Below are 57,671 nucleotides of genomic sequence, written 5' to 3'. Positions count from 1 at the left end.
CCGCGCTGGTCGTCGTCGACCTCCAGAAGGGCATCGTCGGGCTGCCGACCGCCCACCCCGCCGCCGAGGTCGTCGCCCGTGCCGCGACCCTCGCCGACGCCTTCCGGGCCAAGGGCCTCCCGGTCGTCCTGGTCCGCGTCACCGGCGGCGCCCCCGGCCGCACGGAGGGCCCCGCCCGGTCCGGGCAGCCGGCCGCCGACTGGGCCGAGATCGTCCCCGAACTCGGCCCGCACGACGGCGACGTCATCGTCACCAAGCAGCAGTGGGGCGCCTTCTACGGCACCGACCTCGACCTCCAGCTGCGCCGCCGCGGCGTCACGCAGGTCGTGGTGGCCGGGATCGCGACCAGCATCGGCGTCGAGTCGACCGCCCGCTCGGCGCACGAGCACGGCTACCACGTCACCGTCGCGACGGACGCGGTGACGGACATGAGCGCCGAGGCCCACGACCACAGCGTCGAGCGGATCTTCCCCCGCCTCGGCGAGACGGACACCACCGACGCGATCGTCAAGCTGCTCGGCTGACCGCCGGCCCTACCGCGCGTCCCGCCGCCGGATCTTGTCGCCCAGCCACACCAGCGGGTCGTACTTGCGGTCCACGGCCCGCTCCTTCAGCGGGATCAGCGCGTTGTCGGTGATCTTGATGTGCTCGGGGCAGACCTCCGTACAGCACTTCGTGATGTTGCAGAGGCCGAGTCCGTGCTCCTCCTGGGCCGTCGCCTTCCGGTCGAGACCGGACTCGGCGGCGGCGTCCAGGGGGTGCATGTCCAGCTCGGCGACGCGCATCAGGAAGCGCGGTCCGGCGAAGGCCGCCTTGTTCTCCTCGTGGTCGCGCACCACATGACAGGTGTCCTGGCACAGGAAGCACTCGATGCACTTGCGGAACTCCTGCGAGCGGTCCACATCGACCTGCTGCATCCGGTAGTCGCCCGCCTTCACCCCCTCCGGGGGGACGAACGCCGGGACCTCCCTCGCCTTCGTGTAGTTGAACGACACGTCCGTCACCAGGTCCCGCACCACGGGGAAGGCCCGCAGCGGAGTGACCGTGATGGTCTCCTCACGGCCGAAGACCGACATCCGCGTCATGCACAGCAGCCGCGGCCGCCCGTTGATCTCCGCGCTGCACGAACCGCACTTGCCCGCCTTGCAGTTCCACCGCACCGCCAGATCGCCCGCCTGCGTGGCCTGGATGCGGTGGATGATGTCGAGGACGACCTCGCCGTCGTTGACCTCGACCTCGAAGTCCTCCAGACCGCCGCCGTCGGTGTCCCCGCGCCACACCCTGAACCGTGCGTCGTAGCTGCTCACTCGTGAAGCTCCTCATCGGCGAGGTACTTGACCAGCTCCTCCTTCTCGAAGAGGGAGAGCAGATCCGGACGGATGGGTTCGGTCACCTTGCGTACGAGAGCGATCCGGCCGCCCGCGGCATCCCGCTCGTCCGCCGGCCGGCACAGCAGATTGACCGGGCGCCAGGAGCGCTCCATCCCCGGACAGTCCTCGCGGGTGTGGCCCCCGCGGCTCTCGGTGCGCTCCAGGGCCGCCCGCGCGATGCACTCGCTGACCAGCAGCATGTTGCGCAGATCCAGGGAGAGGTGCCAGCCGGGATTGAACTGCCGGTGCCCCTCGACGCCGGCGCGCCGCGCCCGCTCGCGCAGCCCGGCCAGCTTGTGCAGGGCCTGTTCCATCTCGGGGGCCCGCCGGATGATGCCGACCAGGTCGTTCATCGTCTGCTGGAGCTCCTGGTGCAGGGTGTACGGATTCTCCGCCGGCTCTCCCCCGGCGGGGTCCTCCGCGCTGAACGGCCGCAGGGCCTCCGCGGCCGCCGCGTCGATCTGGGCCTGGTCCACGACGGGCGGGGTGCCGGCCGCCGCGGCGTACCCGGCGGCGTGCAGTCCGGCCCGCCGGCCGAAGACCAGCAGGTCGGAGAGGCTGTTCCCGCCGAGCCGGTTGGAGCCGTGCATGCCGCCCGCGACCTCGCCCGCCGCGTACAGGCCGGGTACGTCGAGGGCGGCGGCGGTGTCGGAGTCGACGGCTATGCCGCCCATCACGTAGTGGCAGGTCGGGCCGACCTCCATCGCCTCGGCGGTGATGTCGACGTCCGCCAGCTCCTTGAACTGGTGGTACATCGACGGCAGCCGGCGCCGGATCCGTTCCGCGTCCATCCGGGTCGACACGTCCAGGAACACCCCGCCGTGCGGCGATCCGCGCCCGGCCTTCACCTCGGAGTTGATGGCGCGGGCGACCTCGTCGCGCGGCAGCAGCTCGGGCGGGCGGCGGTTGTGGTCCGGGTCCTCGTACCAGCGGTCGCCCTCCTCCTCCGACTGCGCGTACTTCTCCTTGAACACGTCGGGGACGTAGTCGAACATGAACCGCTTGCCCTCGGAGTTGCGCAGCACCCCGCCGTCGCCGCGCACCGACTCGGTGACGAGGATGCCCTTGACCGAGGGCGGCCAGACCATGCCGGTCGGGTGGAACTGCACGAACTCCATGTTCAGCAGGGGCGCGCCCGCGAGCAGGGCCAGCGCGTGGCCGTCGCCGGTGTACTCCCAGGAGTTCGACGTCACCTTGAAGGACTTGCCGATACCGCCGGTGGCGAGGACGACCGCGGGTGCCTCCAGCACGAAGAAGCGGCCGCTCTCGCGCTCGTAGCAGAAGGTGCCCGAGACCCTCTCGCCGTCCTTGAGCACGCGGGTGACCGTGCACTCCTGGAAGACCTTCAGCCGCGCCTCGTAGTCGCCGGTCTCGCGCTCGTCCTCCTGCTGGAGGGAGACGATCTTCTGCTGGAGGGTGCGGATCAGTTCGAGGCCGGTACGGTCCCCGACGTGTGCCAGGCGCGGATACTCGTGCCCGCCGAAGTTGCGCTGGGAGATCTTCCCCTCGGGGGTGCGGTCGAACAGCGCGCCCCAGGTCTCCAGCTCCCAGACCCGGTCGGGCGCCTCCTTGGCGTGCAGTTCCGCCATCCGCCACTGGTTGAGGAACTTCCCGCCGCGCATGGTGTCGCGGAAGTGCACCTGCCAGTTGTCCCCGGAGTTCACATTGCCCATGGAGGCGGCGATCCCGCCCTCCGCCATGACCGTGTGCGCCTTGCCGAAGAGCGATTTGCAGATGACGGCGGTACGGGCGCCGCGCTCGCGGGCCTCGATCGCGGCGCGCAGCCCGGCGCCCCCGGCACCGACCACGACGACGTCCCACTGCTGCCGTTCGAGCTCAGTCATTCAGAAAAACCTCGGATCGTCGAAGGCGCCGGAGGCGACCAGGTACACGTAGAAGTCGCACGCCGCCACGCTGATCAGTGAGGCCCAGGCCAGCAGCATGTGACGGGCGTTGAGCCGCCCCACCCAGCCCCACAGCCGGTAGCGCACGGGGTGCTTGGAGAAGTGCCGCAGCCGGCCGCCGATGATGTGCCGGCAGGAATGGCAGGACAGGGTGTACGCCCAGATCAGGGCGATGTTGACCAGGAAGATCAGCGAACCGAGACCCATGTGGCCCCAGGCGTAGTGCTCGTCGCGGAAGGAGAGCACGGTGTCGTACGTGAGGATGCCGGCGACCGGCACCGCCGCGTAGAAGAAGTACCGGTGGATGTTCTGCATGATCAGCGGGAATCGGGTCTCCCCGCTGTACGACCGGTGCGGTTCGGCGACCGCGCAGGCGGGCGGCGAGGCCCAGAAGCCCCGGTAGTAGGCCTTGCGGTAGTAGTAGCAGGTCAGCCGGAAGCCGAGCGGGAAGATCAGGATCAGCAGGGCGGGGGACAGGCCCCACCAGCTTCCGAAGAGCTCCCAGTTCGGGCCGCCGCGCATGGGGGCGCAGTTGTCCGCCAGGCAGGGCGAGTAGAAGGGGGAGACGTAGGGCGCGGCGTAGTAGTCCGCGTTCGAGAACGCCCGCCAGGTCGAGTAGACGATGAAGGCGAGCAGGCCGCCCGCCGTCACCGCGGGCGCCAGCCACCAGCGGTCGGTCCGCAGGTGGCGGGCGGCGATGGCGGCCCGTGCGGGATGGTGCACGCCTCTCGTCCGGGCGGCCGCGCCGTCCGGTGGGCGGGGGTCCGTGCCCGGGACGCTGCCCGGGTCCTTGCCTGAATCCGTTCCTGTTTCCGTACCGGTGGCCAAGGAACTCTCCTAGGGGGCGTGCCTGCCGCGGACGCCCAGACCCTCGTCGTCCGAGTCCGTCCACAGAGCGGTGTCGTACGGCGCCTCGGTGATCGTGATGACGCCGTCGACGGATGCGGCGTGGCCGGCCGGGTCGAGCGGGTCCGGGGCGATGTCCGCCGCACGCAGCTGCGCGAGGCTCCGCTCCAGCCGTCCGACAGTGCGGACGAGGTCGTCGAGACAGTGCTGAACAGCCGTCAACTCATCGTGCAGTGACATGACTTGATCTCACTTCCGCGGTCGCGGGCGGCCATGCTCATGCGCATGCGAGTGTCGCGCGTCACATCCCCGTTGGGAAGGGAGCGGGCCGTGCTGTCTTGCGAACGGCGCGGCCGCTGCCCCTGGGAGCGAACGATTCCGGCCCCGGCGCTCCGCCGCACGGGTGAGGTTTCGCGCGGTCGCGCCGTGTCTGCGCGGCCTCCCGCGCGTGGGCGCTTTCAGTGGACGGGCGGAACCAGTGTGATCAGCTGCAAATGCCACCAAACACGCATCATCCGGTCCATCCGGGTCAGGGTGGGCCGGGCCGTCCCCGGAGGTCTCAGTCATGTCCCACGTCGGCGTCCCGCGCGGGACATCCCGAAAGCGCCGCTCGCTCGCGCTGCTCACCACCGGGGTGCTCACCCTCCCCGTACTCGCCGGCTGCGACTCGGCCCACGACGATGCCGTCGCCGCCACCGTCGTCCCGCAGGACGTCGCGCCGGCGGCCCGCGCCCAGGTGGCGGACGGCGGCACGGTCAACTGGGCGATCGAGGCGATGCCCGCCACCCTCAACGCCTTCCAGGCCGACTCCGACAGCGCCACCACCCGGATCACCGGCGCCCTGCTGCCCACCCTCTTCCCGCTGGACGCCAAGGGCCGGCCGCAGCTGAACCCGGACTACCTGGAATCGGCGAAGGTGGTCGAGCGCGAACCCAGGCAGGTCGTGCTCTACCGGCTCAACCAGCAGGCGGTCTGGAGCGACGGCCGGGAGATCGGCGCACCCGACTTCGTCGCCCAGTGGCGCGCGCTGAGCGGCAAGGACTCCGCCTTCTGGACGGCCCGCAACGCCGGGTACGAACGCATCGAGAAGATCGAGCGCGGCGCCGACGACTTGGAGGTCAGGGTCACCTTCGCCAAGCCGTACGCGGACTGGCGCTCCCTCTTCTCCCCCCTGTACCCCAAGCAGGTGACGGGCTCCCCCGACGCCTTCAACGACGGCGCCCGGTCCACGCTCAAGGCGACGGCGGGGCCCTTCCGGCTGCGCGGCGTGGACAAGGAGACCGGATCCGTCACGCTGGCCCGCGACCCGCGCTGGTGGGGGAGTCCCGCCAAGCTCGACTCCCTGGTCTTCAAGGCGGTCGGGCCGCAGGACCGCACCCGGGCGCTGGCCGAGGGGAAGATCGACGTCGCCGACATCGACGCGGCGGCCGCCCGCCGGATCACCCAGGCCGCCCGGGACACCGGCGGCGACGGCGCACCGCCCGCCCACGGCCCCGGCTCCGGCGTCTCCCCGGCCCAGGCGCTGCGGTCCTGGGCCCTGGCGCACGGCTCCGACGAGGAGGCGGCCCAGGAGGCGCAGGAGGCCCGGGACGAGAAGGCCAGGGCCGCCGACGCGTACGCCGCCGAGCAGAGCGACCTGCGCGGCTACGTGGTCCGCAAGTCCCTGGAGCCCGCCTACACCCAGCTCGCGCTGAACGGCGAGAGGGGGCCGCTCGCGGACGACCGGGTACGCCGGGCCGTGGCCCGCGCCCTGGACCGCCAGGAACTCGTCGACGCCGTGCTGCGGCCGCTCGGCCTGCCCGCCGAACCGCTCGGCAGCCACCTGGCCCTCGCCGGACAGCCCGCGTACAAGGACGGCAGCGACGCCCTCGGCAGCCAGGACACCGAGGAGGCGCAGGCGCTGCTGGCCGACGCGGGCTGGACCCGTGAGGGCGCCACCAAGAGGACGGACGGGACCAAGGCGGGCAGCGAGGGCGAGAAGCGGAAGGGCGCGGCGGAGAAGAAGGAGGCCGGCGAGGCCGGGAGGGCGGAGGACTCCGGCAGCGCCGAGGACGACGGCAAGACCGACGACGCCGCCCGGCGCGAGCCCGCGGCGGACGACGGCCTCTACATCGTCGGCGACGACGACAAGGCCGGCGAGGCCGAGGGCGCGGCCACCCGCGTGATCGCACCCGCCCTCGGCGCCGCCGCCCAGAGCGCCGCGCTGCTGCGCCAGGCCGGCCACCTCGGCGGGACGGGCACCTCCGAGGACGCCCCCGCCCGGATCACCGCCCAGGACCGGCAGCCGGGCGGGCCGGCCGGCGCCTACGCCCCGGCCGGCACCGCCGCCCCCGCCCAGCCCCGGGCCCAGGCCCCCGACTCGGCCCGCGGCCCCCTCGGCAAGGACGGCAAGCCGCTGACGCTGCGCTTCGTCCTGCCGTCCGGCCCCGGCTCCGAGTCCCTGCGCGGCGTCGGCGAGAAGATCGCGGCGATGCTCGACACGATCGGGATCCGCACCGTCATCACCAAGGTCTCCGACGACAGCTACTTCCGGGACCACGTCGCGTCCGGCGACTACGACCTGGCGCTGTACTCCTGGCCCGCCACCGCCTACCCGGCCACGGACGACCGCCCGATCTTCGCCAAACCGGTGCCCGCCACCGACGGCTCGCTGCTCGTCGAGCAGAACTACACCCGCGTCGGTTCCGACCACATCGACCAGCTCTTCGACCAGGCGGTCTCGGAGCTGGACGAGAAGGCGGCCAGGGACCTGATGAAGAAGGCCGACGCCCGGATCTGGGCCGCCGCGGGATCGATTCCGCTCTACCAGCGCCCGCAGCTCGTCGCCACGGACAAGAAGCTCGTGAACGTCGGCGCCTTCGGCTTCGGGGCGCCGCACTACCAGGACATCGGTTTCAAGAAGCCGAAGTCCGCCGGAGCCCCGGCCACCCGGAAGAAGTAGCAGGTCAGGGGCCGGGCCGAAAGCTCAGAACTGGCTCAATTCCCTTGCCCGCCGGGCGGCCGGCGGGCAAGGCTGTGCGCACCCGTTGACCCGGGTGTCCGCTCCACCATCCGGTCTCCGGGGCCCCAACCCCGGAGATCCCGCCGCGGCGGCCCGGCTCCGAGCCCCACCTCGCAGCCGCAGTTCCGGAGCCCCACCTCCGGGCCTGCCGAGGCCCCGCGTCCGTGTTGTCCGCCCGAAGGGGCCGTGCTCACGGCCCTCGGTGAATTCCCCCGGAAGAAGTGAGCACGGGGGCGGAAACACGGAGCGGACGCGGGCCGGGCGGCCCGCGTCCGACGAGCCGTGCGGCTCGCCGCTCGAACACGAGGCGGCGTTCCGCGCCGCCGCAGGAGCTCCGTCACAGGAGGTCCGAGGGCCCATCTGACCCGCCGCGACGCCCGCCCCGGCGGCCGTGACGCACCCGGCCGCGCCCCTCGGCGGCGTCGCCGCGGCAGCCGTCGCGCACGCCCGGGAGGCCCCGGCCGTGGCCGCCCCGTGGCCGGTAAGACTTGCCCGGGAAGCCGCAGGCGCGCCCGCCCCGTACCATGGGAGTAGCCGTGGCGCGTCCGCCCGGCGGGCGTACGAGGACTCAAGACCGACTAAGACGCCTGAATCCCCGATCCGAGAGAAGCGCAAGCCACCCATGCCCACGCGCCACGACATCCGTAACGTAGCCATCGTCGCCCACGTCGACCACGGCAAGACCACGCTGGTCGACGCCATGCTCAGGCAGGCCGGCGCGTTCGCCGCGCACGCCGCCGAGAACCTCGACGAACGCATGATGGACTCGAACGACCTGGAGCGTGAGAAGGGCATCACGATCCTGGCCAAGAACACGGCCGTGAAGTACCACCCCAAGGATGGCGGCGACGTCATCACGATCAACATCATCGACACCCCCGGCCACGCCGACTTCGGCGGTGAGGTCGAGCGCGGTCTGTCGATGGTGGACGCGGTCGTGCTGCTGGTCGACGCCTCCGAGGGCCCGCTGCCGCAGACCCGCTTCGTGCTCCGCAAGGCGCTGACGGCCAAGCTCCCCGTCATCCTCTGCATCAACAAGACGGACCGGCCGGACTCCCGGATCGCCGAGGTCATCGACGAGACGTACGACCTCTTCCTGGACCTGGACGCCGACGAGGACCAGATCGAGTTCCCGATCGTCTACGCCTGCGCCCGTGACGGCGTCGCCTCGCTGACCAAGCCGGAGGACGGCACCGTCCCCGCGGACAGCGACAGCCTGGAGCCGTTCTTCAGCACGATCCTCTCCGCGGTCCCGGCCCCGGAGTACGACGAGGACGCCCCGCTCCAGGCGCACGTCACCAACCTGGACGCCGACAACTTCCTCGGCCGTATCGCGCTGTGCCGCGTCGAGCAGGGCGAGCTGCGCAAGGGCCAGACGGTCACCTGGATCAAGCGCGACGGTTCGCAGTCCAACGTCCGCATCACCGAGCTGCTGATGACCGAGGCGCTCACCCGCAAGCCCGCCGAGAAGGCCGGCCCGGGCGACATCTGCGCGATCGCCGGTATCCCGGACATCATGATCGGCGAGACCCTGGCCGACCCCGAGAACCCGATCGCGCTGCCGCTGATCACGGTCGACGAGCCCGCCATCTCGATGACCATCGGTGCGAACACCTCGCCGCTCGTCGGCAAGGGCGGCAAGGGCCACAAGGTCACCGCCCGCCAGATCAAGGACCGTCTGGACCGCGAGCTGATCGGTAACGTCTCGCTGCGCGTGCTGGACACCGAGCGGCCGGACGCCTGGGAGGTCCAGGGCCGTGGTGAGCTCGCGCTCGCCATCCTGGTCGAGACCATGCGCCGTGAGGGCTTCGAGCTCACGGTCGGCAAGCCCGAGGTCGTCACCAAGCAGGTCGACGGCAAGACGCACGAGCCGATCGAGCGCATGACGATCGACTCGCCGGAGGAGCACCTCGGCGCCATCACGCAGCTCATGGCGACCCGCAAGGGGCGCATGGAGACGATGACGAACCACGGTTCGGGCTGGGTCCGCATGGAGTGGATCGTCCCGTCCCGCGGCCTCATCGGCTTCCGTACGGAGTTCCTGACCCAGACCCGCGGCACGGGCATCGCGCACTCCCTGTTCGAGGGCCACGAGCCGTGGTTCGGCGAGCTGCGGACCCGTCACAACGGCTCGCTGGTCGCCGACCGCGCGGGCACGGTGACGCCGTTCGCCATGGTCAACCTCCAGGAGCGCGGTGTCATCTTCACCGAGGCCGGCACCGAGGTCTACGAGGGCATGATCATCGGCGAGAACTCGCGCGCCGACGACATGGACGTGAACATCACCAAGGAGAAGAAGCTCACCAACATGCGTGCGGCTTCCGCGGACACCACGGAGAACGTGGTGCCCGCCCGCAAGCTCTCTCTGGAGCAGTCGCTGGAGTTCTGCCGCGACGACGAGTGCATCGAGGTCACCCCGGAGACGGTCCGGATCCGCAAGGTGGTCCTGGACCAGAAGCAGCGCGGCCGCACCGCCTCGCGCGCGAAGAACAACTGACGAACCGTCCGTAGGCCGGTTTTCGGCCGACGATCCGTCAGCACCAGGCATTGCAGAAGCCCAGGGCCCTCGCAGACACTGTGGGGGCCCTGGGCGTTGGTCAAACGGTTTTCACCGCGCACTGTCCACGATATGAGACAAGAGTGTCCGGTTATCGGGCGTCGCTCTCCGAAACATGTGTTAACAGTCCGTTTCGGGGGTGTCTGTCTGGGATCAGTTTGTCCGGATTTTGGTCCACGCGAGGGTCGGATGTTGTCAAACCGAGACCCTTTAAGTGTGGTTTACAGCCCAGTCGTACTTAATAGTTGGCTCCATTGAGCTCGGGTCAATGGGTCACGCACTGTGGGGAGTGCCGACTCACGAGCACACTAAGGGCACTGAAACGATCACCGTCAGGGGTGTCGGTGTATCGACCCAGTGCCCTTCTTGTAGTCAAAAGTGGACTCATGAGGAGGAAACCCATGCGTGGTGCCAAGAGCGCCAAGTGGGTCGCGGGAGCGGCCATCATCGCCCTGGCTGCGACTGCCTGTGGCGGCGGCGACAGTGACGCCGACAAGGGCAAGGACAGCGCCAAGGGTGCTGTCAATGCTGACGGCATCTTCTCCGTCGAGGTCGGTGAGCCGCAGAACCCGCTGCAGCCGGCCAACACGATGGAGTCGAACGGCAGCATCGTCACCGACGCGATCTTCTCGCAGCTGGTCGACTACGACCCGGCCGGCAAGCTTGAGATGATCAACGCGGAGTCTGTCGACACCAAGGACAGCAAGCTCTGGACGGTCAAGCTCAAGAAGGACTGGAAGTTCCACGACGGCACGCCCGTTACGGCCGAGTCCTACATCAAGGCCTGGAACTGGGCCGCCAACATCAAGAACAACCAGACCAACGCGTCCTGGTTCGGCGACATCAAGGGCTTTGCGGACGTCCACCCCGAGGACGCCAAGGCCAAGCCGAAGTCGGACGTCATGTCCGGTCTGAAGAAGGTGGACGACTACACGTTCACCATCGAGCTCAACGCCCCGCTCCCGTACTTCTCGTACAAGCTCGGCTACACGGTCTTCTCCCCGCTGCCCGAGTCCTTCTACGCCGACCCGAAGGCCGCCGGTGAGAAGCCGGTCGGCAACGGCGCGTACAAGTTCGTCAGCTGGGACCACAAGAAGCAGATCAAGGTCGTCCGCAACGACGACTACAAGGGTGCCGACAAGGCGAAGAACGGCGGTGTGGTCTTCAAGAACTACACCACCCTCGAGACCGCCTACGAGGACCTGAAGTCCGGCAACGTCGACGTGCTGCGCCAGATCGGCCCGAAGGACCTCCCGGTCTACCGGTCCGACCTCGGTGACCGCGCGGTGGACAAGGCGTACTCCGCCATCCAGACGATCGCCGTCGCGTTCTACACCGATCAGTTCAAGGGCATCAACCCCAAGGTCATCCAGGGTCTGTCCATGGGCATCGACCGCGCCACGATCACGAAGACCGTGCTCCAGGGCACGCGTGAGCCGGCGACCGGCTGGGTCGCGCAGGGCGTGCTCGGCTTCCAGAAGGACGCCGCGGGCGACGTCACCAAGTACGACCCGGCGAAGGCCAAGGCCCTCATCAAGGAGGGTGGCGGCGTCCCGGGCAACAAGATCTCGATCCAGTTCAACGCCGACGGCGGCCACAAGGAATGGGTCGAGGCGGTCTGCAACAGCATCACGCAGTCGACCGGCGTCAAGTGCGCCACCGACTCGAAGGCCGACTTCCAGGCCGACACGAACGCGCGTGACGACAAGCAGGTCAAGTCCCTGTACCGCTCCGGCTGGGTGCTCGACTACCCGGTGAACGCGAACTTCATCTCGGACCTGTTCCGGACCGGTGCCGCGGGTAACCAGGGTGACTTCTCGAACAAGGCGCTGGACGCGGAGATCAAGAAGGCCGACTCCGCCGCCTCCCTCGACGAGTCCGTCGCCGCGTACCAGAAGATCGAGAAGGAGCTGGTGAACTACATGCCCTCCATCCCGCTCTGGTACTACAAGGTCAACGCCGGTTACTCGGAGAAGGTCCAGAACGTGGACTACGCCCAGGACGGCGACCCGATCCTGACCCAGATCGAAGTCAAGAAGTAACCACACCGACGTAGTCCGCGCGCAGGCGCGGGACCGGCATCGAAAGACGGTCCGCGCCTGCCCGCACGCGGTGGCCGGGGGGCCCTTCCACGCGACCGACGAACCCACTGGGGGAGTCGGCGCGGGGGAGGGCCTGTCCGCTGCCGCTTGCCTATTACATGGAGGCATGATGGGGCGCTATGTCGCACGACGACTGCTCCAGATGATCCCGGTCTTCCTCGGGACAACGCTGCTGATCTTCCTGATGGTCTACACGCTGCCCGGCGACCCCGTGCGCGGGCTCTTCGGGGACAAGGGCGTCGACCCCGCCACGCTGGCCCAGTTGCGCCACCAGCACGGGCTCGATCAGCCGATCCTGCAGCAGTACTGGAATTACATGTCAGGCATCGTCCTGCATTTCGATTTCGGTGATCAGATAGCCAGCGGACGTCCCGTCACGGACGTCCTCGGCGACGCGTTCCCCGTCACCCTCCGGCTGGCCGGCATGGCGTTCGTCATCGAGATCGTCATCGGTATCGGTCTCGGGATGATCGCCGGTCTGCGCGCCGGCCGGCTCACCGACAACGTGATCCTGGTCTTCACCCTGCTGATCATCTCGATCCCGGTGTTCGTCCTCGGCTTCATCATCAAGACGGTGTTCGCCTTCCAGCTCGGCTGGATCCAGCCGAACGTCTCCGGCGAAGCCAAGTGGGGCGAACTCCTGGCCCCCGCCATCGTGCTGGGGTCGTTGTCACTCGCCTATGTGGCAAGACTTACGCGCACGACGATGGCCGAGAACCTGCGCTCGGACTACATGCGCACCGCCATCGCCAAGGGGCTTCCCAAGCGGCGCATCGTCGGTGTGCACCTGATGCGCAACTCGCTGATCCCCGTCATCACCTTCCTCGGCACCGACCTGGGCGCCCTGATGGGCGGCGCGGTCGTCACCGAGGGCCTGTTCAACGTCAAGGGCGTCGGCGGCACGATCTACGAGTCGATCGTCAAGCGTGAGGGCACGACGCTCGTCGGCCTCGTCACCATCCTCGTGCTCGTCTACCTCCTCATGAGCCTCATCGTCGACCTGCTGTACGCGGTCCTGGACCCGAGGATCCGTTATGCCTGACGCGACCAAGACCGCACCCGCCCCCGAGGACGCCAAGGCGCCCATCGCGGACCCCGCGGCGACCGTGAAGGCCGACAAGGCCCGCAGCCTGTGGGGCGACGCCTGGCGGGACCTGCGTTCCAACTGGTACTTCATCGTCTCGTCGGTCCTGATCGTCATCCTTCTCGTGATGGCGGTCTTCCCCGGCCTGTTCACCAACGCCTCCCCGACGTCGGCCGACCTGGTGCACCACTACCTGGGCAAGCCGGAGCTGAGCAAGATCGGCTCGGAGGGCTGGCTCGGCTACGACGGCCAGGGCCACAGTGTCTACGCGCGTGTCATCTACGGCACCCGTGCATCGATCACCGTCGGTGTCTGCGTGACGCTCCTGGTGACGTTGTTCGGCGGACTGATCGGCATGCTCGCCGGCTACTTCGGCGGCTGGGTCGACGCGCTTCTCTCCGGCTTCTTCACCAACGTCTTCCTCGGCATCCCCTTCCTGCTGGGTGCCATGGTCGTCCTCCAGGCGTTCACCGACCGGACGGTCTGGGTGGTCATCTTCGCCCTGGCGTTCCTCGGCTGGACCCAGATCGCGCGTGTCATGCGCGGTGCGGTGATCGTGATCAAGCAGTCGGACTACGTGCAGGCCGCCAGAGCGCTGGGCGCGGGAACCAACCGGATCCTCTTCCGGCACATCCTGCCCAACGCCATGGCCCCGGTGATCGTGGTCGCCACCATCTCGCTCGGCGTCTACATCTCCGCCGAGGCGACCCTGTCCTACCTCGGTCTGGGTCTCGCCGACCCGACGATCTCGTGGGGCATGGACATCTCCGGTGGCGCCGCGCAGATCCGCGTCGCGCAGCACATCCTGCTGTACCCGTCGATCATGCTCAGCATCACCGTTCTGGCGTTCATCATGCTCGGCGAAGCCGTCCGCAACGCCCTCGATCCGAAGTCGCGATAAGGAGGGCGAACGTGGCCACCATCAACAAGACCGCCGAAGTCCCGTCCGCACGCTCGGGTGACGACTACGTCGGCCCCCTGCTCGATGTCCGTGACCTGCACGTGGAGTTCCACACCCGCGATGGTGTGGCCAAGGCGGTCAACGGTGTCAACTACAGCGTGAACGCCGGTGAGACCCTTGCCGTTCTCGGCGAGTCCGGCTCCGGCAAGTCCGTGACGGCGCAGGCCATCATGGGCATCCTCGACATGCCGCCGGGCAGGATCCCGCAGGGCGAGATCCTGTTCCGCGGCCAGGACATGCTCAAGATGTCCTACGAGGAGCGCCGGAAGATCCGCGGCCAGAAGATCGCCATGATCTTCCAGGACGCGCTCTCCTCGCTGAACCCGGTCCTCACCGTCGGCTACCAGCTCGGCGAGATGTTCCGGGTCCACCAGGGACTGTCCAAGAAGGAAGCCCGCGCCAAGGCCATCGAGCTGATGGACCAGGTGAAGATCCCGGCCGCGGCGGCCCGGGTCTCGGACTACCCGCACCAGTTCTCCGGCGGCATGCGCCAGCGCATCATGATCGCCATGGCGCTGGCCCTGGAGCCGGACCTGATCATCGCGGACGAGCCGACCACCGCGCTCGACGTGACGGTGCAGGCACAGGTCATGGACCTGCTCGCGGAGCTCCAGCGCGAGTACCACATGGGCCTGATCCTGATCACGCACGACCTCGGTGTCGTCGCGGACGTCGCCGACAAGATCGCGGTGATGTACGCGGGCCGGATCGTCGAGACCGCCCCGGTGCACGAGATCTACAAGCGCCCGGCGCACCCCTACACCAAGGGGCTGCTGGAGTCGATCCCGCGCCTGGACCAGAAGGGCCAGGAGCTCTTCGCGATCAAGGGCCTGCCGCCCAACCTGCTCCACGTGCCGTCGGGTTGTGCCTTCAACCCGCGCTGCACGATGGCGCAGGACATCTGCCGTACGGACATCCCGGCGCTGAGCCCGGTGACCGAGCAGGACGGCGCCGAGCTGGTCGGACGCGGCAGCGCCTGCCACTTCTGGAAGGAGACGATCCATGGCTGACATCGACAAGGAGCCCGTGGACGCCACCCCGAACGTCTCCGACGTGGAGACGGTCGACCCGGCCGACGAGGCGGAGGCCGTAGCCGCCATCGACGCGCCCGTGTCGAAGGGCGAGCCGATCCTCCAGGTCCGCAACCTGGTCAAGCACTTCCCGCTGACCCAGGGCATCCTGTTCAAGAAGCAGGTCGGTGCGGTCAAGGCCGTGGACGGGGTCTCGTTCGACCTTTACGCGGGCGAGACGCTCGGCATCGTGGGCGAGTCCGGCTGTGGCAAATCCACCGTCGCCAAGCTCCTGATGACGCTGGAGCGGGCCACGGCCGGCGAGGTCTTCTACAAGGGCCAGGACATCACCAAGCTGTCCGGCCGCGCGCTGAAGGCCGTGCGCCGCAACATCCAGATGGTGTTCCAGGACCCGTACACCTCGCTGAACCCGCGCATGACGGTCGGCGACATCATCGGCGAGCCCTACGACATCCACCCCGAGGTCGCCCCGAAGGGCGACCGGCGCCGCAAGGTGCAGGAACTCCTGGACGTCGTGGGTCTCAACCCGGAGTACATCAACCGGTACCCGCACCAGTTCTCCGGCGGCCAGCGCCAGCGCATCGGCATCGCCCGCGGCCTCGCGCTCAACCCGGAGATCATCATCTGCGACGAGCCGGTCTCCGCGCTCGACGTGTCGGTGCAGGCCCAGGTCATCAACCTGATGGGCAAGCTCCAGGACGAGTTCAACCTGTCCTACCTCTTCATCGCGCACGACCTCTCGATCGTCCGGCACATCTCGGACCGGGTCGGCGTCATGTACCTCGGCAAGCTGGCCGAGATCGGTACGGACGAGGAGATCTACGACCACCCGACGCACCCCTACACCCAGGCGCTGCTGTCGGCGGTCCCCGTCCCCGACCCGGAGGCCCGTGAGGGCCGCGAGCGGATCATCCTCACCGGCGACGTCCCGTCGCCGGCCAACCCGCCGTCGGGCTGCCGCTTCCGCACCCGCTGCTGGAAGGCCGAGGACAAGTGCGCCCAGGAGGAGCCGCTGCTGGCGATCCCCGAGCGCTTCAAGACGTCGACGACGCCGGCCGCGCACGAGTCGGCGTGCCACTTCGCCGAGGAGAAGGACGTGGTCGGCGCGGCCTCGTAACCGCCGCCCCGCCCGCCCGCACGACGGAAGGCGCCCGGAACCGATCGGTTCCGGGCGCCTTCCGTCGTCCTGTCCGCGCGTCGGGCGGACCGTCACCCTCCGCTGTTCATGACGGTCCGTTCCGCACGGTCCGGATCACTTGTACTGGATGCCCCAGAGGTTGCTGCTCTTGCGCACGGGCGCCACGTTGTTGCTCTTCTTCCAGACCTTGCTCTTCTTGCAGCCGCCGGTGCTCTTGGGCACCATGCGGTACTTCGTGACGCTGAAGCCCTTGGCCTCGTGATACATCATCAGGCGTCCCCGGGTCTTGCCCTTCTTCTTCTCCACCTTGGCGCTGTAGGTCCAGGTGTCGGACTTGGACCAGGTCTTGCCGACGGAGACGCTGAACGACGCCGAGGCCTTCGCGAATATGGCGCCCGCCTCGGTGCCCACGGTCGCCGTACCGGTGGCGGTCCAGGAGCCCGTCTTGTTCTTGGCGTACGTGATGGTGACGCCCGGCCTCGCCCAGTCGCTGTGCACCTGGGTGGCGCGCCAGACGGTCTTCTTGTCCCCGATCGAATAGATCGGGCTGCTGTCGCACGCGGCGCCCGCCGACGCGGGCGCTGCCGCTCCGGCCACGACTCCGGCGCCGAGCAGTGCGGCGGAGACAACGGTGCTGATGACACGCTTCACGCAGGTCCTCCTGTTATGGGGCCTTCTTGTGCGGTACGCGTCATACGTTAGGGGTGTGCGTCAGTACCGAAAGGAAACTTGAGGGACTATTGAGGTTGTTTATGAGGAAGTGTCGATTCCGTCCTGCCGGTCCGCGGCGGGAGCGCGAAGGCGCCCGGAACCGATCGGTTCCGGGCGCCTTTCCCGTGTACCCGGGGACCGGGCGCGCAGGTGGCTCGGGTCAATGGGCCGACGTGCTCGGTTCCTCGGGCCGGGGAGGCTCCGCGTGCCCCGGGCCGGTGGGCCCGTCGCCGCTGGAATCCCCGGGGCGGGGGAGGGGTGTCAGCCCCCTGCCTCCAGGTCTTCGGCGGCCTTGCCGAGCAGCGGCCCGCCGGACGCCGTACGCGCCTTGGGGACGGCCGCCACGACGCCCGGCTCCTCCGGGTAGTGGCAGGCCGTCAGGTGGCCGTCCCGGCCGTCCTGGACCTGCACCAGCGGGGGCGTCTCACTCGCGCACCTGTCCGTCGCCTTCCAGCAGCGGGTGCGGAAGCGGCAGCCCGACGGCGGGTTGACCGGCGACGGCACGTCCCCGGTCAGCCGCACGCGCTCGACGACCGGCTCGTCGTCGGCGGTGGGCTCGGGCACGGCGGAGAGCAGCGCCCGTGTGTACGGGTGGCGGGGGCTGCCGTACAGGTCCTCGCGATCGGCGATCTCCACGATCCGGCCGAGGTACATGACGGCCACGCGCTGCGAGAAGTGCCGCACGATGGCGAGGTCGTGGGCGATGAACAGGAACGCGATGCCCAGTTCCTTCTGGAGCTTCTGCAGCAGGTTCACCACCTGCGCCTGGATCGACACGTCCAGGGCGGACACCGGCTCGTCGGCCACGATCAGCTTGGGCTCCAGGGCGAGGGCGCGCGCCACCCCGATGCGCTGGCGCTGCCCGCCGGAGAACTCGTGCGGGAAGCGGTTGTAGTGCTCCGGGTTGAGGCCGACCGTCTCCAGCAGCTCCCGTACCCGCGCCTCCCGCCCGCCGGCCGGGTCGATGCCGTTGATCTCCATCGGCGCGGCGACGATCTTGCCGACGGTCTGCCGCGGGTTCAGCGAGGCGTACGGGTCCTGGAAGATCATCTGGATCTCGGAGCGGACCGGTGTCAGCGCCTTGCGCGAGGCATGGCTGATGTCCTGCCCGCGGTAGGAGATCCGGCCGCCGGTCGGCTCCAGGAGGCGGGTGACCAGCCGGCCCGTCGTCGACTTGCCGCAGCCGGACTCGCCGACCAGGCCGAGGCTCTCGCCCGCGCCGATCGTGAAGTCGAGGCCGTCCACGGCCTGGACCGCGCCGATCGTCCGCCGGATCGGGAATCCGCCCTTGACCGGGAAGTGCTTGGTGAGCCCGGAGACTTCCAGGAGGGGATCGGTGCTGCTCATGGTGGGGAAATCCCGTCTCTTGTCGGTCAGTTGGGCCGGATGGCGGCGAAGTCGGCGAAGAACTCGACGCGCTGGGCCGCGGTCAGGTGGCAGGCGGCCCCGCGCCCCGCGGCCAGTTCGAGCGGCGGCTGCTCGGTCGCGCAGCGCGTGCCGCCCACCTGCTCGGTGAAGGTGCACCGGGGGTGGAAGCGGCAGCCGGCCGGCGGGTTCAGGAGGCTCGGGGGGCTGCCGGGGATCGGCGAGAGCGGCACGTCGAGCGGGCCCTTGAGGCTCGGCATGGACCCCAGCAGACCCCAGGTGTACGGGTGCTGGGGCGCGCGCAGCACCTCCTTCTTCGTGCCGCGCTCCACGCACCGGCCGCCGTACATGACCAGCACGTCGTCCGCGATGTCGGCGATGACACCGAGGTCGTGCGTGATGAAGACGATCGCCGTGCCGAACTCCTGCTGGAGGTCCTTGAGCAGGTCCATGATCTGGGCCTGCACGGTGACGTCGAGCGCGGTGGTGGGCTCGTCGGCGATCAGCAGGGCCGGGTCGCAGACGAGCGACATGGCGATCATCGCGCGCTGGCGCATGCCGCCGGAGAACTGGTGCGGGTAGTCGTCGACCCGCAGGTCCGGCTGCGGGATGCCCACCTTGGTGAGCATCTCCACGGACCTGGCCCGTGCCTCGCGTTTGGACGCCCCGGTGTGCTTGCGGTACGTCTCGCCGATCTGCCGGCCGATGGTGTGGTACGGCGACAGCGAGGCGAGGGCGTCCTGGAAGATCATGGCCATCTTGTTGCCGCGGAGCCGCTCCAGCTCCCGCTCCGAGGCGGCGAGCAGGTCCTGTCCGTCGAGCAGGATCTCGCCCTCGATCTCGGTGTGGCCGGGATCGTGCAGGCCCAGGACCGACAGGTTGGTGACCGACTTGCCCGAACCGGACTCGCCGACGATGCCGAGGGTCTTGCCCTTCTCCACGTCGAAGGAGAGGCCGTCGACGGCCTTGACGACGCCGTCCTCGGTCGAGAAGTGGACGTGCAGGTCCTTGACGGACAGAAGAGGAGGCTGATCGGTGCTCGTCACGGGGACGCTCCAGGAGGATGGTGCGGGAGGCAGGGGGTGGGACCGGAACGGGGGAGCGGGGTCAGGCGAGGCGGATGCGCGGGTCGATGAGGCCGTAGACGGCGTCCACGATGATGTTGGCGAAGACGATCGCGCCCGCGGCGACCACCGTGACGCCGAGCAGCATGGGCAGGTCGCTGGTGTCCACGGAGTGCACGGAGAGCTGGCCCAGGCCCTGGAGGCTGAAGGTCGCCTCGGTGATGATGGCGCCCCCGATCAGGGTGCCCAGGTCGATGCCGAAGATCGTGACGATGGGACCCATCGCGCCGCGCCAGGCGAAGCGGAAGAAGACCGAGCTCCGCGACAGGCCCTTGGCGCGCGCGGTGCGGACGTAGTCCTCGCTGAGCTGCTCGACCAGCTGCGAGCGGGTCATACGGGTGTAGTTGGCGGTGAAGATGATCGACAGCACCAGCCAGGGCAGCAGCAGCCCCGAGGCCCACTTCGCCGGGTTCTCGGTGAACGGGGTGTACGAGGGCTGGCTCAGCAGGTGCATCTGCTGGACCAGCAGGAACATGGCGATGTAGCCGACGAAGTAGATCTGCAGCGAGGACCCGAGCAGCGAGACCGAGCTGGCGATCTTGTCGAGCGGCTTGCCGTGCTTGACCGCGGCCAGCATGCCGGCACCGATGCCGAAGATCACGAAGAAGACGGCCGCGCCGAGCGAGAGCGAGAGGGTCAGCGGCAGCCGGTCCATGATCGTGCCGAAGACGGGCTGGCGGTTGGTGAACGAGTAGCCGAGGCAGGGGGCCGGGCAGTGGCCGTAGTTGCCGTAGTCGCGGCCGGTGAAGATGCCGATCAGCCAGTGCCAGTACTGGACGGGCAGCGGGTCGGCGATCCCCAGGTTCTCCTTGATCTGGGTGATCAGCTCCGGGGTGCAGACCTTGCCGCAGGCGAGTCTCGCGGGGTCACGGGGGATCGCGTAGAAGAGGTAGAAGGTGATGGCGCTGATGATCAGCAGAATGACGAGAGCGCCGGTCACGCGGCGGAGCAGGAAACGAAGCATGGGTCGTGACTTTCCGGGTGGGGCGCCGTCGCCGGGGTGTAGGGAGCGGGGGAGGGGCCGGGCGCGGGGGAGGGCGGTCCGTGCGGCCGCCCTCCCCCGCGAGCCGTGCTACTTCATGGCGAAGAGCTTGGTGATGGCGATGCCGGTGTTGCCCGAGTCGTAGACCATGCCGCCGACCTTGGAGCCGTGGAACCAGTTGCGGATCGGCCAGTAGTCCGGCACGCAGGCGGCCAGCTCCATGATCTGCCGGTCGATCGCGCCCCAGGCCTTGTTGGCCTCGTCGATGTCGGTGATCTTGGCTGCCGCGTCGATGGCCTTGTTGACGCCCGTGTCGTTCAGCTGCGGCCAGTTGGACGCGCCGTTGGCGATGACCCGGCCGTCGAAGGTCGGCTGGAGGGCGGTGTAGCCGCCCGGCCAGTCGGCGGACCAGCCGGCCGCGAACATGTCGAAGTGGTTGTCGATCTGGGCGATCTGGCTGTAGAAGGAGGTCTTGTCGACCTGCTTCGTGACCACGTCGAAGCCCGCCTTGGTCAGCGCGCTCTTGATGGCGACGGCCTGCTTGACCTGGTTGTCGGACTGCTGGAAGGCGATGACGATCTTCTGGCCCTCCGCACCGGCCTCCTTCAGCAGCGCCTTGGCCTTGACGGGGTCGCCCGCGGGCTTGGCCTTCTTGCCGTAGATGTCGAAGTCCGCGTGGCCCGGGGTGAGCGGGCTGATGATCGTGGTCGCGATCTCCGAGGAGGAGGCGCCGCCGCGGATCAGCTGCGTCTGCTGGGCGGGCCAGGCGTAGTTGAGCGCCTGACGGACCTTGACGTCCTTGATGCGCGTCGTGTTGATCGCGTAGTAGTACGTCGCCGCGTCGAGGTGGGTGAGGACGCGCTTCTTCAGCGCCGGGTCGTCGAGGACCTTCTGGACGCGCTCGGGGGCGACCTCGTTCAGCATCGACACCGTGTGCTGGTCGTTGCCCTGGTCGGCGATGTAGCGGTCCGTGGACGCCAGGGACTGGAAGCCGAACTGCAGCTCGAACTTGTCGGGGTAGGCGTTGCGGATCGGGTCCGTCGCGGGGTCCCAGTGCTCGTTGCGCGACAGCGACATCGACTTGCCGATCTTACGGTTGTCGATCTTGTACGGGCCGCAGGAGAACGGCTGCTTGTCGTAGTCCTCCTTGGTGTCCTTCTTCTTGGGCACCAGGGAGAAGGCACGCATGCCCAGGGTGAAGTTGAAGTCGCCGCGGGCCTCGGTGAGACGGAAGGTGACGGTCCGGCCGTCGATCTCGATCGAGTCGAGGTGCTTGCCCTCGTACGGGCCCTGGTACTTGTCCCCGCCGATCAGCCACTGCTGCGGGTAGCGCGGCCCGAAGGTGACGAACTTGGCGAAGAGGCGCTCGAAGGTGTGGCGGACGTCCTCCATGGTGATGTCGGAGCCGTCCTGCCACTTCACGCCCTCCTTCAGCGTGAACGACCAGGTCTTGCCGCCGTCCTTGGCCGTGCCGGCGTCGGTGGCGAGGTCGCCCACCAGTGTGGTCCTGCCGTCCATGGCGACCTTGTAGCCGACGAGACCGCGCATGAAGAGCGGGGTGAGGTAGCCCTCGTACGACGACCAGATCTGCGCGGGGTCCAGGTGGTCGCAGTCGATCTGGTCCATCGTGTAGATGGTGCCGCCCTTGACCGCGTTCGGGACCTCGGGGGCCGGGCCCGTGGAGTCGGCCTTGGTGCCCACCAGGATCGCGTCCGCCTTGGTGCCGCTGACCTTGGGGGCGTCCGTCTTGCCGCCCTTGCTGCCGCCGCCCCCCGCGTCACCGCTGCTGCACGCGCTCAGGACGGTGGTGCTCGCGGCCGCCACGCCGGTGGCGATGAGGAAGTTTCTGCGGGAGAAAGACATGGGGTACCGGTCCTTGGGATCGAGGGACGGAGCACGTACGCGGGCCGGGCCATGGCGGCCGGACCGGAAGGGCGCGGGATCAGCCCTTGGACTTGGGGTCGAGGGCGTCGCGCACCGAATCACCGAGCAGGTTGAAGGCGAGCACGAACACGATCATGGAGATGCCCGGGAAGAGCATGAAGGTGATGTCGTCCGTGTAGAAGGACGCGCCGCGCTGGATCATCACGCCCCAGTCGGGGGTCGGGTCGATGATGCCGACGCCGAGGAAGGCCAGCCCCGCTTCCGCCGTCACGTAGGCCGGCAGGGCGAGGGTCGCCTGGATCAGGATCGGCGTCCAGAGGTTGGGCAGCAGTTCCTTGAAGATGATCCGGGTGGGCGAGGCGCCGGTCACCTTCGCGGCCTCGATGAACTCCCGTTCGCGCAGGGCGAGTACCTGGCCCCGCAGCAGGCGGGCCATCGAGGCCCAGCCGAAGGCGGTGAGCACCAGGATCAGTGAGGTGGCCCGCAGCGAGGTCGGGATCTCGTCCTCCGGCGCCACGAAGAGGCTGTAGACGACGGGCATGAAGGCGATGAAGAACAGCGTCGAGGGGAACGACAGCAGGATGTCGATGACCCGGCCGATGAAGTAGTCCGTCCGGCCGCCCAGATAGCCGGCCGTGATGCCGACGATGACGCCGACGACGGTCACCAGGATCGTCGTCGCCGCCGCGATCAGCAGGGACGTGCGGATCCCGTACAGCAGGAACGTGAAGACGTCGCGGCCCAGTTGCGGCTCGATGCCGAACCAGTACTCACCGCTGATGCCGCCGTTGGGCTTGATCGGGTAGGCGAAACCGTTGAGCAGGCCGGGTATGTCCTGGCCGTACGTCGTGTACGGGTTCTTGCCGTACACCTTCGCGATCAGGGGCGCGCCCAGCGCGATCACGAAGAAGAACACGACGATGCAGGCGGACACCACGCCGGTCTTGTCGCGCTTGAAGCGGATCCAGGCCAGGCGGCCCGGACTCCTGGCGGCGGCTCCCTTGTTGGTGCTGTCGGGCAGCCGGGACTCCCCGGTCACTTCGGTGAGCGTCATGTCCACCGAAAGACTGGGGGCCGGGGATGGCGTGGTCATCGTGCTCCTGTCCCCGTACGGAACGGCGTCCTCCGGGTGGGAGGAGTGCGAAGAAGAGGTTGGGATGGACCCAATCAATCGAGTTGACAGGGGTCAATCGGCTGTGGAAGTCCGTACGGGGTCTTTAGGTTCTTGAACTGAACTTGGCATGTACGGGGTGAAAATAGGGTGGACGGCCGGTGCGCGGAGCGGATCTTCCGGGTGATCTCGGGCGACCGTGTCCGATCACGCACGTGTCCTTCTCGTTATCCGGATGACCCGGTCGGCTCGTCTGCCCTTCGAGTGGCGGGCTGACACATTCGGCCGTAGCGCGGGTGCAGTGATCCTCTTATGAGGTGATATTTGACCTCACGTAAGACGGAGCACTACGAGGAGGCACTCCATGCGCGGAGCCACACACGCCAAGTGGGCCGCATGTGCGGTGGCCGTCGTCCTGACGGCGACGGCTTGCGGCGGAGGGGACAGTGGTGGTGGCGGCGGTGGTGCCGACGGGATCGTGAGCTCCTCCTGGGGCGACCCGCAGAACCCGCTGGAGCCCGCCAACACCAACGAGGTGCAGGGCGGCAAGGTCCTCGACATGGTCTTCCGGGGGCTCAAGCGGTACAACCCGAAGACGGGTGCGGCCGAGGACATGCTGGCGGAGAAGATCGAGACCTCCGACTCGATGAACTTCACCGTGACCGTGAAGGACGGATGGACCTTCTCCAACGGGCAGAAGGTCACCGCCAAGTCCTTCGTGGACGCGTGGAACTACGGTGCGAGCCTGAAGAACAACCAGAAGAACGCCTACTTCTTCGGTCAGATCGCCGGGTACGACAAGGTGCACCCGGCGTCCGGTTCGCAGAGCGCCCAGACCCTGTCGGGGCTGAAGGTCACCGGCCCCCAGACGTTCACCGTCAAGCTCGACCAGAAGTTCTCCACCTGGCCCGACACGCTGGGCTACGCGGCGTTCGCCCCGCTGCCGCAGAGCTTCTTCGACGACCACGCGGCCTGGCTGAAGAAGCCGGTCGGCAACGGCCCGTACACCATCAAGTCCTACACCAAGGGCTCGCAGATGTCCCTGCGCAAGTGGGACGGGTACCCGGGTGACGACAAGGCGCAGAACGGCGGGATCGACCTCAAGGTCTACACCGACAACAACACCGCCTACACCGACCTGGTGGCCGGCAACCTCGACCTGGTCGACGACATCCCCGCCTCGCAGTTGAAGAACGTCAAGGCGGACCTCGGTGACCGCTACATCAACACCCCGGCCGGCATCATCCAGACGCTCGCCTTCCCGTTCTACGACGACGCGTGGAACAAGCCGGACAGCGACAAGGTCCGCAAGGGGCTGTCCATGGCCATCAACCGCAAGCAGATCACCGAGACGATCTTCAACAACACGCGGACCCCGGCGACGGACTGGACCTCGCCCGTGCTGGGGGTGAAGGGCGGCTACAAGTCGGGATTCTGCGGCAGCCTGTGCGACTACGACCCGGCAGAGGCCAAGAAGATGATCGCGGAGGGCGGCGGGATCCCCGGCGGGCAGGTGAAGATCGGCTACAACGCCGACACCGGCAGCCACAAGGACTGGGTGGACGCGGTCTGCAACAGCATCAACAACGCCCTCGGCAACGACAAGGCCTGTGTGGGCAGCCCGACCGGCACGTTCGCCGACTTCCGCAACAAGATCGGCCAGCAGAAGATGACCGGCCCCTTCCGGGCCGGGTGGCAGATGGACTACCCGCTCATCCAGAACTTCCTGCAGCCGCTGTACTACACCGACGCGTCGTCCAACGACGGCAAGTGGTCGAACGAGCAGTTCGACAAGCTGGTCAACCAGGCGAACGCCGAGTCCGACACCGCGAAGGCGGTCAAGACCTTCCAGGACGCCCAGGCGGTGGTCCGCGACAACATGGCGGCCATTCCGCTCTGGTACCAGAACGGGAGCGCCGGCTACTCCCAGAACGTCTCGAACGTCGCGCTGAACCCGTTCAGCGTGCCGGTCTACAACGAGATCAAGGTCAACTGACCTCGCGCTCCCAGCGGCCCGGCGCCTCGTGAGGGCGCCGGGCCGCAGCGCCTGCGTGCTGGGCGTGGGCTGCGGGCCCCGGCCCGGGCCCGGCCGCGCGCGGCGCGCGGCGCCCAGGGGTGAGGGCTCCGCGCCGGGCCGGTCGCACGGCCGCTGTCACGCGTTCGGCGTGCGGCGGGTGCACGGGGAGCGGTACAGAAGGTGCGTGGTGTCGGGAAATACGATGAAATTTGGTCCACATCGGCCGAAACCGGCCGCGGCCTCGACGGTCTCGCTCGCCCCGGACGGGATCCGGCACACGAAACAACGGCCGCTCGCGCGGCCGGCGGTAACAGGGAGGTGAGGGCGCGATGCAGACGTCCATCCGGCCCGGCCCGGCCGGCCGGCGAGCCCCGGCCGAGCGCGTCGTCCCACCGCAGGGGGCCGCACCGGCGACCGTCGCCCTCTGCCCGACCGACTTCCGGAGGGTGACATGGGCCGTTATGTGATCCGTCGTCTGCTCCAGATGATCCCGGTGTTCATCGGCGCCACGCTGCTGCTCTTCCTGATGGTGAACGTGATGGGCGACCCCATCGCCGGCCTGTGCGGAGACCGGCAGTGCGACCCCGCGACGGCGGCCCAGCTGGAGAAGGAATTCGGCCTGGACAAGCCCGTCTGGCAGCAATACCTGACCTACATGGGCAACGTGTTCACCGGCGACTTCGGCACCGCCTTCAACGGCCAGAAGGTCACCGAGCTGATGGCGACGGCCTACCCGGTCACCCTGCGGCTCACCATCGTCGCCATCCTCTTCGAGATCATCGTGGGCGTGACGCTGGGGGTCCTCAGCGGACTCCGGCGCGGCCGCGTCGTCGACAACTCGGTCCTGGTGGCGACGCTCGTCGTCATCGCGATCCCCACCTTCGTCACCGGATACGTGCTCCAGTACCTGCTCGGTGTGAAGTGGTCGGTCATCTCCCCGACGGTGTCCACGGAGGCGCCGTTCGACGAACTCATCCTGCCCGGGCTGGTGCTCGCCTCGGTCTCCCTCGCGTACGTCACGCGCCTCACCCGGACGTCCATCGCCGAGAACTCCCGGGCCGACTACGTCCGTACGGCCGTGGCCAAGGGGCTCCCCAGACGCCGGGTCATCGTCCGCCACCTCCTGCGCAACTCGCTGATCCCCGTCGTCACCTTCATCGGCACGGACATCGGAGCCCTGATGGGCGGCGCGATCGTCACCGAGCGGATCTTCAACATCCATGGCGTCGGATACCAGATCTACCAGGGCATTCTCCGGCAGAACACCCAGACCGTGGTCGGCTTCGCCACCATCCTGGTGCTGGTCTTCCTGGTGGCCAACCTGGTCGTCGACCTCCTGTACTCCGTACTCGACCCGAGGATTCGTTATGCCTGAACCTCAGCCCGAGCAGCAGGGCGCCATCGCCGGGACCGGCGCCGGCGGTGCGATGGACCTGGCCATGAGTGAGGGCACCACGCTGGAGAAGGTGCCGGACGGGCCGGAGGGGGGCGGTGCCGGGGACCGGGCGCGCAGCCTGTGGGCCGACGCCTGGCGGGACCTGCGACGGAACCCGGTCTTCATCATCTCGGCGCTGATCATCGTGTTCCTCGTCGTCATCTCGATCTGGCCCTCCCTCATCGCGTCCGGCAACCCGCTCTCCTGCGACCTCGCCAAGGCCCAGCAGGGCTCCCAGGCGGGTCACCCCATGGGCTTCAACGCGCAGGGCTGCGACGTCTACACCCGGGTCGTCTACGGGGCGAGGGCCTCGGTGACCGTGGGCGTCTGCGCCACCCTGGGGGTGGCCCTGCTCGGCGGCCTGCTCGGCGCACTCGCGGGCTTCTTCGGGGGGCCCTCGGACGCCGTCCTCTCCCGCCTCACCGACATCTTCTTCGCCATCCCCGTGGTGCTGGGCGGTCTGGTCCTGCTGTCGGTGGTCACCAGCAACACCGTCTGGCCGGTCATCGGCTTCATGGTGCTCCTCGGCTGGCCGCAGATCTCCAGGATCGCCCGCGGCGCGGTCATCACGGCCAAGCAGCACGACTACGTCCAGGCCGCCCGCGCACTCGGCGCGTCCAACTCCCGCATGATGCTGCGCCACGTCGCCCCCAACGCCGTGGCGCCCGTCATCGTCGTCGCCACCATCGCGCTGGGCACCTACATCGCACTGGAGGCGACGCTCTCGTACCTGGGAGTCGGCCTGAAGCCCCCCACGGTCAGCTGGGGCATCGACATCTCCTCGGCCTCGCAGAACATCCGCAACGCCCCGCACATGCTCCTCTGGCCCGCCGGCGCGCTGGCGGTCACCGTGCTCGCGTTCATCATGCTCGGCGACGCGGTGCGCGACGCCCTCGACCCCAAGCTGCGCTGAGGAGTCCGCTGCCATGTTGCTCGAAGTGCGCGATCTGCACGTGGAGTTCCACACCCGCGACGGGGTCGCCCAGGCCGTCAACGGGGTCGACTACTCGGTGGCCGAGGGCGAGACGCTCGCCGTGCTCGGCGAGTCCGGCTCCGGCAAGTCGGTCACCGCGCAGGCGATCATGGGCATCCTCGACATGCCGCCCGGCAAGATCAGCGCCGGCGAGATCATCTTCAAGGACCGCGACCTCCTCACGCTCAAGAAGGAGGAGCGCCGGAAGATCCGCGGCCAGGAGATGGCCATGATCTTCCAGGACGCGCTGTCCTCCCTCAACCCCGTGCTGACCGTGGGGGAGCAGCTCGGCGAGATGTTCGTCGTGCACCGCGGGCTGTCCCGCAAGGACGCCAAGGCCAAGGCCGTCGAGCTGATGGACCGGGTGCGCATCCCGGCGGCGAAGGAGCGGGTCGGCAACTACCCGCACCAGTTCTCCGGCGGGATGCGCCAGCGCATCATGATCGCCATGGCGCTGGCCCTGGAGCCCTCCCTGATCATCGCCGACGAACCCACCACCGCGCTCGACGTCACCGTCCAGGCCCAGGTGATGGACCTGCTCGCGGAGCTCCAGCGTGAGCTGAACATGGGACTGATCCTGATCACCCACGACCTCGGCGTCGTCGCCGACGTCGCCGACAAGATCGCCGTGATGTACGCGGGCCGGATCGTCGAGACCTCCCCCGTCCACGAGATCTACCAGGCGCCCGCACACCCGTACACCAAGGGACTGCTCCGCTCGATCCCGCGACTGGACCAGAAGGGCCGGGAGCTGTACGCGATCCGGGGCCTGCCGCCCAACCTGCTGCACATCCCGCCCGGGTGCGCCTTCAACCCGCGCTGCCCGATGGCCCAGGACGTCTGCCGCACCGACGTGCCGCCGCTGTACGACGTGGCCGAGCACCGACAGAGCGCCTGCCACTTCTGGAAGGAGACGCTCGATGCACGCTGACCACTCGGGGCGCAGAGGAGCGCGCGAAGAGGGTGAGGCGGCGCGCACCCTCCTGTCCAAGTCGCGGCAGCAGAGCGCGTACGCGGGCGGCGAACCGATCCTGGAGGTCCGCGACCTCACGAAGCACTACCCGCTGACCCGGGGCATCCTGATCAAGAAGCAGATCGGCGCCGTCAAGGCGGTCGACGGGGTCTCCTTCGACCTGGCGGCCGGCGAGACGCTCGGCATCGTCGGGGAGTCGGGGTGCGGGAAGTCGACCGTCGCCCGGATGCTGGTGCACCTGGAACAGCCCACGGCCGGCGCGATCCGGTACAAGGGCGAGGACGTCACCAAGCTGTCCCCACGGGCGCTGAAGGCGGTGCGCCGCAACATCCAGATGGTGTTCCAGGACCCGTACACCTCCCTCAACCCGCGCATGACGGTGGGCGACATCATCGGGGAGCCGTACGAGATCCACCCCGAGGTCGCCCCGAAGGGTGAGCGGCGGCGCAAGGTCCAGGACCTGCTGGACGTCGTCGGCCTCAACCCGGAGTACATCAACCGCTATCCGCACCAGTTCTCCGGCGGCCAGCGCCAGCGCATCGGCATCGCCCGCGGTCTCGCTCTCAACCCCGAGATCATCGTCGCCGACGAACCCGTCTCGGCCCTCGACGTCTCCGTCCAGGCCCAGGTCGTCAACCTGCTGGACCGGCTGCAGGCGGAGTTCGGCCTCAGCTACGTGTTCATCGCGCATGACCTCTCCATCGTCCGGCACATCTCCGACCGGGTCGGCGTGATGTACCTCGGCCGGTTCATCGAGATCGGCACGGACGAGGAGATCTACGACCACCCCACGCACCCGTACACCCAGGCGCTGCTCTCCGCCGTGCCGGTGCCGGACCCGATGGCGCGCGAGTACCGCGAGCGGATCATCCTGCACGGCGACGTGCCCTCGCCCGCCAACCCGCCGTCCGGCTGCCGCTTTCGCACCCGCTGCTGGAAGGCGCAGGAACGGTGCGAACTGGAGGTGCCGCTGCTGGCGGTCCCGGCGGCCTTCCGGATGACACAGACACCGGCCCGGCACGACTCCGCCTGTCACTTCGCCGAGGAGAAGCGGGTGGTGCCCCCGGAGGGGACGCTGGAGCAGACCGGCCAGGACGGCACGGGAACCGGACCGGAGACGGGGGAGGCGGGCCTGGAGCCGCCGGGGACGGACCCGTCGCAGTCCTTCCCGGAGGCCGGGGACGACCGGGACGAGGGCACGCCGCCCTCCGGCAGCAGCCGGGCCGACTGACCCGCCGGCCCGTTAACGCGCGGGCAACTCGCCCGTCTCACGTCCGATATACGGACCCGTCAGCATGGATGGCGTACGGCCGTGCGGGTGCCGTGGACCGGCCGGAAGGACTCACGTCCCTCCGGCCGGTCGCCCGACGGGACCGTGCCGGCGGCCCTCTTGTCGGGAGGCCGGGTGCGGGGGAGTATCGCTGGGGTGATACTCACCCGTGGAGCAAGAGTGACCGGCGCCGCTCTCTGCGCGGTGCTCGCCGTGATCGTCGCCGGCTGGCTCGTGCGGGACATCAGGGCCGTGGACGCCGGCGAGTTGTGGCGCTACTGGGCCGGCTACCGGGAGGCACGCCCGCGGGCGATGGCCGCGACCGCGCCCCTGGATGCCGGCCTCCTCGTGGTGTACGTCGTCGCCACCGTCGCCGCGCTGCGTTCCTCGGTCGCCGCAACCGCGCTCGTCGCCACCGGAGTGATCACCCTGGCCGTACGGCTGCCGGGGCTCTGGGGCATCGGCAGCAGCCGGATGGAGACGTTGTTCTCCGACGACCTGCGCTCCCGGGCGCTGATCTGCGTGTTCGTCGCCCTCGCCGCGGGCATCGCCCTGCTCATCACCGCCGGGGCGGGCCGTCGTCCGCCGGCCGGCTCCTACGAGCGGCTGCCCTCCCGGCCCGGGCCGGGCGCCTCCGTCACCGCGTTCCTGATGCTGGGCGCGGCCGGAGCGGTGCTGATCGCCTGGGAGATCCGCCAGGCCGTGAGGTACCCCGAGATCTATCCCGAGTGGTACGTGGGCGGCGACCGGGTCCCGCAGGGTGTGATCGACCCGCCGCCGGGCTGGGGCACCGCGGCGCTGGCCCTGCTCTGTCTGGTCGCCGCGGCGAGCGCCCTCTTCCACGCCGTGCACGCGCGGCCGTTCGGACTGGTGGCCGCCGCGCTGCTGCTTCCCGGCGGGGCGGCGGGCGTGGCCCGGATCGTGCACTACGACCTGCTCGACGACTTCGGTTCGCTGCCGACCGAGACCCAGCTCATGCTGCTGAGCTGGATCTTCGAGCTGGTCGCCGGGCTGGTGGTGCTGATCGCGCTGGCGCCCGGCGGTCTCGCCGACGTCCCCGGCCCGTACGGACCGGGCCAGGGCCCCGGCTACGGCCCCCCGGATTCCGGCCCGCCCGGCTACGGCCCCACCCCTTACCCGGGACAGCGGCCGCCCGCCCCGGGTTACGGATACCCGCAGGGCGGTGGCGGCTTCGGGCCGCCCCCGCCACCCTCGCAGCCGCCGCCGGGCTGGTAGGAGACACCCCTAGAGGGCCAGCGACCTCTTCAGGAAGTCCACCTGGAGCAGCAGGAGGTTTTCGGCCACCTTCTCCTGCGGGGTCATGTGGGTCACCCCGCTCAGCGGCAGCACCTCGTGCGGACGGCCCGCCGCGAGCAGCGCCGACGACAGCCGCAGGGTGTGCGCGACCACCACGTTGTCGTCCGCGAGACCGTGGATGATCATCATCGGCCGGACCTGGTCGGCGGCGTGCGAGAGCCCCTCGTCGGTGAGCAGCGAGTTGTACGCGTACACCTCGGGCTGCTTCGCCGGGTCGCCGAGATAGCGCTCCGTGTAGTGGGTGTCGTACAGCCGCTGGTCGGTCACCGGGGCGCCCACGACCGCCGCGTGGAAGACGTCGGGCCGCCGCAGCACCGCCATCCCGGCCAGGAAACCGCCGTACGACCAGCCCCTGATGCCCACCCTGCCCAGGTCCAGCGGGAACCGCTCCGCGAGCGCGTGCAGCGCCTCGACCTGGTCCTCCAGGGTGAGGGCGAGATCGTGCTTGACGGCCTTCTCCCAGCCGGGAGAGCGGCCGGGGGTGCCCCGGCCGTCCGCGACGACCACGGCGAAGCCCTGATCCGCGAACCACTGCGAGGTGAGGTGCGGATTGTGGGCTGCCAGCACCCGGCGGCCGTGCGGCCCACCGTAGGGATCCATCAGGACCGGAAGCGGACCATCCGATTCCTTGTAGCCGGTGGGGAGCATCACGGCGCACGGAATCCGCCGTGCGCCCCCTTCGGTGAGCTGCGGGCGGGCCGTCAGGACGGGCCGCTCCGCGTGGTTCGCGACGGTGGCGACCTGCTTCCCGTCCCGGAACACCCGTACGGTCGATCCGGGCACGTCCAGCGACGTGGAGACCAGGACCGTCACCCCGCCGGACCGCACCGCCGCGTGCACGCCCACGCCCTCGGAGAGCCGCTCCACACCCAGTTCGTTGACCCGGTAGACATGGCTCTCGCCGATCTCCGGCTCCACGGCCCGCTCGCCCGCCGACGCCGTCACCAGGATGTCGGACCCGCCGATGTCCAGCACCGCCTGGATCTGCAACTGCGCCCCGGTCAGCGGCCGGTCGCCGACCGCGAGGACCCGCGCCCCGCCCTCGTCCGCGATCCGCACCAGCCGCCCGTCCGGCGCCCACGCGGGCGCCCCGGGGAACAGCTCCAGCCACACCGGGTCCTCGTCCGCGTGCACCGTCCGGGTCGCCCCGGACTCCGGGTCCACCGCCAGGTAGAGCTGAGTCTGCTGGTCACGGGCCTGCACCAGCAGGAGCGGCGCCCCGTCCGACGACCAGTGCACCCGCGCCAGATACGGGAACCGGGCCCGGTCCCAGACCACTTCGGTGCGCTCCCCGGCCAGCCCCACGACGAAGAGCCGCACCTCGGCGTTGGGCGTACCGGCCGCCGGGTACGCGACCTTGGCGGGCTCGCGGTCCGGATGGGCGGGATCGGCGATCCACCACCGCCGCACCGGGCTGTCGTCGGCCCGGGCCACCAGCAGCCGGTCCGAGTCCGGCGACCACCAGAAGCCGCGCGAGCGCCCCATCTCCTCGGCCGCGACGAACTCCGCGAGCCCGTACGAGACAGTCGCCTCCTCCGGCTCCGCCAGCGCCCTGTCCTCCTCGCCCCCGGCGCCCACGACGCGGAGCGCCCCCTTGGACACGTATGCGATGTGTCGCCCGTCGGGGGAGGGGCGCGGGTCGATCACCGGGCCCGGCACGGGCAGGGCGCGCGCCGTTCCGGCCCGCAGCTCGGCGACGTACACCTTCCCCGAGAGCGCGAACGCCGCCAACTCGGCCGCCGCGTCGACCGCGTAGCCGACGATCCCCGACGAACCCTCGCGACTGCGCTCGCGCCGGGCCCGCTCCTGGGCCGAGAGCCGCTCCGCGGAGCCGCCCAGCAGGGCCGCCGGATCGGCCACGACCCGCTCCCGCGGGGCCGCGCCGTCGCTCAGGTCCAGCACCCAGAGCCGGCCCGCGCGGTCGGTGCCCGACCCCGAGCGCAGGAAGACCACCCGTTCACCGTCGGGTGAAACCGTGAACGCCCGCGGCGCACCGAGGGTGAAGCGCATGGTCCGCGCCAACTGCAGCGGGAAGGTGATCTCTGGCGAAGTCATGGGCCGAACCTATCGGCCGTCCCGCCCTCCGTGCGCCCCTCGTGCTGCCGTGCCCCGATCAATGCCCTGCCACGGATAGTTATGATCCGTAGCGCTCGGTGGGTAAGAACCTGCTGGCTCCGTGCGCGCTGCCCGTCCCGACCGTACAGATGGAGGTGAACCGCCGTGGCGCTCTCGATTTCGGCGGTGGTGCTGCTGGCGATCATCGTCTTCCTGCTGATCCGGAAATCCGGACTGAAGGGCGGACACGCGGTCGTCTGCATGCTGCTCGGTTTCTATCTCGCCAGCTCGTCCATAGCGCCCACCATCTCCGAGCTGACCACGAACGTGGCCGGCATGATCGGGGGCATCAAGTTCTGACGCCCGGGGCCGCCCGGGGTTCTCCGGCGCCCGGAGCGTGGCCGCCGTCGGCTCCGGGGGCCGGCGGCTCGTAGGGTGGTCCCCATGACGGACCTTCCCGCCCGGCGTCTGCTCCTGGTGCACGCGCACCCCGACGACGAGTCGATCAACAATGGCGCCACCATGGCCAGGTACGCGGCCGACGGCGCCCTGGTCACGCTGGTGACCTGCACGCTCGGCGAGGAGGGCGAGGTCATCCCGCCCGCTCTCGCCCATCTCGCCGCGGACCGGGACGACACCCTGGGCCCCTACCGCCAGGGTGAACTCGCGGCGGCGATGAAGGAGCTGGGGGTCACCGACCACCGCTTCCTCGGCGGCGCCGGCCGGTACCGCGACTCCGGGATGATGGGCGCCGAGCAGAACCACCGCCCCGGCGCCTTCTGGTCCGCCGACGTCGACGAAGCCGCCGGACACCTCGTGGACGTGATCCGCGAGGTGCGCCCCCAGGTCCTGGTGACGTACGACCCCGACGGCGGCTACGGGCACCCCGACCACATCCAGGCGCACCGGGTCGCGACGCGCGCCGCCGAACTGGCCGCGGACCCCGCGTACCGGCCCGGCTCAGGCCCCCCGCACACCGTCGCCAAGACCTACTGGAACCGGGTGCCGCGCTCGGTCGCCGAGGACGGATTCGCCCGGCTGCGGGCCACCGCCCCCGACGCGTTCCCGGGCATCGCCGCGATCGACGACGTACCGGGTGTGGTGGACGACGCCCTGGTCACCACCGAGATCGACGGCACCGGACACGGCGAGGCGAAGGCCGCGGCGATGCGGGCGCACGCCACCCAGATCGCGCTCGACGGCCCCTTCTTCGCCCTGTCGAACAACCTGGGCCAGCCCGTCCTCACCACCGAGTACTACGAGTTGGTGGGCGGTGGCGGCGCGCCCCGGGAGCACGATCTCTTCGCGGGCGTGTCCGAGGAGGACCGGTGAGCGACAGCAGGCCGCGGGCCGCGCGGACCAACGCACCTCCGAGGGACATTCCGGCCACCGGTCTGGCCGCTCCCCTCGACCCGCGCCGGCTCGCCGCCCTGGTGGGCCTGGCAGTCGTCGGCGCACTCGTCGGCATCGCCGGAACACTCGTCCAATCCGCCTGGTTCCCCGGGGGGTTGCTGCTGGCCCTGCTGGCGGCCGCCGGCCTCTTCTACGGCGGCCGCTGCCTCACGGGAACCCAGCCGGGGGCCATGGCCCCCGCCGCGGGATGGCTGATTTCAGTCATTTTTCTGCTGGGTGGAAGACCCGAGGGAGACTACGTCTTCGGGGACGAAATCGGCCTCGCCCTCTTCATGCTCGGCGGCATGGCCGTCGCTGTGATCTGTGCCACCATGTCGCGGTCGCCCCAACTGGGGGCCGACAGCGGCCGACCGGGCAAGTAATGTGCCACGTCCGACCCCGTGATGCCCCCTGTCCGTCCGGGGGGTGCGCAGTCGTTTCCCCCGGTCGCGGGGTGTCTGTCGGCCGCGGCCAGTATGGTGGTTCGCGCGCCGAGCCGTCCCCTGGCCTGCGGCACGGGGGAAGTACGGGCGGCGGAGCCAATCGGGAGAACCTGCTTTGAGTCGTGAAACTGACAGTTCGTCCTCCGGACCCCAGGGTCGCGGGGGAGCCGCGTACCCCTCGGGCACGCCGCCGTACGGATCACGCCAGTATCCGTCGCTGCACCCTTCGCAGGACGCCCCGGAGGAGTCCCCGGAGCCTGCGGACCCGCCTCAGCCCGACGAGCCGAGGACCGAGACGACGCTGACGACGCGTATCCGGATCAACATTCCGGGCTCGCGCCCCATCCCGCCGGTCGTCATGCGTACGCCGATGAGCGACGTCGACGGCTCCGGCGGCGAGCGCACCGGCTCCACCCCGCGCCCGGGCGCCCCCGCGTCCAACGGCGTGCAGGCGGTGCCGGCCGCGCCGGGGCCCGAGTCCCGGGAGCCCGCGGGCGCTGCGGAGCCCGCACCCGAGAAGCCGGCCAGGGAGAAGAGCGGCAGCGACTGGTTCGCGCCGCGCAAGGCCCCGGCCGCCGCCCCGGCGGGCGCGTCCGCGAGCACGTCGCCCGGCGGCCCGTCGGGCGACGGTACGGACGGGGCCGGCTTCCGGGCCGACGGTACGGACGGGGCCGGGTTCCCGGCCGGCGGTCCGGGTACCGGTGGTTCCGGCGGTACGAACGGCGCAGGGTTCGCGGCCGGTGGCCCCGGCGGCCGGCCGGACGGCCAGGGCTCCGGCCCGGCCACTCCGCCCGCCGGCGTCCCCCGAGCCGACCTGCCCTACTTCTCCGACGGCCCGCAGCACGGCGGTGATCCGGGCGCGCCCGGTCCCGACGGTTTCGGCGGCGACGGACCCCGTTCCACGCCGAACCTCGGCGTCCGTACACCGGGACCGGCCGGCCCCACCACGGGACCGGCCACCGGCACCTCGGCCCTCACCCCGGACCTCGACGGCCGGGCGCCGTTCGGCCCGGGGCCGGGCGGACCGGCGGGCCCCGGCGGCGCGCAGGGCCCCGGCGCCCCCGGCGGCGTACCGCCGCGGATGTCGGACGACACCGCCGTGCTCACCCCGCAGTTCCCGCCCGGCTTCTCCGGCCCGGGGGACAACGTCTCGGGGGACACGCTGACCAGCGGCATCCCCGTCGTTCCCCCGGAGCACCGCTCCTCGGGCGCGCCCTCGCCCTTCCCGGGTCCCGAGGCGGGCCCGCGGAAGCCGGCGGGCCCCATGGGCACCGGACCGGCCGGGTTCGACGGCCAGGCGCCCAAGCCCGCCGCCCGCACCGCCCCGGAACCCGCGGCGCCGAGCGCCCCGGCGAGGAAGGGCCGCTCCAAGCTGGTCATGCTCTGCGTGGCGGCCGTCTGTCTGCTCGGGGTCGCCTACGGCGCCGGACTGCTGATGAACCACTCCGACGTCCCCAAGGGCACCACCGTCCTCGGCGTCGACATCGGTGGCGGGACCAGGGACGACGCGGTGCAGAAGCTGGACGCCGCGCTCGGTGAGCGGTCCACAGCGCCGCTCCAGTTGTCCGTGGACGGCAAGAAGACGCAGCTCGCGCCCGACAAGGCCGGACTCACCCTGGACAGCCAGGCGACCGTGCGGGCCGCGGCGGGCAGCGACTACAACCCCGTCTCCGTCATCGGCTCCCTCTTCGGCAGCGAGCGCGTCGTCGACCCGGTGATCCCGGTCGACGAGGAGAAGCTCGGGGTCGCGCTGAAGGACCTGGCCGGCGCATCCGGCTCGGCCAGCGACGGCACGATCAAGTTCCTGCCGGGCAAGGCCGTCGCCGTCCCCGGCAAGAAGGGCAAGGCGCTCGACGTCAACCAGTCGATGGTGTCGGTGCGCGACGCCTACCGCGCCCAGGTCGAGACGGGCAAGGCGAACACCGTCCAGCTGCCCGTCACCACCAGCGAACCCACCATCAGCCAGGCCGAACTGGACCGGGCGATGAAGGAGTTCGCGAAGCCCGCGATGTCCGGCCTGATCGTCATCAAGGCGGGCTCGAAGCAGATCCCCTTCGGCCCGGCCAAGTCGCTGCCGAAGATCCTTTCGATGGTGCCGGTCGACGGCAAGCTCGTCGACCACTACGACAAGAAGGCCATCGAAGAGCTCTGCGGAAGCGTCTTCGACGGGATCATGGTCACCAAGGGCGACGGTACGAAGCACCAGGTCGGCCCCGACGACGTGGCCTTCGCCATGAAGGGCGCGCTGCTCGGCAAGACCGAGGCGGAGCGCACCGTCACGATCGACCTCGACGGCAACGGCTGACGCCACCAGCGCCGCACACCACCGCACACCACCGCCCCCGACCGGACTTCCGGCCGGGGGCGGTGGCGTGATCCCCTGTCTGTCTGCCCGCCTGTCTGTCTGCCTGTCTGTCTGCCTGTCTGTCTGCTTGTCCGGTTGTCCGCCTGCCCCTGCCTCTCCGCCCGCCGCCGTCACGCGTACCGCATGACATCTGTCATCCCGGATCCACGACCCGTGACCCTGCCGGGCGCGCCCCCCGTTGCGCCAGGCTGGTCGCATGACAACGACAGCCCCCGAAGTCACCGCGGCGAAGACGGCCGTGGTCAGCTTCGACCAGGTCAGCAAGGCCTACGGAGACGTACGTGCCGTCGACGGGCTCACCCTCGACCTGCACCCCGGCGAGACCGTGGCACTCCTCGGCCCCAACGGAGCCGGCAAGTCCTCCACCCTCGACCTCCTCCTCGGCCTGCGCACCGCCGACTCCGGGACGGTCCGCCTCTTCGGCACGACCCCGCAGGCGGCCATCGCCGCCGGCCGTGTCGGCGCCATGCTGCAGTCCGGTGGTCTGATGGAGGACGTCACCATCGGGGAGCTGGTCGGGCTCGTCTGCGCTCTGCACCCCCGGCCCTACCCGGTGAGCGAGGTGCTGGCCCGCGCCGGCATCGCACCGATCGCCGACCGCATGGTCAACAAGCTCTCCGGCGGCCAGGAACAGCGCGTACGGTTCGCGCTCGCCACCGCCGGGGCCAACGACCTCATCGTGCTCGACGAGCCCACCACCGGGATGGACGTCAGCGCCCGCCAGGCCTTCTGGGCCACCATGCGCGAGCAGGCCGACCAGGGCCGTACCGTGCTGTTCGCCACGCACTACCTCGAAGAGGCCGACGCCATCGCCGACCGCGTCCTGGTCCTGCACAAGGGCCGGATCCTCGCCGACGGCACCGCCGCCGAGATCAAGGCGAGGGCCGGGGCCCGCCGGATCTCCTTCGAGCTGGAGGGCCCGGTCGACGAAGAGGCCCTGCGCGCCCTTCCGTTCCTCTCCAGGCTCGACATCACCGGCCACCGCGTCCGAATCCAGTCGCACGACGCCGACGCCACCGTGCACGCCGTCTACGGCCTGGGTCTCTACCCGCGCGAGCTCGAAGTCGCCGGACTCGGCCTGGAGCAGGCCTTCGTCGCCATCACCGAGGCCGAGGAGGCCAGGACCGCATGCTGAATTTCTTCTCGTGGGCGCTCATCAGGCTCGAAGTGACCCGCACCCTGCGGAACAAGAAGTTCATGTTCTTCTCGGTCATCTACCCGTCGGTGATCTACCTGCTGATCTCCGGCACCCAGAACACCACCGACAAGGTGCCGCACACCGATCTGACCCTGCAGTCCTTCTTCATGGTCTCCATGGCGTCCTTCGGCGCGCTCACCGCCGTCCTGATGGGCAACAGCGAACGCATCGCCAAGGAGCGCGAGAAGGGCTGGGTCCGCCAGCTGAGGCTGACCGCCCTGCCCAGCCGCGGTTACGTGCTGGCGAAGATCGCCGGCGCGGCCATCGTCACGCTGCCCTGCATCGTGGTGGTCTTCCTCGTCGCGGCCTCGGCGAAGCACGTACGGTTCGACCTCTGGCAGTGGTTCGCCCTCACCGGCGTCATCTGGGCCGGCTCGCTGGTGTTCGCCGCGCTCGGGGTCGCCATCGGATACATCGCCAGCGGGGACGCGGTCCGCCCCCTCACGATGATCATCTACTTCGTGCTCTCGATCCTCGGTGGTCTGTGGATGCCGAGCGCGACCTTCCCGCAGTGGCTCCAGAACATCTCCGAGTGGCTGCCCACGCACGCGTACGCTGCACTCGGCCAGGCCGTCGAAATGGGCGGCGCCCCGGACGCCAAGGACGTCGCCATCCTCTGTGTCTACTTCCTGCTCTTCGCGGGCGGCGCCGCCTGGCTCTACCGGAAGGACACCCTGAAAGCGTGAACGAGGACGAGATGCCCGTGGGCATAGGACGCCCGCCCACGGGCGCGAAACAGGCCGGGATCAAGCTCCTGTGGATCGGCATCTGGCTCGCCTTCATGAGTGCGCCGGTCAAGGACCTCGCGGACGGCAACCACACCCCGTGGGCGACCGTGCTCGGCGCGCTCGGCCTGCTGGTCTTCGTCGGCAGCTATCTCGTCCTGGTCTACCGCCACACCTCCAAGGCGCTGGACCCCTTCCGGGTCCGCGCGGCCCTCGTCTTCCTCGGGGCCCTCGCCGTCCTGCTCTCCCTGACGTTCGGCACGTCCTGGCTCGTCCTGTTCGTGTACGTGTCGGTCTCCGTCGGCGCCACCCTGCCGATGCGGACCGCCCGTTGGCTGATCCCCGCCGTCACCGCCGTACTGGTGGGCATCGGGCTGACCGGCGACCACCCCCGCGAGATCATCACGGCCCTGGTCTTCCCCGCGCTCCTCGGCGGTTTCGCGATGTCCGGAGTACGGCAGATGATCCGCACCACGATTCAGCTCCGGGAGGCCCGCGCCACCGTCGCCCAACTCGCCGCCAACGAGGAGCGGCTGCGCCTCGCCCGCGATCTGCACGATCTGCTCGGCCACTCCCTCTCCCTCATCACCCTCAAGAGCGAACTGGCCGGACGGATGCTCCCCGGCCATCCGGAACAGGCGGCCGCGCAGGTCGCCGACATCGAACAGGTCAGCCGCCAGGCCCTCGTGGACGTACGCAGCGCCGTCACCGGATACCGCCGGCCGACCCTCCCCGGCGAACTGGCCGGGGCCAGGACGGCCCTCGCCGCCGCCGGGGTCACCGCCGACATCCCGGCCGAGGCCCCCGAGGACCTGCCGGAGAAGGCGGAGGAGGTGCTCGCGTGGGCGCTGCGGGAAGCCGTCACCAACGTCGTGCGCCACAGCGGCGCCGGGCGCTGCGCGGTCACCCTCGCCCCGCGCCAGACCCTCGACGGACGCGTCCTCGAACTGACCGTCGCCGACGACGGCCGCGGCGCAGCCGGGACGACGCGGGGCAACGGGCTCACGGGCATCACCGAGCGCCTCGCCACGGTCGACGGGACGCTCACCACCCGGGCCACCGACTCCCTCTCGGGCAAGGGCTTCACCGCCGTCCTCAGCGTTCCGCTCGGATCCGGCCTAGGATCCCCGGAATGAGCATGATCAGACTTCTTCTCGCCGAGGACCAGTCCATGGTGCGCGAGGCACTCGCGGCGCTCCTGGGCCTGGAACCCGACATCGAGGTGGTCGCCCAGGTGGCCCGCGGTGACGAGGTGCTGGCCGCGGCCACGGAGCACCAGGTCGACGTGGCCCTCCTCGACATCGAGATGCCCGGCATGACGGGTATCGAGGCGACGGCGGAACTGCGCCGCGCCCTCCCCGGCGTCAAGGTCGTCGTCGTCACCACCTTCGGCCGCCCCGGATATCTGCGCCGCGCGATGGAGTCGGGCGCCGACGCCTTCCTGGTCAAGGACGCGCCGGCCTCCCAACTCGCCGAAGCCGTACGCAAGGTGCTCGCCGGGGAACGCGTCATCGACCCCACCCTCGCGGCCGCCGCCCTCGCCGACGGCGCCAGCCCGCTGACCGAGCGCGAGCGCGATGTGCTGCGCACCGCCGCGGACGGCTCGACCAACGCGGAGATCGCCGCGGCGCTGCACCTGTCCCAGGGCACGGTCCGCAACTACCTCTCCATGGCTATCCAGAAGATGGCGGCGCGCAACCGCGCGGAGGCGGTCCGGATGGCCCGGGAGAAGGGCTGGCTGTAGGGCGACGCGGTCCGCCACGGGAGAAGGGCTGGAGGGCGCCGCGGCCCGCGCGGGCCCCCGCCACGTCTCCGGGTGACAGATCCGCGCGGGCCCCCCGCCGCGTCTCCGAACCCCGAAGCCCGAACCCCGAACCCCGAAGCGCGAACCCCGTACCGCGTCACCGGGTAGCTGACACCAGCCCCGCCTCGTACGCGAGGATGACGAGCTGCACCCGGTCCCGGGCGCCGAGCTTGGCGAGCAGCCGGGTCAGATACGTCTTGGCCGTGGCGACGCTGATCACGAGCCGCTCGGCGATCTCCGTGTTGGACAGTCCGCTGCCGACCAGGACCAGCACCTCGCGCTCCCGGTCGGTGATCGCGGCGAGCGGGCGCCTCGGGGACGCCGAGGCGGGGCGGCCCGCGAACTCCTTGATCAGCCGCCGCGTGACGCCCGGCGCGATCAGCGCGTCACCGGCCGCCACCACCCGGACCGCCGCCAGGATGTCGTCCAGCGCCATGTCCTTCACCAGGAAACCGGCCGCACCGGCGCGCAGCGCGCCGTACACGTAGTCGTCGTCGTCGAACGTGGTCAGGACCACCACATGGGCGGTGACTGGGCCTGCGGCGATCCGTTCGGTGGCCTCGATGCCGTTCAGGCCCGGCATCCGGATGTCCATCACGACGACATCGGGCGCCAGTTCGGCGGTCAGCCGTACCGCCTCGTCGCCCGTCCCCGCCTCGCCGACGACCTCGATGTCGGTGGTCTCGGCCATGACCATGCGCAGCGCCGTGCGCACCAGCGGCTGGTCGTCGGCGAGCACGACGCGGATCGGCCCCGCGACTCCGGGCGGTTGTTCAGTCATGCTGTGCTCCCCGCTGGCGCCGCGAGGGGCACCGGCAGTCGGACCGTCACCCTGAAGCCGCCCTCGGGCTGCGGGGCGGCGCTGAACTCGCCGTGCAGCAGGGCGACCCGCTCCCGTATGCCGACGAGGCGGAACCCCGGCTCCGTGGCGAGGCCCGCGCCCCGGCCCCGGTCGGCGACCTCGATGGCGAGCTCCTCGGAGCCGTACGCGACGGACACCTGACAGGAACCGGTCGCCGCGTGACGGACCACGTTGGTCACCGACTCCTGGATGATGCGGAAGGCCGACAGGTCGATGTCCGGTGGCAGCGGGCGCCGTTCGCCCTGCCAGCGCACCTCGACCCGGACCCCGGCGGCCGTCGTCGCCCGCGCCAGCCGCTCCACGTCCGCGAGGCCCTCCGCGGGACGCAGCGAGGCCGCCCCCCGCTCGGCCCCTTCATGCTCCGGATCCGTCTGACGCAGCGCCCCGAGCATCCGGCGCAGCCCCGACAACGTCTCCCGGCCCGCGGCCTCCACCGCGCTCATCGCCTCCCGCGCGGCGTCCGGCCGGGTGTGCACGACGCGGGCCGCCGCACCCGCCTGGAGGGCGATGATGCCGACACTGTGCGCGACCATGTCGTGCATCTCGCGGGCGATCCGCAACCGCTCCTCGATCACCGCCTGTTCGGCGGCCCGCGCCGCCATGCTCTCGTCGTGCCGGCGCGCCTCGTACGCCGAGCCGCCCACCAGCCAGGCGACGACGGCGGTGAGGGCGACGACCAGCTCCGCCGACGTACCGACGACCCACCCGGCCAGCAACCGCAAGGCCAGGAAGGCCGCGAGGGTTCCGAGAGCCATCAGGAGAGCGAGGAGACCGGTCCGGCGCGACCGGGTGGCGGTGATGAGGTACAGCGCCACATCGGCGGCCAGGAACTGGGCGAGGGGAATCTCCGCCACGCTCAGCGACGTGGTGGCGAGGGCGGCGGCGCCCAGCACCAGCGCCAGGCCTTTCAACGGACGCCGCCCCAACACCACGCAGCCGCCCGCGGCCAGGGCCGTGGCGAGCAGTTGGGTCAGCACACCGTCCCACCGGTAGAACAGGACCCCGGCCCGGACGGACGGCTCGTACTCGCCGGGCAGCCGCGCCCGCACGAGGAAGGTGAGCAGCACGCCCGCGTACCAGGCCAGCGCCACCCACCAGCCCGGCGGCACGCGTTTGAGTCGGGGCAGCGAGGGCGTTGGGGACATGCGCCGATCGTAGCCAGCGCGCCCCGGCCCGGCATCGGGCCACGGTTGTACACCCTCGGTCGACACCGGGCCCCGACAGCTGTCACCGCTGGTCCGACGACACACGGGGGGTGCGGGCAGGAATGTTGAGGGCGTGATCGAAGTCAACGGACTGACCAAGCGATACGGCGCCGCCACCGCCGTCAAGGACCTCACGTTCACCGTACGGCCGGGCGAGGTCACCGGCTTCCTCGGACCCAACGGGGCAGGCAAGACCACCACCCTGCGCATGCTGCTCGGCCTGGTCGAACCGACCGCCGGAACGGCCACCCTGCAGGGCCGGGCGTTCCGCGACCACCCGCGCGGACTGCGGCACGTAGGCGCCCTCCTCGACGCGGGCGACGTCCACGGCGGCCGCACCGCCCGTGCCCACCTCGGGATGCTGGCCCGCAGCAACGACATCCCCCGCGCCCGGGTCGACCGACTGCTGCAGGACGTGGGCCTCGCCGGGGCGGCCCGCCGCCGCATCGGCGGCTTCTCCCTCGGGATGCGCCAACGCCTGGGCATAGCGACCGCGTTGCTCGGGGACCCGCCGGTGCTGCTCTTCGACGAACCGCTCAACGGCCTCGACCCGGAGGGCGTGCTGTGGGTGCGCGGGCTGTTCCGCCGGCTCGCCGCGGAGGGCCGCACCGTGTTCGTCTCCAGCCACCTGATGACCGAGATGGAGCACACCGCCGACCGGCTCGTCGTCATCGGCCGCGGCGAACTCATCGCGGCCGAGAGCCTGACCGCGTTCGCCGCCCGGGGCTCCCGTCTCAGCGTGACCGTACGCACCCCCGACACCACCGCCCTGACCCCGCTGCTCACCGCCGAGGGCGCCGAGGTGGTCCCGGACGGGGACCGGCTCACGGTCACCGGGCTCACCGCCGCCCGCATCGGTGAACTCGCCCTGCACCACCGCGTCCTGCTCCACGAACTCACCACGCTCGGAGCCTCGCTGGAGGAGGCGTTCATGGAACTCACCGCGGACAGCGTCGAATACCTCGCAGGAGACCCCCGATGACCCCCCGGACGACCACGCCCTCGGCCACGCCCACGCCCTCGGCCACGCCCACGCCCTCGGCCACGCCCACGCCCACGCCCTCGGCCACGACCGCGCCCCCCGCCCGGGTGACGGACGACGGACCCCGCGCCCGCTTCGGCGACCTTGTGGCCGCCGAGTGGCTCAAGACGCGGTCGCTGCGCTCCACCCCCTGGATGTACGCGCTCACCGCGTTGGCCGTCATCGCGTTCAACGCCGGCACGGCCTACGACCACTACAAGTACTGGTACCAGTACGACGAGCACGGCCGCGAGTCCTTCATCGCCAACGGCTCGCCGCTCATGGACGCCTTCACGGGGAACGCCGCCATGGTGATGGTGCTGGCCGTCGCCGCGATCGGTGCCGTGTCGATCACCGGCGAGTACGGCACCGGTCTGATCCGCACCATGTTCAGCGCCGTGCCGGCCCGCCGCTCGCTGATGGCCGCCAAGGCCCTCGTCCTCACCGTGGTCACCACCGTCTTCGGCGCCTTCGTCGCACTGGCCTCGTTCGCCTCGACGCAGGCGATCCTCTCCGGCCGGGACGCCTCCATATCCCTCGCGTACCCCGGAGCCGTGCGCCTCGTCGTGGCCTCCGCACTCCTGGCGCCGGTGGCCGCCCTCGCGGGCCTGGCGATCGGCTCGGTGATCCGCCACACCGGGGGCTCCGTCATCGGGTGCGTGGTGGTGCTGCTCCTGCTCCCGATGGTCCTCAGCGACCGCCGTCACCTGACGGCGGTGCTCCAGCACACGCTGCCCTTCAGCGCGTGGGAGCGGCTGTCGGCCTCGGATCTCCATGCGGCCGTCCTCTTCCCGTGGACGGTCTCCGGAGCCTGGACGGTCTACGCGCTCTGGGCGCTGCTGGCGAGCACGGTCGCGGTGTTCGCGGTGCACCGCCGCGACCAGTGACGCCCAGGCCGAGGCACGCCGGGCGCCGAGGCCTCCAGGGCCCCCTCGGGTGCGTCGGGCGAGTCGGGTGCGTCGGAAGAGTCGGGCGAGTCGGGTGAGTCGGGGGCCGTACGTACGAGCGGATGTGAGGCGGGGCCGACGGTCTAGGGTCGTGCGGTGTGACGGACATCGCCAAGCTGACAGCGACCAGGGCCTACTACGACACCGTGGCCGACGGCTATGCCGAGCGGGTGCCGGGCGCCTTCGCGCGGGACGTGTGGGGACGCGCCATGCTCGGCGCGTTCGCCGAGGAGGTGCGGGCCGACGGCGGGCTGCCCGTCGTCGACCTCGGGTGCGGACCGGGGCATGTGACGGCTCATCTGGCCGCGCTCGGCCTCTCCGTGTCCGGCGTGGACCTGTCGCCGCGCATGGTGGACATCGCCCGGCGGAGCCACCCGGAGCTGCGGTTCGACGTGGGATCGATGAGTGCTCTGGATCTGCCGGACGGGGGGCTGGGAGGAGCCGTCGCCTGGTGGTCGGTCATGCATACGCCGCCGGACCTGCTGCCCGTCCTGTTCGCCGAGTTCCACCGGGTGCTGGCCCCCGGAGGGCGGCTGCTGCTCGGATTCCACGCCGGCGACGATCAGCCCCACACGGGCCGCACACGCGACGACGGCGTGTCCTACGACATCCACCTGCTCTCGCCCGACCGGGTCGGCGAGCTGATGGAAGGGGCCGGGTTCACCGTCACCGCCCGGATGTCCGGCGAGGGCGACACCTGGCCATGGGCCTGTCTGGCGGGCCGGCGGGCCGCCGCCGTCACCGCTCCCCGCGCGGCCGCCGCCGGTTCCTGACCGCCTCGGACAGGTCCGCTCCCGCTGCGTGAGCCGTGTGAGCGGGCGGATCTCGGGAGTGACCTGGCCGGCACCTCCGTCAGGTGGGGTGCCGGCCAGGGGTTGCGGGGGCGCGTCAGGAACGCGCGTCGTGGGCCCGGGTGATGCGGGCGATCGCCTCGACGGTCAGGGCCCGGTCGTGGGGCTCCGTCTCCAGGGCACGGTGGATGGACAGGCCTTCGATCAGCGCGTCCAGCTGGCGGGCCGTCGCCGGGTCGAAGTGCCACTCCAGGGCGACGCGGCTGCGGCGCATCCACTCCCGGGTCAGCTCCCGGTAGGCGGGCTTGCGGGCGGCGAGGGTGTACAGCTCGTGGGTGAGGACGAGCTCGCGCTGGTTGCCGCCGGACAGGTGGTGGACCAGGTCGGCGACCGCCTCCCGGGCCTCGTCGGGCGTGCCGGCGGCGCCGAGACGCTCCTCGAACACGGCGACGATGCTGCTGGAGAAGCGGATGAACGCCTCCCGCAGCAGCTCGTCCATGCCGCCGAAGTGGTACGTCATCGAGCCGAGCGGCACACCGGCCCGGGCGGCGACCTTACGGTGCGACGTCCCGGCGACCCCCTCCTCCGCGATCAGGTCGAGCGCGGCGGTGATGATGCGCTCCCGCCGCTCGGGGTCGTTCTGTCCGGTCGCCACGGTGTTTCCCTCTCTGCGGCCTAGATGGAGCGGATCACCCGGGCCGGGTTGCCGACCGCGACCACGTTGGCGGGCACGTCCTTGGTGACGACGGCGCCCGCGCCGATGACGCTGTTGTCCCCGATGGTCACCCCGGCCAGCACGATCGCGCCGCCGCCCAGCCAGACATTGTCGCCGATCGTGATCGGCATCGCCGCCTCCAGCTTGTCCCGGCGCGGCTCCGGATCCACCGGGTGGGTGGGGGTGAGCAACTGGACGTTCGGCCCGATCTGGCAGTCGCGGCCGATGGTGATCGGGGCCACGTCCAGCGCGGTGAGGTTGTAGTTGATGAACGTGTCCTCGCCGACCGTGATGTACGTGCCGTAGTCGACGTACAGCGGCGGCCGGATGTGCGCACCGGCGCCGACACCGCCCAGGAGCTCGGCGACGACCGGCTGTGCGGCGTCGGGGTCCTCGGCATAGGCCGCCAGATAGCGGGCGGCGAGCCGCACGGCGCGCCGCTGGGCCTCCACGATCGTGGGGTCGTCGGCGATGTAGAGGTCCCCGGCGAGCATCCGCTCGTGGTTCGTACGCGGGTCTCCCGCGAAGTGGTCCGTCATGAGTACGATCGTACACTCCAGGGCGTACGATCGTACGCTCCTGTGCGTTTCCTTCTCCGATCCGTCTGCTGAGGCCCCGCTGTCATGGATGCCGCTACGCGCCGCTGGCGCGCCGCCCTGTTCCTCTTCATGCTCGCCGCCGGCACCGGTATGGCCTCGTGGGTGGCCCGCACCCCGGCCGTCCGGGACGGTCTCGACGTGTCCACCGGCACGATGGGCCTGGTGCTCTTCGGGGTGTCCACCGGTTCGATGGCCGGGGTCACGGCCTCCGGCCCGTTCGTGCGCCGCTACGGGGGCCGCACGACGATCAGTGTCGGTGCGACGCTGATCGTCGCGGGGCTGCTGGTCGTCGCCGCCGGCACGAGCCTGTCGCTGGCGGTCGTGGTCTTCTGCGGACTGGCCCTGTTCGGCGGCGGGATGGGTCTGGCCGAAGTCGCCTTCAACATCGAGGGCGCGGCCGTCGAAAGCGTCATCGGGCGGCCCGTCCTGCCCGTGCTGCACGGCTGCTTCAGTCTGGGCACCGTCGTCGGGGCGCTGCTGGGCATGGTGCTGACCGCCGCCGCGTTCCCCGTCGGCTGGCACCTGGCGGCCGTCGCGGTGCTCATAGCCGCCGCCGGTCTGCGGGCGGTCCTGTCCCTCCCGCACGGCACGGGGAAGGAGGCGGCCTCGGACCACTCCTCGGGGCAGGGCGGATGGCGGGGGCAGCTGCGGGTGTGGCGGGACCGGCGACTCGCCCTCATCGGGGTGATCGTGCTGGCCATGGCCTTCGCGGAGGGCGCCGCCAACGACTGGCTGCCGCTGCTCATGGTGGACGGGTACGACGTGAGCGCCACCGCGGGGTCGCTGACCTTCCTGGTCTTCGCCTCCTCGATGACGCTCGGCCGTTTCGCCGGCGGACCGTTCCTGAAGCGCTTCGGCAGTGTTCAGGTCGTCCGGATCAGCGCGGTCCTCGCCGCGCTGGGCCTGGCCGTGGTGATCGTCGCGCCGAGCCCGGTGATGGCGGGCGCCGCCACGGTGCTGTGGGGGCTGGGCGCGTCACTCGGTTTCCCGGTCACCGTGTCCGCGGCGGGAGACCACCCGCACGACGCGGTGGCCCGGGTCGCCGCGGTCTCCACCGCGGGGTACGTCGCCTTCCTCGTCGGCCCGCCGGCGCTCGGTTTCCTCGCCGACCACATCGGCCTCCGGCTCACGATGACCGTCGTCCTCGCCCTGCTGATCGTCGCGTCCACGCTGGCCGGCGCGCTCGGCGCCGGCCGCCGCACCGACGCGGATCCGGTGCCGGTCACGCCGTAGACCGCGCGCCCGGGACGCAGGCCGCGACGACGTACGTGCCGACGGCGGCCGGCGCGCGGCGGCCCAGCGTTCACGCCGGAGGGGCCGCCTCGTCCCACAGCCCGGTGCTGTGAGCGGAGACCAGCGCCCCGATCCGCGCGAGAACCTCCGCGACCGGCAGCGGATCGAGACGGCGGCCGTCCCGCAGGCGCAGCGCCACCCGGCCGTCCACCGCCTCCGCCGCGCCGATGACCGCCTGGTACGGCACCAGGCGGGCCTCACGGATCCTGGCCCCCAGACTGCCGCGCTCCCGGCCGCTGACCTCCGCACGCAGCCCGAGGGCGGCGCACCGCCCGGCCAGGACCTCGGCGTCCGGCAGTTCGGCGTCCGAGACGGGCAGGATCACCATCTGGACCGGGGAGAGCCAGGCGGGGAACGCGCCGCCGTGCTGCTCGACGAGATGGGCGACGGCCCGCTCCACGCTGCCGATGATGCTGCGGTGCACCATGACCGGCCGGTGCTTCGCCCCGTCCGCGCCGATGTAGTGCAGACCGAACCGCTCCGGCTGGTGGAAGTCGACCTGGACGGTCGACAGGGTCGACTCGCGGCCCGCGGCGTCGGCGACCTGGACGTCGACCTTCGGTCCGTAGAACGCCGCTTCCCCCTCGACCGCCTCGTACGGCAGGCCGGACGCGTCGAGGACCTCGGTCAGCAGGGCGGTCGAGCGGCGCCACATCTCCGGCGCGGCGACGTACTTCCCGCCCGGCCCCGGCAACGAGAGCCGGAAGCGGGCCGGGCGGATGCCGAGTGCCCCGTACGCCCGGCGGATCATGTCCAGGGCGGCCCGCGCCTCCCCGGCGACCTGGTCCAGGGTGCAGAAGACATGGGCGTCGTTCAGCTGGATGGCGCGTACCCGGGTCAGGCCGCCGAGCACCCCGGACAGCTCGGAGCGGTACATGCCGCCCAGCTCGGCCATCCGCAGCGGCAGCTCACGGTAACTGTGCGCACGGGAGCGGTAGATGACCGCGTGGTGCGGGCACAGGCTGGGCCGCAGCACGACCTGTTCGCCGCCCAGGTCCATCGGCGGGAACATGTCGTCGCTGTAGTGCGACCAGTGCCCCGAGACCTCGTACAGCTCCCGCTTGCCTAGCACCGGCGAGTACACGTGCCGGTAGCCCGCCAGCCGCTCGGCGGTGCGGATGTACTCCTCCAGGGTGTGCCGCAGCACGGCGCCGTCCGGCAGCCAGTACGGAAGGCCCGCACCGATCAGCGGGTCGGTGTCGAACAGTTCCAGCTCGCGGCCGAGCCTGCGGTGGTCGTGCATGGCGGTCTCCTCGCGTACGAAGGGCGAGTGACCGCAGGCGAAAGCCCCGGGGCACTCGCCCCGGGGCTTTTCGGACTGGTCGGCAGTCAGCGCGCCGGGACACTCTCCGGCGTCGTCGTCATGTCAGCGCGCTTCATGCGGGGGACGCTAGCAGCGGCCCGGACCCCGGCGCACGGGGATTTCCACCGGGCGGGCGCGGCGGCTCATTCCGTCCGGGCCGATGTGAGGTGCGCGAACGCGACGACGTTGTCCTCGTAGTCCTTGGCCTTCTTGTCGTAGTTGCCCCCGCACGTGATCAGACGCAACTGGGCGTCCGGGGTGTCGGCGTAGACCCGCTTGTCCGGGAACTGCGCCTTGCTGAACGTCTCGACGGTGTCGACCTCGAACCTGGCCACCGTGCCGTCCGTACGCGTGATGTCGACCGTCGCTCCGGGGCGCAGGAACTGCAGCTGGAGGAAGACGGCCGGCCCGGTCGTCGTGTCCACGTGGCCCGCCACGATCGCCGCGCCGCGCTCGCCGGGTGTCGCGCCGCCCTGGAACCAGCCGACCAGGTTCATGTCGTTCGGAGGAGGGGCGTCCAGGCGGCCGGAGGACCCGATCGACAGCGGGACGAAGGGGGCGTCCACCGCGATCGAAGGGATCTTGAGCCGGGTCGGGACGGAACGGGACAGCAGCGGCGCCTGGCTGGAGCTGGGCGAGGCCTGCCGTGGGACGGCGGCGCCCGGCGAGGAGGCGGAGGCCGCGGGCGGGGCGGGCGGTTTGTCGTCGGCCGAGGACCCGATGGAGTTGTAGATGAGGAGCATGCCGAGCCCGGCCACCGCGGCGGGCCAGAGCAGTGCGCGGCCGAGCGTGACGGTGTCGGAGGCAGTCCGGGAGGAGGTGGAACCGGGCGACTGCGGGGCGGCCATGGAAGCGTGCCTTTCATCCGTGAGGCGGGACGGGGCGGGTCCTCCCCGTCCGGACCGGCCCGGGCCGCGCGACCCGGCCCGGCCCGATCCGGACGGGGACCCAGGGGGAAAACGAAGGCGCCGCGGCCGCCGTCCGGAGGGACGGCGGCCGCGACAGTGGTGCGGCCTGGTCAGGCAGCCGCGCCACCCGACGCCTGACGGCGGCGCACCTTGTACGCGCCGACACCGACACCACCGAGGAGCAGCAGCGAACCGGCCGCCAGACCGCCACCGGTCACGGCCATCGCGCCGCCGCCGGTGTGCATGCCGCCACTGGGCTTGTCCTTCTGCCAGCCCTCGCTGCTCTCCTTCTCGGAGCTGTCGCTCTTCCCGCCCTTCTCGCTCTTCTCGCCCTTCTCGGACTTGTCGGTCTTGCCGCCCTCGTCGTCGGGCTGCCATTCCTTGTTGACGGTCAGCGACATTGCGCCGCCACCGGTGTGCATGCCGCCGCTGGGCCTGTCCTCGTCCTCGTCCTTGCCCTTGCCACCCTCGTCGTCGGGCTGCCATTCCTTGTTGACGGTCAGCGACATGGCACCGCCGCCGGTGTGCATGCCGCCGTTGGGCTTGTCCTTCTTCCAGTCCTCGTCGTCCGACGTGCCGTGCTCGTCCTCGTAGCCGGTGACCGTCCTGGCCAGGGCGCCGCCGCCGGTGTGGACGCCGCCGTTGGGCTTGTCCTTCTCCCAGCCGCCGTCCTCGCTGCTGGAGGACGAACCGCTGTCCTTCTTCCAGCCGCCGTCCTCGCTGCTGGAGGACGAGCCGCTGTCGTGCTCCCGGTCGCCGGCCGTCATGGCGTAGGCGGAGGGAGCGGTGATCGTGAGGACCGCTGTGACGGCGGCCGTTGCGAACAGGGTGCGGGCAGAGCGCATCTGAACACGTTTCCTTTCGTCGCGACTGCGACGGGTGACGGGCTGTCGACCCGGAGTGGCGCAGTGGCTACGTGCACCACCGTCAGCCGGGAGCCCGGAGCGCGCCATCGGAGAGACCCGCACGGGAGCGACGGCATGGGCTCATCGAGTGGCGAAGAGGGGAAAACCACCCGTTGGACGGTATGGCGCGCCGGGGCGAGGTTTGGCCGCCGCGTCCCTCGTTCGCTGACGGATCCTCACCGTGCGCCTCGGCGCACGGCGTCCCCGTAAATGCGTTGCACCGCCGGCCGGCCCGCTGCTGTACTCGTCGCATCAGCCGACAGGACCAGGAGACATCGATGCGCCGATCTCACATGTTCGTTCAGCCGGGAATTCACCCCACCCCTGAGAACATGGAGTTCTGTGCACACGCTCAATCTAGGCATTCTGGCGCATGTCGATGCCGGTAAGACGAGCCTGACCGAGCGGCTGCTTTACACCGCCGGAATCATCGACGAGATCGGCCGCGTCGACGACGGGAACACGCAGACCGATTCCCTCGCGCTCGAACGGCAGCGCGGCATCACGATCAAGTCCGCAGTCGTCTCGTTCGCCCTCGACGACGTCACCGTCAACCTGATCGACACGCCCGGTCACCCCGACTTCATCGCCGAGGTGGAACGGGTGCTGAACGTGCTCGACGGCGCGGTGCTGGTCGTCTCCGCCGTGGAGGGCGTGCAGGCCCAGACCCGCGTGCTGATGCGGACCCTCCAGCGCCTGCGCATCCCCACGCTCATCTTCGTGAACAAGACCGACCGGGCGGGCGCCCGGTACGCGCAGGTGCTGCGCGACATCACGGAGAGGCTCACGCCGCACGCCGTCACGATGGGGCCGGCCGTCACCGGACTCGGGACCCGAGACGCCCTGAGCGGGGCGTACGCCGACGGCGACCCCCGGCTGACGAGCCGGCTGACGGACCTGCTCACCGAGCACGACGACGCCCTGCTGGCCGCGTACGTCGACGACGGCGGGGCACTCGACCCCGCCCGCCTCCTTGCGGAACTCGCCGCGCAGACCGAGCGGGCCCTCGTCCACCCCGTGTACTTCGGCTCGGCCGTCACGGGCGACGGCATCACCGCCCTGACCGGCGGGATCAAGGAGTTGCTGCCCGCGGCCGGGGACGACGCGGACGGGCCGGTCTCCGGCACCGTCTTCAAGGTCGAACGCGGCCGGGCCGGCGAGAAGCTCGCCTGGGTCCGGATGTTCTCGGGGACCGTGCGCACCCGCGACCGGCTGGAGTTCGGGCAGGGCCCCGGCGCCGCCTCCGAGGGCAAGGTGACCGGCATCCGGGTCTTCGCCGGCGGGACGGACGTCGACGTCCCTTCGGCGGGTCCGGGGCAGATCGTGAAGCTCCGAGGGCTCGGCGACATCCGGATCGGCGACGCGGTCGGCGACACCCGTGCGGTGGGCACCGGGCACCACTTCGCCCCGCCGACGCTGGAATCCGTGGTGGTGCCCGTCCCGCCCGCCTCCCGGGGGGAACTGCACGGCGCGCTCGCCCAGCTCGCCGAGCAGGATCCCCTGATCAATCTGCGGCAGGACGACATGCGCAAGGAAATCTCCGTATCGCTCTACGGCGAAGTGCAGAAAGAAGTCATCCAGGCGACGCTCGCGGACGCGTTCGGAATCGGCGTCACTTTCCGCGAGAGCACGACCATCTGCCTGGAGAGGCCGTCCGGGACGGGGTCCGCTCTGGAAATCATCGACAAGGACGACAACCCGTTTCTCGCGACGGTCGGGCTGCGCGTCGATCCCGCCCCGCCCGGCAGCGGCGTGGCCTACCGGCTGGAGGTGGAGCTCGGCTCGATGCCGTACTCCCTGATGAGGGCGGTCGAGGAGACCGTCGTCGCCACGCTCGGACAGGGCCTGTACGGCTGGCGCGTCACCGACTGCACGGTCACGATGACGCACTCCGGCTACTGGCCCCGCCAGAGCCACTCGCACGCCGTGTTCGACAAGTCGATGTCGAGCACCGCCGGGGACTTCCGCAACCTGACCCCGCTGGTCCTGATGGCCGCGCTCCGACAGGCCGGCACCACCGTCCACGAGCCGATGCACCGCTTCCGGGCGGAGCTCCCCGCCGACACGCTCGGACCGCTCCTGCCGGCCCTCGCCCACCTGCGGGCCGTCCCGGGCCCCCCGTCCGTCGACGGCTCCCGCTGCGTGCTCGAGGGCGAGATCCCGGCAGCCGGGGTGCACGCACTCCAGCAGCGCCTGCCGGGGCTGACCCGGGGCGAAGGAGTGCTGGAGACCGCCTTCGCCTCCCACCGCCCCGTCAGCGGCCCCGTCCCGCAGCGCTCCCGCACCGACCACAACCCCCTCGACCGGAAGGAGTACCTGCTGCACACGGTGAGGCGGACCGGCAGCGGCGGGGGCCTGGCATGACCGCGTCCCGCCGGCGCGTGCCCCGCGCCGGCGGGACGTCAGTTCAGCATCGCCCTGGCCGCCCGCGCGCTCCCGCGCACCGTCTCCGCGGCGGCCGGGTCGACGTCCGCGATCACCCGCGCGTACTCCTCCATCTCCGCCGCCCCGCGCAGGAACTCCCCGCCTCGGACCAGCAGCTGGGCCCGCTCGTAGCGCAGCCGGGCCGGGTGCGACGGCAGGAGCAGGGACAGCTCCACCGCCCACAGCGCCACGTCGTTGCGTTCCGGGCGGGCCGCCGCCCACGCCCGGATGTTGTTCAGGATCCGCAGCACGATCTCCAGCGGCCGGGCCGGTACCAGCATCGACGGTTCGAGCGGTTCCCCGGTCGCGCCCGCCACCAGCAGTTCCGCGTCCTGGTCCGTCAGGGGCCGGCCGCCGGCGAACGGGTCGGCCAGCACCCGCTCCGCCGGATCCCCGAAACCGACCACGAAGTGGCCCGGCAGCGCCACCCCGTACACCGGGGCGCCCGCCCGCCGCGCCACCTCGATCCACACCACCGACAGCAGGATCGGCAGCCCGCGCCGCCGCCGCAGCACCTCGTGCAGCAGCGACGACTCCAGCCGCTGGTAGTCCGCCGACGTGCCCATGAATCCGCACCGCTCGCCGAGCAGTCCGGCCAGCGCCGACGCCCAGGCACGGCCGCCGCGCAGACCGTACGGCAGGAGACCCGCGAGCCGGTCCAGTTCGATCTGCGCGGCGTCGGTCCCGTCCCCGTCCAGCGCGGGATCGGCCTCCGCGCCCAGCAGCAGGCACAGCAGCGCGAGATCCGGCCGCTCCGCCCGCGCCTCCTCGGCGAACCGGCGGCGCAGCTCGTCCTCGCCGGGCCTTCCCGGGGCCATCGCGCTACGCCGCCCGGAAGTGGTGGTACAGGTGATGGGTCGCGAAGCCCACACCGTCGTACAGTCCACGGGCCCCGTCGTTGTCCGCCTCCACCTGGAGCCACGCGGCCGACGCGCCCTCGTCCATCGCCTGCCGGGCCAGCGCGGTCATCACGGTGGTGGCGAGCCCCTTCCTGCGGTGCTCCGGAGCCACCTCGACGGCCATGAAGCCGGCCCAGCGTCCGTCCACGACACAGCGCCCGATCGCGGCGGGAGCCTCGTCCCCGGCGTCGCCCGGCACGGTCGCGAACCACACCGACGGGCCCCTGCCCAGCACCGCGGCCACGTGCGGGCCGGGCGTCTCGAAGCGCTGGTACCGGGCGAGCCATGAGTCGTCCACCGTGCGGCTCAGCCGGACCCGCGACACCTCGGCCGCCAGATCACCGATCGGGGCCAGCGACGCGATCCGCACCTCCGCCGTCACCTCGCGCCGCCACCCGTGACCCTCCAGCGCCGCGCACAGCTCCTCCTGCGTGCCCTCGGCGCCGGTCGCGGTCTGGATGTAGGCCGGCAGCCCCCGGTCGGCGTACCACTGCCTGACCCGCCCGAGCGCCGCGTCGAGCGGCACGCCCGGGTCGCCGAGCGGAAGGACGGAGTTGGCCCGCCGGGTGAAACCCCCGGCGGCGCGCAGCAGCCAGTCGCCGAGCGGTTCGCTCTCCACGGGCTGCCAGGCGCGCGCGCACACCGGGGCGAGCTCGCCGAAGGACGCCGCGGGGCCGTGTCGGCGGGCCGGGGCGGCCGGTACGACCTTGCCCGCCACCAGGGCGGATTCCGCGATCCGCACGGACTCGCCGCTCTTGGGTGTGACCGACAGCACACCCATGTTCCAGGATGTGAGAACACCGACCGTGTCGGTGAATTTCGGACCCTGGGGACCGTCCTCGGTCAGCCGCCGGACCGATACCCGTTTACCCACGTCAGCCGGTGCAATTCGGACCTCCAGCCGTCCGCCCATGGTGAATTCCACAGCTCTGTCCGCCCCTCCTGTTCGGATCGTGCCCCGGAACGGAGATACTAGGTGCGGGCATCGACGACGCCGCGCTCCCGCGCGAGAGCCAACGCCCTACCGAGGAGGAACGACAGCGTGACCTACGTCATCGCGCAGCCTTGTGTCGACGTAAAGGACAAGGCCTGCATCGAAGAGTGCCCCGTCGACTGTATCTACGAGGGCCAGCGGTCCTTGTACATCCACCCGGACGAATGCGTCGACTGTGGAGCCTGTGAGCCGGTCTGCCCGGTCGAGGCGATCTTCTACGAGGACGACACCCCGGAGGAGTGGAAGGACTACTACAAGGCGAACGTCGAGTTCTTCGACGACCTCGGGTCGCCGGGTGGTGCCTCCAAGCTGGGTCTGATCGAGCGCGACCACGCGTTCATCGCCGCGCTGCCGCCGCAGAACCAGTAGCAGCGCCCCGGCACGTGCGTCGCCCCGGTCCCGTACGGCTCGTCACCGTGCGGGACCGAGGTGTTTCCCCCGCCGGCACCGTGCCGCCCGCGTGAACCCCGTACGAGAAAGCAGAGATCCGTGTCCGCAGTCTCCTCCCGCCTCCCGGTCTTTCCCTGGGACAGGCTCGTGCCCTACAAGTCGACGGCCGAGGGCCACCCGGACGGCATCGTGGACCTGTCCGTCGGCACGCCCGTCGACCCGGTGCCCGAGCTGATCCAGCAGGCCCTCGTCGCCGCGGCGGACAGCCCCGGCTATCCGACGGTGTGGGGGACGACCGCTCTGCGCGACGCCCTCACCGGCTGGGTGGAGCGCCGCCTGGGCGCGGTCGCGGTGACGCACCGGAACGTGCTGCCCGTCGTCGGCTCCAAGGAGCTGGTGGCCTGGCTGCCGACCCAGCTCGGCCTCGGCGCCGGCGACAAGGTCGCCTACCCGCGGCTCGCCTACCCGACGTACGAGGTCGGCGCCCGGCTCTGCGGCGCCGAGCCCGTCGCCTACGACGACCCCACCGCACTCGACCCCACCGGCCTGAAGCTCCTCTGGCTCAACTCGCCGTCCAACCCGACCGGCCGGGTCCTCGCCAAGGACGAGCTGACCCGGATCGTCGCCTGGGCGCGCGAGCACGACGTGCTGGTCTTCAGCGACGAGTGCTACCTGGAGCTGGGCTGGGAGGCCGAACCGGTCTCCGTGCTCCACCCGGACGTCTGCGGCGGTACGTACGAGGGCGTCGTGGCCGTCCACTCGCTCTCCAAGCGCTCCAACCTCGCCGGCTACCGCGCCGCCTTCATCGCGGGCGACGCGGACGTGCTGAGCGAGCTGCTGCTGATCCGCAAGCACGGCGGGATGATGACGGCCGCCCCCGTCCAGGCGGCGACCGTCGCGGCGCTCGGCGACGACACGCACGTGGCCGAGCAGCGCACCCGCTACGCCGACCGTCGCGCCGCCCTGCGGACCGCGCTGGAGGCCCACGGCTTCCGGATCGAGCACAGCGAGGCGAGCCTCTACCTGTGGGCGACCCGCGACGAGCCGTGCTGGGACACCGTGGCCTACCTGGCCGAGCTGGGCATCCTGGTGGCGCCCGGGGACTTCTACGGGCCGGCCGGCGACCGCTTCGTCCGCGTGGCGTTCACGGCGACCGACGAACGGGTGGCGGCCGCGGTCAAGCGGCTGGGCTGAGCCGGCCGGGACACGCGCGAGGGGCCTCGGGAGTGCGCACTCCCGAGGCCCCGCCCGCGGGGCAGTCAGGACGGGCCGCGGGG

49 protein-coding genes (1 of these 49 running past the window's edge) are annotated in these 57,671 nt (G+C 70.7%); 29 read left to right on the top strand and 20 right to left on the bottom strand.

What is annotated here, in order from left to right; genetic code table 11:
• On the top strand, positions 1-524 hold the 3' portion of the coding sequence (locus ABZ454_RS26350; RefSeq protein ID WP_356321730.1) for an isochorismatase family protein. Its footprint begins 28 nt before the window's first position; only the last 524 of its 552 coding nucleotides appear in the window; the start codon falls outside the window, past its left edge; its stop codon occupies positions 522-524.
• A gap of 9 nt (positions 525-533) precedes the next feature.
• On the opposite strand, the gene ABZ454_RS26345 is transcribed toward ABZ454_RS26350, so the two are convergent.
• The 4 genes from ABZ454_RS26345 to ABZ454_RS26330 all read right to left on the bottom strand — a co-directional run bounded on the left by ABZ454_RS26345 (position 534) and on the right by ABZ454_RS26330 (position 4,360).
• The gene (locus tag ABZ454_RS26345; RefSeq protein WP_356321729.1) at positions 534-1,307 is read right to left on the bottom strand and encodes a succinate dehydrogenase/fumarate reductase iron-sulfur subunit; all 774 of its coding nucleotides are present in this window, start codon (positions 1,305-1,307) and stop codon (positions 534-536) included.
• The gene (locus tag ABZ454_RS26340; protein WP_356321728.1) at positions 1,304-3,214 is read right to left on the bottom strand and encodes a fumarate reductase/succinate dehydrogenase flavoprotein subunit; all 1,911 of its coding nucleotides are present in this window, start codon (positions 3,212-3,214) and stop codon (positions 1,304-1,306) included. The genes ABZ454_RS26345 and ABZ454_RS26340 overlap by 4 nt, the downstream gene beginning before the upstream one ends.
• Positions 3,215-3,997, bottom strand: coding sequence for a hypothetical protein (locus tag ABZ454_RS26335; protein WP_359541455.1), 783 nt, complete (start codon positions 3,995-3,997; stop codon positions 3,215-3,217). It lies immediately after the preceding gene.
• A 114-nt stretch (positions 3,998-4,111) separates the two neighbouring features.
• The gene (locus ABZ454_RS26330) at positions 4,112-4,360 is read right to left on the bottom strand and encodes a hypothetical protein (RefSeq protein ID WP_356321726.1); all 249 of its coding nucleotides are present in this window, start codon (positions 4,358-4,360) and stop codon (positions 4,112-4,114) included.
• Positions 4,361-4,685: 325 nt separating this feature from the next.
• On the opposite strand from ABZ454_RS26330, the gene ABZ454_RS26325 reads away from it, so the two are divergent.
• From ABZ454_RS26325 to ABZ454_RS26295, 7 genes are all read left to right on the top strand, one after another.
• Entirely contained in the window at positions 4,686-7,061 is a 2,376-nt protein-coding gene (locus tag ABZ454_RS26325) for an ABC transporter family substrate-binding protein (protein ID WP_359541453.1), read from the top strand.
• Between the two features lie 682 nt (positions 7,062-7,743).
• Entirely contained in the window at positions 7,744-9,618 is a 1,875-nt protein-coding gene (gene typA, locus ABZ454_RS26320; RefSeq protein ID WP_356321724.1) for a translational GTPase TypA, read from the top strand.
• 461 nt (positions 9,619-10,079) lie between these two features.
• Complete coding sequence (locus ABZ454_RS26315) at positions 10,080-11,720, top strand: ABC transporter substrate-binding protein (protein ID WP_359541451.1); 1,641 nt, start codon at positions 10,080-10,082, stop codon at positions 11,718-11,720.
• Between the two features lie 169 nt (positions 11,721-11,889).
• A complete protein-coding gene (locus ABZ454_RS26310; protein WP_356321722.1) occupies positions 11,890-12,822 on the top strand; it encodes an ABC transporter permease in 933 nt (310 codons plus the stop codon).
• A complete protein-coding gene (locus ABZ454_RS26305; protein WP_356321721.1) occupies positions 12,815-13,765 on the top strand; it encodes an ABC transporter permease in 951 nt (316 codons plus the stop codon). The genes ABZ454_RS26310 and ABZ454_RS26305 overlap by 8 nt, the downstream gene beginning before the upstream one ends.
• A gap of 11 nt (positions 13,766-13,776) precedes the next feature.
• A complete protein-coding gene (locus tag ABZ454_RS26300; protein WP_359541447.1) occupies positions 13,777-14,835 on the top strand; it encodes an ABC transporter ATP-binding protein in 1,059 nt (352 codons plus the stop codon).
• Entirely contained in the window at positions 14,828-15,973 is a 1,146-nt protein-coding gene (locus tag ABZ454_RS26295; RefSeq protein WP_356321719.1) for a dipeptide ABC transporter ATP-binding protein, read from the top strand. The genes ABZ454_RS26300 and ABZ454_RS26295 overlap by 8 nt, the downstream gene beginning before the upstream one ends.
• Positions 15,974-16,108: 135 nt before the next feature.
• On the opposite strand, the gene ABZ454_RS26290 is transcribed toward ABZ454_RS26295, so the two are convergent.
• From ABZ454_RS26290 to ABZ454_RS26265, 6 genes are all read right to left on the bottom strand, one after another.
• The gene (locus ABZ454_RS26290; RefSeq protein ID WP_356323623.1) at positions 16,109-16,645 is read right to left on the bottom strand and encodes a hypothetical protein; all 537 of its coding nucleotides are present in this window, start codon (positions 16,643-16,645) and stop codon (positions 16,109-16,111) included.
• Positions 16,646-16,966: 321 nt separating this feature from the next.
• Entirely contained in the window at positions 16,967-18,052 is a 1,086-nt protein-coding gene (locus ABZ454_RS26285) for a dipeptide ABC transporter ATP-binding protein (protein ID WP_359541442.1), read from the bottom strand.
• A 26-nt stretch (positions 18,053-18,078) separates the two neighbouring features.
• Positions 18,079-19,116, bottom strand: a complete 1,038-nt coding sequence (locus ABZ454_RS26280) for an ABC transporter ATP-binding protein (RefSeq protein WP_356323627.1) — start codon at positions 19,114-19,116, stop codon at positions 18,079-18,081.
• Positions 19,117-19,177: 61 nt separating this feature from the next.
• Positions 19,178-20,158, bottom strand: a complete 981-nt coding sequence (locus ABZ454_RS26275) for an ABC transporter permease (protein WP_356323629.1) — start codon at positions 20,156-20,158, stop codon at positions 19,178-19,180.
• A gap of 108 nt (positions 20,159-20,266) precedes the next feature.
• Positions 20,267-22,039, bottom strand: a complete 1,773-nt coding sequence (locus ABZ454_RS26270) for an ABC transporter substrate-binding protein (RefSeq protein WP_356323631.1) — start codon at positions 22,037-22,039, stop codon at positions 20,267-20,269.
• Between the two features lie 79 nt (positions 22,040-22,118).
• Positions 22,119-23,114: an ABC transporter permease gene (locus ABZ454_RS26265; RefSeq protein ID WP_356323686.1), complete on the bottom strand. Its 996-nt coding sequence runs from the start codon at positions 23,112-23,114 to the stop codon at positions 22,119-22,121.
• Positions 23,115-23,535: 421 nt separating this feature from the next.
• On the opposite strand from ABZ454_RS26265, the gene ABZ454_RS26260 reads away from it, so the two are divergent.
• From ABZ454_RS26260 to ABZ454_RS26235, 6 genes are all read left to right on the top strand, one after another.
• On the top strand, positions 23,536-25,167 hold the full coding sequence (locus ABZ454_RS26260; RefSeq protein ID WP_359541439.1) for an ABC transporter substrate-binding protein: 1,632 nt from the start codon (positions 23,536-23,538) through the stop codon (positions 25,165-25,167).
• 472 nt (positions 25,168-25,639) lie between these two features.
• Positions 25,640-26,563, top strand: coding sequence for an ABC transporter permease (locus ABZ454_RS26255; protein ID WP_359541436.1), 924 nt, complete (start codon positions 25,640-25,642; stop codon positions 26,561-26,563).
• Entirely contained in the window at positions 26,556-27,536 is a 981-nt protein-coding gene (locus tag ABZ454_RS26250; RefSeq protein WP_359541433.1) for an ABC transporter permease, read from the top strand. The genes ABZ454_RS26255 and ABZ454_RS26250 overlap by 8 nt, the downstream gene beginning before the upstream one ends.
• 13 nt (positions 27,537-27,549) lie before the next feature.
• Positions 27,550-28,527 (top strand): ABC transporter ATP-binding protein, encoded by a 978-nt coding sequence (locus tag ABZ454_RS26245; RefSeq protein WP_359541431.1) that lies wholly within the window; start codon positions 27,550-27,552, stop codon positions 28,525-28,527.
• On the top strand, positions 28,517-29,800 hold the full coding sequence (locus ABZ454_RS26240) for a dipeptide ABC transporter ATP-binding protein (protein WP_359541429.1): 1,284 nt from the start codon (positions 28,517-28,519) through the stop codon (positions 29,798-29,800). The genes ABZ454_RS26245 and ABZ454_RS26240 overlap by 11 nt, the downstream gene beginning before the upstream one ends.
• Before the next feature lie 219 nt (positions 29,801-30,019).
• The gene (locus tag ABZ454_RS26235) at positions 30,020-31,075 is read left to right on the top strand and encodes a hypothetical protein (RefSeq protein WP_359541426.1); all 1,056 of its coding nucleotides are present in this window, start codon (positions 30,020-30,022) and stop codon (positions 31,073-31,075) included.
• A gap of 9 nt (positions 31,076-31,084) precedes the next feature.
• Here the strand turns inward: ABZ454_RS26235 and ABZ454_RS26230 are convergent, their stop codons facing one another.
• Positions 31,085-33,211: a prolyl oligopeptidase family serine peptidase gene (locus ABZ454_RS26230; protein ID WP_359541424.1), complete on the bottom strand. Its 2,127-nt coding sequence runs from the start codon at positions 33,209-33,211 to the stop codon at positions 31,085-31,087.
• Between the two features lie 165 nt (positions 33,212-33,376).
• Between ABZ454_RS26230 and ABZ454_RS26225 the strand changes: the two genes are divergently transcribed.
• The 8 genes from ABZ454_RS26225 to ABZ454_RS26190 all read left to right on the top strand — a co-directional run bounded on the left by ABZ454_RS26225 (position 33,377) and on the right by ABZ454_RS26190 (position 41,078).
• Positions 33,377-33,571, top strand: a complete 195-nt coding sequence (locus ABZ454_RS26225) for a hypothetical protein (RefSeq protein ID WP_356323648.1) — start codon at positions 33,377-33,379, stop codon at positions 33,569-33,571.
• Between the two features lie 84 nt (positions 33,572-33,655).
• Positions 33,656-34,543: an N-acetyl-1-D-myo-inositol-2-amino-2-deoxy-alpha-D-glucopyranoside deacetylase gene (gene mshB, locus ABZ454_RS26220; RefSeq protein WP_356323650.1), complete on the top strand. Its 888-nt coding sequence runs from the start codon at positions 33,656-33,658 to the stop codon at positions 34,541-34,543.
• Positions 34,540-34,986, top strand: a complete 447-nt coding sequence (locus ABZ454_RS26215) for a DUF6113 family protein (protein ID WP_359541420.1) — start codon at positions 34,540-34,542, stop codon at positions 34,984-34,986. The genes mshB and ABZ454_RS26215 overlap by 4 nt, the downstream gene beginning before the upstream one ends.
• A 175-nt stretch (positions 34,987-35,161) precedes the next feature.
• Positions 35,162-37,351 carry a hypothetical protein gene (locus tag ABZ454_RS26210; protein ID WP_359541419.1) on the top strand — a complete coding sequence of 730 codons (2,190 nt, stop codon included), beginning with the start codon at positions 35,162-35,164 and terminating at the stop codon, positions 37,349-37,351.
• Positions 37,352-37,607: 256 nt separating this feature from the next.
• Positions 37,608-38,546 carry an ABC transporter ATP-binding protein gene (locus ABZ454_RS26205; protein ID WP_356323656.1) on the top strand — a complete coding sequence of 313 codons (939 nt, stop codon included), beginning with the start codon at positions 37,608-37,610 and terminating at the stop codon, positions 38,544-38,546.
• Positions 38,540-39,295 (top strand): ABC transporter permease, encoded by a 756-nt coding sequence (locus ABZ454_RS26200; RefSeq protein WP_356323658.1) that lies wholly within the window; start codon positions 38,540-38,542, stop codon positions 39,293-39,295. The genes ABZ454_RS26205 and ABZ454_RS26200 overlap by 7 nt, the downstream gene beginning before the upstream one ends.
• Entirely contained in the window at positions 39,292-40,470 is a 1,179-nt protein-coding gene (locus ABZ454_RS26195; RefSeq protein ID WP_359541417.1) for a sensor histidine kinase, read from the top strand. Before ABZ454_RS26200 ends, ABZ454_RS26195 begins: the two co-directional genes overlap by 4 nt.
• Positions 40,467-41,078, top strand: a complete 612-nt coding sequence (locus ABZ454_RS26190) for a response regulator transcription factor (protein ID WP_359541414.1) — start codon at positions 40,467-40,469, stop codon at positions 41,076-41,078. The genes ABZ454_RS26195 and ABZ454_RS26190 overlap by 4 nt, the downstream gene beginning before the upstream one ends.
• A 157-nt stretch (positions 41,079-41,235) precedes the next feature.
• Here the strand turns inward: ABZ454_RS26190 and ABZ454_RS26185 are convergent, their stop codons facing one another.
• Positions 41,236-41,919 carry a response regulator transcription factor gene (locus ABZ454_RS26185; RefSeq protein WP_359541412.1) on the bottom strand — a complete coding sequence of 228 codons (684 nt, stop codon included), beginning with the start codon at positions 41,917-41,919 and terminating at the stop codon, positions 41,236-41,238.
• Entirely contained in the window at positions 41,916-43,145 is a 1,230-nt protein-coding gene (locus ABZ454_RS26180) for a sensor histidine kinase (RefSeq protein ID WP_359541409.1), read from the bottom strand. Before ABZ454_RS26180 ends, ABZ454_RS26185 begins: the two co-directional genes overlap by 4 nt.
• 133 nt (positions 43,146-43,278) lie before the next feature.
• On the opposite strand from ABZ454_RS26180, the gene ABZ454_RS26175 reads away from it, so the two are divergent.
• The 3 genes from ABZ454_RS26175 (at position 43,279) to ABZ454_RS26165 (ending at position 45,946) form a co-directional block, all read left to right on the top strand.
• On the top strand, positions 43,279-44,187 hold the full coding sequence (locus tag ABZ454_RS26175) for an ATP-binding cassette domain-containing protein (protein ID WP_359541407.1): 909 nt from the start codon (positions 43,279-43,281) through the stop codon (positions 44,185-44,187).
• Entirely contained in the window at positions 44,184-45,113 is a 930-nt protein-coding gene (locus ABZ454_RS26170; RefSeq protein WP_359541405.1) for an ABC transporter permease, read from the top strand. Before ABZ454_RS26175 ends, ABZ454_RS26170 begins: the two co-directional genes overlap by 4 nt.
• Positions 45,114-45,280: 167 nt before the next feature.
• Positions 45,281-45,946, top strand: coding sequence for a methyltransferase domain-containing protein (locus tag ABZ454_RS26165; protein ID WP_359541605.1), 666 nt, complete (start codon positions 45,281-45,283; stop codon positions 45,944-45,946).
• Positions 45,947-46,061: 115 nt separating this feature from the next.
• On the opposite strand, the gene ABZ454_RS26160 is transcribed toward ABZ454_RS26165, so the two are convergent.
• Both ABZ454_RS26160 and ABZ454_RS26155 read right to left on the bottom strand, forming a co-directional pair.
• Entirely contained in the window at positions 46,062-46,619 is a 558-nt protein-coding gene (locus ABZ454_RS26160) for a TetR family transcriptional regulator (protein WP_359541403.1), read from the bottom strand.
• Between the two features lie 20 nt (positions 46,620-46,639).
• On the bottom strand, positions 46,640-47,218 hold the full coding sequence (locus ABZ454_RS26155; RefSeq protein WP_356323676.1) for a sugar O-acetyltransferase: 579 nt from the start codon (positions 47,216-47,218) through the stop codon (positions 46,640-46,642).
• A gap of 84 nt (positions 47,219-47,302) precedes the next feature.
• On the opposite strand from ABZ454_RS26155, the gene ABZ454_RS26150 reads away from it, so the two are divergent.
• Positions 47,303-48,511, top strand: coding sequence for an MFS transporter (locus ABZ454_RS26150; protein ID WP_359541399.1), 1,209 nt, complete (start codon positions 47,303-47,305; stop codon positions 48,509-48,511).
• A gap of 70 nt (positions 48,512-48,581) precedes the next feature.
• Here the strand turns inward: ABZ454_RS26150 and thrS are convergent, their stop codons facing one another.
• The 3 genes from thrS to ABZ454_RS26135 form a co-directional block, all read right to left on the bottom strand.
• A complete protein-coding gene (gene thrS / locus ABZ454_RS26145; protein WP_359541603.1) occupies positions 48,582-49,904 on the bottom strand; it encodes a threonine--tRNA ligase in 1,323 nt (440 codons plus the stop codon).
• A 113-nt stretch (positions 49,905-50,017) separates the two neighbouring features.
• Positions 50,018-50,722 (bottom strand): class F sortase, encoded by a 705-nt coding sequence (locus tag ABZ454_RS26140; protein WP_359541397.1) that lies wholly within the window; start codon positions 50,720-50,722, stop codon positions 50,018-50,020.
• 170 nt (positions 50,723-50,892) lie between these two features.
• Positions 50,893-51,627: a hypothetical protein gene (locus tag ABZ454_RS26135; protein ID WP_359541395.1), complete on the bottom strand. Its 735-nt coding sequence runs from the start codon at positions 51,625-51,627 to the stop codon at positions 50,893-50,895.
• A gap of 402 nt (positions 51,628-52,029) precedes the next feature.
• On the opposite strand from ABZ454_RS26135, the gene ABZ454_RS26130 reads away from it, so the two are divergent.
• Positions 52,030-54,051 (top strand): translation factor GTPase family protein, encoded by a 2,022-nt coding sequence (locus tag ABZ454_RS26130; protein WP_359541393.1) that lies wholly within the window; start codon positions 52,030-52,032, stop codon positions 54,049-54,051.
• Positions 54,052-54,089: 38 nt separating this feature from the next.
• On the opposite strand, the gene ABZ454_RS26125 is transcribed toward ABZ454_RS26130, so the two are convergent.
• Positions 54,090-54,929, bottom strand: a complete 840-nt coding sequence (locus ABZ454_RS26125) for a transglutaminase-like domain-containing protein (RefSeq protein ID WP_356325938.1) — start codon at positions 54,927-54,929, stop codon at positions 54,090-54,092.
• A gap of 4 nt (positions 54,930-54,933) precedes the next feature.
• On the bottom strand, positions 54,934-55,935 hold the full coding sequence (locus ABZ454_RS26120; RefSeq protein ID WP_359541390.1) for a GNAT family N-acetyltransferase: 1,002 nt from the start codon (positions 55,933-55,935) through the stop codon (positions 54,934-54,936).
• Between the two features lie 117 nt (positions 55,936-56,052).
• Here ABZ454_RS26120 and fdxA point away from each other — a divergent pair, with 117 nt between their 5' ends.
• Positions 56,053-56,373, top strand: a complete 321-nt coding sequence (fdxA, locus tag ABZ454_RS26115) for a ferredoxin (protein ID WP_018956287.1) — start codon at positions 56,053-56,055, stop codon at positions 56,371-56,373.
• A gap of 120 nt (positions 56,374-56,493) precedes the next feature.
• The gene (gene dapC, locus ABZ454_RS26110) at positions 56,494-57,588 is read left to right on the top strand and encodes a succinyldiaminopimelate transaminase (RefSeq protein ID WP_359541387.1); all 1,095 of its coding nucleotides are present in this window, start codon (positions 56,494-56,496) and stop codon (positions 57,586-57,588) included.
• The last annotated feature ends 83 nt before the right edge of the window (positions 57,589-57,671 follow it).

Source organism: Streptomyces sp. NPDC005803 (assembly GCF_040630435.1).
Lineage (GTDB): Bacteria > Actinomycetota > Actinomycetes > Streptomycetales > Streptomycetaceae > Streptomyces.
The sequence above is the reverse complement of the archived record's forward strand: the minus strand, read 5'-3'. Positions and strand labels throughout refer to the sequence as shown.

Excerpts from the sequence above, each read along its gene's own strand:
- ABZ454_RS26340 (WP_356321728.1), bottom strand. The coding sequence starts at position 3,214 with ATGACTGAGCTCGAACGGCAGCAGTGGGACGTCGTCGTGGTCGGTGCC.
- ABZ454_RS26330 (WP_356321726.1), bottom strand. The coding sequence starts at position 4,360 with ATGTCACTGCACGATGAGTTGACGGCTGTTCAGCACTGTCTCGACGAC.
- ABZ454_RS26325 (WP_359541453.1), top strand. The coding sequence starts at position 4,686 with ATGTCCCACGTCGGCGTCCCGCGCGGGACATCCCGAAAGCGCCGCTCG.
- typA (WP_356321724.1), top strand. The coding sequence starts at position 7,744 with ATGCCCACGCGCCACGACATCCGTAACGTAGCCATCGTCGCCCACGTC.
- ABZ454_RS26315 (WP_359541451.1), top strand. The coding sequence starts at position 10,080 with ATGCGTGGTGCCAAGAGCGCCAAGTGGGTCGCGGGAGCGGCCATCATC.
- ABZ454_RS26310 (WP_356321722.1), top strand. The coding sequence starts at position 11,890 with ATGGGGCGCTATGTCGCACGACGACTGCTCCAGATGATCCCGGTCTTC.
- ABZ454_RS26305 (WP_356321721.1), top strand. The coding sequence starts at position 12,815 with ATGCCTGACGCGACCAAGACCGCACCCGCCCCCGAGGACGCCAAGGCG.
- ABZ454_RS26295 (WP_356321719.1), top strand. The coding sequence starts at position 14,828 with ATGGCTGACATCGACAAGGAGCCCGTGGACGCCACCCCGAACGTCTCC.
- ABZ454_RS26285 (WP_359541442.1), bottom strand. The coding sequence starts at position 18,052 with ATGAGCAGCACCGATCCCCTCCTGGAAGTCTCCGGGCTCACCAAGCAC.
- ABZ454_RS26275 (WP_356323629.1), bottom strand. The coding sequence starts at position 20,158 with ATGCTTCGTTTCCTGCTCCGCCGCGTGACCGGCGCTCTCGTCATTCTG.
- ABZ454_RS26270 (WP_356323631.1), bottom strand. The coding sequence starts at position 22,039 with ATGTCTTTCTCCCGCAGAAACTTCCTCATCGCCACCGGCGTGGCGGCC.
- ABZ454_RS26265 (WP_356323686.1), bottom strand. The coding sequence starts at position 23,114 with ATGACGCTCACCGAAGTGACCGGGGAGTCCCGGCTGCCCGACAGCACC.
- ABZ454_RS26260 (WP_359541439.1), top strand. The coding sequence starts at position 23,536 with ATGCGCGGAGCCACACACGCCAAGTGGGCCGCATGTGCGGTGGCCGTC.
- ABZ454_RS26255 (WP_359541436.1), top strand. The coding sequence starts at position 25,640 with ATGGGCCGTTATGTGATCCGTCGTCTGCTCCAGATGATCCCGGTGTTC.
- ABZ454_RS26250 (WP_359541433.1), top strand. The coding sequence starts at position 26,556 with ATGCCTGAACCTCAGCCCGAGCAGCAGGGCGCCATCGCCGGGACCGGC.
- ABZ454_RS26245 (WP_359541431.1), top strand. The coding sequence starts at position 27,550 with ATGTTGCTCGAAGTGCGCGATCTGCACGTGGAGTTCCACACCCGCGAC.
- ABZ454_RS26240 (WP_359541429.1), top strand. The coding sequence starts at position 28,517 with ATGCACGCTGACCACTCGGGGCGCAGAGGAGCGCGCGAAGAGGGTGAG.
- ABZ454_RS26230 (WP_359541424.1), bottom strand. The coding sequence starts at position 33,211 with ATGACTTCGCCAGAGATCACCTTCCCGCTGCAGTTGGCGCGGACCATG.
- mshB (WP_356323650.1), top strand. The coding sequence starts at position 33,656 with ATGACGGACCTTCCCGCCCGGCGTCTGCTCCTGGTGCACGCGCACCCC.
- ABZ454_RS26205 (WP_356323656.1), top strand. The coding sequence starts at position 37,608 with ATGACAACGACAGCCCCCGAAGTCACCGCGGCGAAGACGGCCGTGGTC.
- ABZ454_RS26200 (WP_356323658.1), top strand. The coding sequence starts at position 38,540 with ATGCTGAATTTCTTCTCGTGGGCGCTCATCAGGCTCGAAGTGACCCGC.
- ABZ454_RS26190 (WP_359541414.1), top strand. The coding sequence starts at position 40,467 with ATGAGCATGATCAGACTTCTTCTCGCCGAGGACCAGTCCATGGTGCGC.
- ABZ454_RS26185 (WP_359541412.1), bottom strand. The coding sequence starts at position 41,919 with ATGACTGAACAACCGCCCGGAGTCGCGGGGCCGATCCGCGTCGTGCTC.
- ABZ454_RS26180 (WP_359541409.1), bottom strand. The coding sequence starts at position 43,145 with ATGTCCCCAACGCCCTCGCTGCCCCGACTCAAACGCGTGCCGCCGGGC.
- ABZ454_RS26170 (WP_359541405.1), top strand. The coding sequence starts at position 44,184 with ATGACCCCCCGGACGACCACGCCCTCGGCCACGCCCACGCCCTCGGCC.
- ABZ454_RS26155 (WP_356323676.1), bottom strand. The coding sequence starts at position 47,218 with ATGACGGACCACTTCGCGGGAGACCCGCGTACGAACCACGAGCGGATG.
- ABZ454_RS26150 (WP_359541399.1), top strand. The coding sequence starts at position 47,303 with ATGGATGCCGCTACGCGCCGCTGGCGCGCCGCCCTGTTCCTCTTCATG.
- ABZ454_RS26140 (WP_359541397.1), bottom strand. The coding sequence starts at position 50,722 with ATGGCCGCCCCGCAGTCGCCCGGTTCCACCTCCTCCCGGACTGCCTCC.
- ABZ454_RS26135 (WP_359541395.1), bottom strand. The coding sequence starts at position 51,627 with ATGCGCTCTGCCCGCACCCTGTTCGCAACGGCCGCCGTCACAGCGGTC.
- ABZ454_RS26125 (WP_356325938.1), bottom strand. The coding sequence starts at position 54,929 with ATGGCCCCGGGAAGGCCCGGCGAGGACGAGCTGCGCCGCCGGTTCGCC.